The organism is Psychrobacter sp. S1-30-MNA-CIBAN-0213 (assembly GCF_040309845.1).
Taxonomy (GTDB): domain Bacteria; phylum Pseudomonadota; class Gammaproteobacteria; order Pseudomonadales; family Moraxellaceae; genus Psychrobacter.
The window spans coordinates 288,356-346,026 of sequence record NZ_JBEOPE010000001.1; the positions used below are offsets into that span (position 1 = coordinate 288,356).

The following is a 57,671-nucleotide window of genomic DNA, read 5'->3' on the forward strand; positions in this document are numbered from 1 at the left end:
CTAAGTCTATCAACCGTCAGCGCGTTGAGCGTATGATTGGTGATGGTAACCTTGATGACTTGATGGAAGAAGTGGTCATTAATTATCACACTATTGGCGGTGATCAGGATGTTGTCATCTGCGAAGGCTTGGTCTCGACGACTGAAGCCTCTTATGCCGCGCAAATTAACCGTGCTATCGCCCATGCACTTGATGCCAAAATCATCTTCGTCAGTACGGCTGATACCAAAAACCCTGCCCATCTTGCTGATAAGCTTGATATGCATGCGCGTGAGTTTGGCGGTATCGCAAGCGAGCGTACCTTAGGGTGTATCTTGATGCGCGTCGATGTGCCGAACACCTTTGAGAACCAACCAGTTGCTCCTGGTGAAGCTGTCTTTACCCTTGATAAGAGCTTCATTCAAGAAGTGCAGCGTTTGTCACCGCATTTTGATACTGAGCAATTTCGCTTAATTGGCGTCGTGCCATTTAGCGATTCGCTATCCGTCCCTCGTACTTGGGATATCGCCGCTGAGCTTGATGCCACTTGGTTGAACGTTGGCGAAGCAAAATCGCGCCGAATTAATCATATTAGTTTAACGGCTCGCTCGATTGCACGTATCGATGAAGTCTTCAATCGTGGCACTTTGATTGTCGTACCAGGCGACCGTGATGACTTATTATTGGCGGCGGCTCTAGCCTGTATTAATGGCGTTCCATTAGCAGGTCTAGTATTAACGGGCGGCGTCATGCCAAACGAGACCGTCACTGAATTATGGCAATCTGCACTCAAAACGGGCATTCCAGTTATGAGTGTCGAGACGGATAGCTACGAGACAGTACAGAACCTCATGCATATGAGCGCTGAGATTCCAAGTGATGATACCGAGCGCGCGTTAGACGTTACCCGTTATGTAGCGGCGCATTTGGACTTAAGCTGGATTAAAGAGCAGTTCAGTGGTGATCACAAACCGCGTTTATCGCCAGCAGCTTTCCGTCATCAAGTCGTCTTAAAAGCACAAAATGCTAAAAAGCGTGTGGTATTGCCAGAAGGCTCGGAACCACGTACCGTAGAGGCAGCGTGTATCTGCCAAAGCCGCGGTATCGCAAACTGTGTGCTATTGGCTAAGCGCGAAGATGTCGAACAAGTTGCCAAAAACCGCGATTTAATCTTGCCAGAAGGGCTTGAGATTATCGATCCTGATACGCTCGATATGAGTAAATATATCGCGGCGGTCGTTGAACGCCGTAAAGGTAAAACCACCGCAGACGTGGCTGCTGAATATCTGCAAGATACAGTTTATTTAGGCACTATCATGCTGCAGATGGATGAAGTCGATGGTCTAGTCTCTGGTGCGATTCATACTACTGCCAACACGGTACGCCCTGCATTTCAGCTGATTAAGACGGCACCGCAGTACTCATTAGTATCGTCGATCTTCTTTATGCTGTTGCCTGAGCAAGTCGTTGTATATGGCGACTGTGCCATTAACCCAGACCCAACCGCTGAGGAATTGGCTGAGATTGCTATCCAGTCTGCGCAATCTGCCGCAGCATTCGGTATCGAGCCAAAAGTTGCTATGATTAGCTATTCAACCGGTGCATCGGGTACGGGTGCTGATGTTGAAAAAGTCACTCGCGCCACGGAGATCGTTCGCGAACGCGCCCCCAATCTCGCTGTTGATGGCCCATTGCAATATGACGCTGCTTCGGTCATGAGCGTTGGTAAGCAAAAAGCCCCAGACTCGCCAGTCGCTGGACAAGCTAACGTGTTTATCTTCCCAGACTTAAACACGGGTAACACTACTTATAAAGCGGTGCAACGTAGCGCCAATGTCATTAGTGTGGGTCCGATGCTCCAAGGTCTAAACAAGCCTGTCAACGATCTATCCCGTGGCGCGCTGATCGATGATATCGTCTACACCATCGCTCTGACCGCTATTCAAGCACATAGCGACCTGATTTAATTATCTAAACACACGCTTAAAAGCCTTATTTTATTCAACCGACTATTTTTATTCAACCGACTATCGTCATGATGGTCGGTTTTTTTATTGCTTTTAATGACAAGTACGCACCTGCCCATTACAATCGTGCTTTAATATGCTGAATCAATATGAATTCACCTACAGGTAACAATCTCAATTATTATGCCGCACTCAGCTCAAGCCACTTATATAAACTCTGATTTAAAAAATGATGTTAGCTCAGCTGATAAAGAGGCTGCACCTGCTATTCGTGCTTATCTCGGTGGCTCATTTGATCCGGTACATGAAGGTCATTTGCAAATAGCGATGCATGTCTATCAGGATTTATTACCGATAGCTGAGGAGCAACAGCGCAAACTGCATGTATCATTGCTACCCAATGCGCGCTCGCCTTTTAAAGACGAAAGCACCAATCCTGAGCATCGCTTAACCATGTTAAAACTGGCTACGCAAAATACACCGCTAAAGATTAGTGAGCTTGAGCTATGGCAAACGCCGCCCGTCTATACAATCAATAGTGTGCAGACATTACGTGAGCGCTACCCCAGTGACTGCTTGATATTTATCATGGGTATGGACAGCGCGCGTAGTTTGAATAAATGGAAAGATGGACTTAGGCTTACTGATTATGTAAATCTTTGGATTTTTAACCGTTTTAGCATTGCTGAAACAAACAGCACTGACGAAAATGAAAATCTCATTAATAAAAATTCAATGGTGCAGAACGCCACTGTCCTACAACCTCAGCTAGTGGCCCAACTCCCCTCTCAACTGCAAGATTTAATCACCAATTCGCCTGCTGAATTAATAATGCCAACTGCGCAAAGACTTGCGAATAACGCTATCTTGAAAAACATTAATCAAGGACGCATTTACATAGACCCGCGTCCTGTCGTAGCCGTATCAAGTACGCAAATACGCCAGCAACTACCGCACCAAAAATTACAAAACACGGAAAATCGATTAAATATAATGCCCATAGCCGAAACGCAAATCACATCTGTACAGCCAATAAATGATATCATGAGCAATACTGAATCCAATCCATTAGCTAAATGGCTAAATCCTGCTGTTTATCAATATATTATCGCCCATCAGCTATATTCTGCTGCTCAATTCCGTTAAAATCATCTTATCTTTGTCATTTTGCATATCCTATCTCTATTTACGACTGGCTATATATGACCAGTTAGCGGCTGCAAACTGACGATTTACCACTTTATTTTTAATATTTACGATTCAAGAGATTAAAATTTATGATCAACACCATGACTGATGAACGCTTAAAAGAGTGCTTAACTGTTGTCGAAAGCGCTTTAGAAGATATGAAAGCTAAGAACATCACCGTAATGAATGTAGAAGAGTTGACTGACGTAATGGAACGCATCGTGATCGCTGAAGGTACGTCTAAGCGCCATGTCCGCGCGATGGCTGATAGCGTCGGTGCTGAAGCTAAGCAAGCTGACTTTATGCCACTTGGTCGTGAAGGCGGCACGGACTCTGACTGGACTTTGATTGATCTGGGCTCTGTCGTCGTACACATGATGACCCCGCAAGCGCGTGAGTTCTATGACCTAGAAGGTCTATGGTCATCACCTGATCAATTGGCTGAGCTGGTCGCTACGCCACGTGAAAAGAAAACAGCCGGTCGCCGCAATAAAAACAAATAAGATTATTCATTGCGATAATCGTTAAACATTGAAAAAACTACTATTAAAAAGACCAGATATCTATTCTGGTCTTTTTTTGTTTAAATTTTAAGATGTTGATAAATTTTAAAATACTAAGACCGTATAATCAGATAAATGATTAAGCTAAGATAATACCAATCACTAATACCCAGCATTAATGACAGCAATGACATAACCACTCGCCTAATAAATAACTTTGAATTAGGAAAATTCATGAGCATACAATCGATAGAATCTTCTACCCAAAACAACAAAGCTGACTTTAACCAACACCTGCCTCTACATATCGCCAACCTCATCTGCGTCCGTGCTGGTAAAGCCATGCCGTTCGCGCGTGAGCAGATGAGCGCCATCGATAAAGCGCCGATTAAAGCCCCTGTCGCCGTCAACTTTATGGGTTTGACCACCGATGAACAAGCTGATCGACGTCATCATGGTGGCCCGCTAAAAGCTGTGCATCAACTTCCCCCTGCTAGTTATGAAAAGATTAATGCAGAATTTGGCTTAAAAGTTCGCATCGGCACACTGGGCGAGAATCTCACTACCGAAGCGGTAGATGGTCTGCCAGAGATGGACGAATCTACCGTTTGTATTGGCGATGTCTTTGAATACGGTGAAGATGGAGTCAATGGTAGTAATGATGATGATAAAAACAATAATGTGCAATTACGCATCGTGCAACCGCGCCGCCCCTGCTACAAGATTAATGACCAAATCGGACAGTTTACCAAAGTACCAAATATCGCTGCATGGGTGAGCAAACAAGGTATCGCTGGTTGGTATTTCCAAGTGGTACGCGACGGCATAATTGACGCTGACTTGCCAGTGTATTTAATCGAGCGTCCCTATCCGTTCGCTACTCTTGAAAAGCTGTGGCAACTGTCAAACTCAAAAGAAAAATTTGCTCTCGAGGTCATTGAACCTTGGCTAGCCATTGAGTGTTTGGAGGAGAGTTGGAAAACCGTTTTGGCTAAAAAGATCCGAAAGGATTAAACAGATTTTCTAAGAAAAAACCTTTAATATCATTTACTAAATAAAACCTAAAAATTTGATTAATTTTTCAACGTTTATAATAGTGATTTCAAACAAGTTATAACAATAGTTAAAGGTCTTTCTTTGCGTAAAACTGACTGCATAGTGAGTGTGTTTGCGCATGGAATATCTGGCTCTCAAAGAGGATTGTATGAGCGAAAAAACTGAGAGCATCAGCTACCTGCAAGCGATAGCGATTAGCGTAGGAGCAATTATAGGATGGGGTGCTTATGTGATGCCAGGCGACTTATTTTTGCCGCAGTCGCAGCTGTTAGGCTCTTCTGTCGCCATTATCATTGGCACTTTAGCCATCTATATGGTCGCCCAAGCCTATATTAATTTATTGACCCAAACGCCAGAAAATGAATCAGGCGGCATCTATTGGATTGAAAAATACATCAATAGAAAACACGCGTATGTTTATGGTTGGGGCGTGGCGATAGGCTATATCTCTATCGTGGCGCTCAACATATCAGCCGTCGCATTGCTATTAAGGTATCTATTGCCCAGTAGCTTACAAATAGGCTATTTGTACACGATTGCTGGTTGGGAAGTCTACGCCAGTGAAGTGTTCTTATGTAGTGCTGCCATCATTTTATTTAGCTATATCAATTTGCGCGGGGTACAGGTTGGCGCCAAAATCCAATTATATATCGCCCTGTTTATGATTGTGTCAGTCACTGCGCTGTTTTTCGGCTCGCTTTGGGCGACTCCGACTACCCAAACATTTTTGCCCACTGATATGCAAAGTAGCTCCATCACCAGTTTGGCTTGGTTACCTATTCTCGCTGTCATGCCTTGGGCATACGTCGGATTTGAGACCACACCGCAGATTTCCAAATCTATTAGTGATTCGAAAACCAAGACCAAAAGCATTATCTTAATTTCATTAGTCGCTGGTGTTTTATTCTATTTTTTGATCAATTATTTTACCGCCTTAAATATGAATTTTGATTATCAAGCGATTAAAGATAGCAATTGGGCGACTGGCGAAGGGATAGATAACCGTATTGGTAGCATCGGCATTTGGCTACTGTCCATCGCCATGATTGGCTCGATACTTAGCGGTATCAATGGCTTTATATTATCCTCAGTCAAACTGTTAGAATCTATGGGCGACTCGTCTTTATTACCCAGTATTTTTACCGATAAAAACCATCTCTTTAGTAAGAAAAAAACCGTCATATTAATATGTCTGGTTTGCCTATTTTCTCCTTGGCTTGGTAGAAACTATCTACTTGATATTGTCAGTATGGCATCGCTGGGTATTACTGTCGGTTTCGCTTATGTGACGTCAGCAGATTTAATCAATGAGCGCAGAAAGAATCAAGCGGGCCTGTTAAATTATCTCGCAGTCTTAGTCAGCATCATCTTTATATCGCTGCTACTGCTACCCTTCTCGCCTGCTGCTTTATCGTTGAATGCTTATATATTATTGGCGGTGTTTATCGTTTTAGGTGCGATTGGTTATAAGAGGATAATTCCTGTTAGTAGCGTCAGTCTTGGTTAAAAATAGCGGCCGTTATAGCCCGTACAAAATAAAAGTGTCGTGTATTTTATCTGGATGCGAGGCTACGAAAATTTCTATCAGCCTCGCTGTAACATTCTTAGAGTGAGTTAACTATGTAAACTATTTACTTTAAAAACGTTATGCTAAAGAGAAGTTTGCAGTAAAAGCTGATGAGACAGTTACCCTAACAATATGGAAATTTAGTTTTAACCAAATAAAAAGAGTAATAGCATGACAATTTACGCATTAGAGGATAAGCAGTTATTAGCAATCAGGCCTACCAACTTTATGATTGAATCTATTTTTGAGCGAGATGATCTGCAACAAGCTTTTAAGGTTAATATAAATATCATTGCCCCTAACTGTCTGGTTATAGCAGAGGAATTTGCTGATTGGCAAGGTTCAAGGAAAAGAATTGATTTGCTAGCCATCGATAAGCAAGCCAATTTAGTCGTCATTGAGTTAAAAAGGACTGATACAGGCGATCATATGGAACTGCAAGCTTTGCGTTATGCTTCTATGATTTCTACTATGACATTTGAGGATGCTATAGAAGTATTCCGCAAATACAAACAACAAAATGGTTATCCTAACTACTCTTCAGAAGAAGCACAGCATGAAATTGAAGACTTTGTTGAGGTTAACATTGATGAATCAGGTTTTGCAGAAGATGTTAAAACAATTTTGGTTTCACAAGATTTTTCTGCTGAATTAACGACATCAGTGCTTTGGTTGAATGCCCGTGATTTAGACATTACTTGCATTAAAATACAGCCTTATAACGATAACGGAAAAATTTTGGTCGATGTTCAGCAGATCATTCCCTTACCTGAAGCAGAAGACTATCAAATTAAGGTAAAACGAAAGCTAGAAGAAAAAAGAGAAACCCGCAAAGATCATTCAAAATATAAATTTAACAATATGGAGTTAGGTAAAGGTAGACTTGCCTTAGAGATTATTAAATATCATTTTAATCAACATCAGAATAAACCGATTGCAGCATTAATTAATGATTTTGATAGCGTTACTCACTCTCAACCGATAATCGAAACTTTAGAATTGGCTAAAAATAAAGCTAAATTAACAGGTCGAAAAAGATACTTCTTAGATGAAAAAGATATTTTAACAAATAGTAATGGCGCTCAATATGTCGTATCAAGTCAATGGGGGAAAGACAATATCGAAGATATGATTAAAGTTGCCCACACAAAATTTGGCTACCAAATCGAAAAATATCCTTAGATTAAATAATGACTCTATCTAATTTAAGCGAGATTGTTGGCGAGTATCAATAGCAAAGAAACATGTGTAAACATTGGAAGTATTACAATCAGTCTTTAACCCTATACAGAGCATTTCATGGCAAAAAACATTACCTCTTTAGCACTAGCATCAGTATTAACATCGTTCATGACATTGCCACTTATCGGCTGCGTCGCCACCTCAGAACCGCGTTATATTATCGACAGTGAAACCTATCAAGCCCAAGGCAAAAGCGAGCGCATTAAAACTATCGTCCTGCACTATACGGTCTCAGATAATGAGAGATCTATAAAAACATTGACCACCGGCAATGTAAGTTCCCACTACCTCATCTTATCCAATGACGATGATAAAATTTATAACTTGGTGCCCGAAAGCGAGCGGGCTTGGCATGCGGGTAACAGCGGGTTTGCAGGTAGAACCATCCTCAACGATACCTCTATCGGCATCGAAATTGTCAATGCTGGCATTAAACCTGAATATCGTGACGCGCTTAAAAATAGCGAGCTAGAATACCGTCCTTATGAGCACTTTGTCGCATTTGATGAGTTGCAGATTAAAAAGGTCGCGCAGCTGGTGCAAGATTTGGTAAAAAGATACGACATCTCTCCAAAAAACATTGTTGGTCACTCTGATATAGCGCCGTCACGCAAAATCGACCCCGGTGCCAAATTCCCTTGGGAGCGACTGTATTTCGAGTACGGTATTGGCGCTTGGTACGATGAATTTGATAAGCAATTCTTTATGCATCCAGACACCTTTGCAGCAGCAACGATACCTGAGATTAAGCAAGCCTTTCGCGATTACGGCTATCAAATCAACAATACAGGCGAATGGGATAAAGCCAGTCGTGATGTGGTTTATGCGTTTCAATTGCATTTCAGACCGCAGCGTCCAACTGGCGAGCTGGATTTAGAGACTTATGCTATTTTAAAAGCACTCAATAAGAAGTATGCTGGTCGTGATGACTTTTATTAAGATTGAATTCTAAAGCCTTGGCAAAACGGTGTTCTTTAATTGATACTTGTTAATCAATGCTTGCTAATGAGGTATCTTATGACGCTACGCATCCACGCTCTATTTCACACTGATTATGAAGACTTTAACTTTATCAAGCAGTGGGCGAATAGTCACAATCATACTCTTAATGTCAGTCGTTCTTACGATGATGATGCTCTGCCAGCGCTAGATAGTTTCGATTGGCTCATCATAATGGGTGGACCGATGAGCGTCCATGATGAGGAAAAACACCTTTGGCTTATCACAGAAAAAAGCCTGATTAAACAAAGTATCGATGCAGGCAAAACGGTCATCGGTGTTTGCTTAGGGGCGCAGCTTATCGCCCATTGTTTGGGTGCTAGCGTGCAGCCGTCTGGGGTAAAAGAAATCGGTTGGTTGCCAATTCGACTCACGCCCGCAGGTCAGGCGCATCCTCTATTACAAGATTTACCCAAGCAGGATTTTACCGTCTTTCACTTTCATGGTGATGGTTTTGACTGTCCAAAAGGTGCTAGCATTATTGCATCGACGGATGCTTGGGCGAATCAAGGCTTTGTCTATCAAAGCGCGATACATAAAAAGCTGGGTACTTGGGTACTGACGTGGCAGTGTCACTTTGAAGTGACCAAAGAGAGCCTTGCCAAGATGGTAGTAAATGGCAATAACGCCATTCAAAGTGGACTGAAAGATTATCCAAACACCGTGCAATCACCCGCTGAGATAATCGCGCTGGGTGATAAATATATTGAAGAAAATAACGCAAGGCTATCCGCGATGCTAAATCGGATAGCTGCATCAGATAATAAAAAATAGAATTAGTTGGAAGTAAACGGTTATAGATATAAGCGCGCTACTGGTATAAATTTTACTTGCGTGCTGCTAACACAGAGGCTGCGTAAAATTCATCCCAGCAGCGCTACTTCACTATTAAGAGTATCGACTATATAAGGAGTCAATAATGAGTCATTCACAACATAACGAACAAGACGAGCTTCAGAGATATCTAGAAGAAAAAGCCAAGCAAGAACAAGAAAAGAAGCAGGAAGTTGAGCCCCTCTCTGAATATGAAGCTTGTTTGCTTAGAGAGAGTGCGAAGATTCATGAGTTGATTGCTGAGGCTCAGAAGGGTTCAGAGGATGAATAGTCACATAATATTATGCTCTAAATCCAGACTTTGCTTGATGTAGCTTCAGTCAAAATCAATCAAATTTTCATTACACCCATAAGAGCCGATTGCAGTTAATAAATTACACGTCTAAATATCTGTTCGAGCTCTTTGAAGCTCACTTATTTCTTAAAAGTCTTCATGCAATCTATAGTAATACTGGTCAAACTCTTCTACAGTATAGCCTAATCCTGCTATAGAAGAGACTACCTCTTCAACTACATCAAAATCAGGATTACCAACAGTAACCGTAATATAAATTTTTCCTGAATCAAAATTTATATTTTTTATGAGCGGGCTAATTGGTTCTAAAGCCTCATGTACATTCACATATAGCTCATCTTTATCCCTTATTCTATCGAGATAAAACTCTAAAGTACGAGGCCCTCCATAAGCACTATAGGCCGAGCTATGTACAGATTTATTTCTCATCATTTGGTTCCTGTTACTTCCACTTATAGAGTTAGAAAGACGACTTACAGATACTTGAAGGTCTTTAAGAGTATCTAACACATACCGATCAACAGAAACTGTCTCTTCAGTAATTAATGGTGCTTTGAATGCACCATAGTTTTTTAAGAAGGTAGAATAATTCTCAGGGTCATTTTCATATGCTTTATAAGTCTTTTTTATTCTATCTTTTAAATTTTCTTTGAAAATTTCAATGTCATGATATCTTAAGTCTTTTGGATAACTTAGATGTTCAATTACAGAGGTATCAAAAGAATAGGGTGTTACCTCATCTTTTATAATGATTGTTGGTTTATCAAAAGCTAGACGTAATCCTAGCTCGAACATGACATTCGGATTTCTACCGCTTATATCACAAACTATCATAGGATTATCATATAAGTTTTGAACAATACGTTTGTGAATAACACCTATATCATCCGCATCACTCACTAATCTAGCTTCAAAATCAGCTTCTTTAATAGCAGATTCTATTATTCTTTTAACATCTTTCCAATGAGATTCAGGATAGCCCTCCATACTTGCAATAGGCATTACAATGCCACATTTTTTTAGTAAATTATCGTCTGATTTTTCACGTAACTTGTTTTCGACTTTATTCGGTTCAGATTGATGGTTCATTCTAATCTCCAAAGAAAACAATTAACTCATAGGGTGCGCCCAGCGCACCAATAGGACTAAAGTTAAAGTTTAGACTAATTTATCATAAAATGGTCATTCAGAAGCGCGGTTTAGCCCTGATTGTAGCGGATATACTTGGTGCAGCACAGGGTTACAGGCGCTTAGTTAGAGGCGTTATCGCTGAGTCAGGAACGACTCTACCCTTAGCGACTGCCCCTGTGCCAGCCAAGATAGTAGCGAAAAGCAGGAATAGCTCCCCTACTTCTAAAACACACTCAAACCCCAAACACAAAAAAGGTGAGCTTTGAGCCCACCTTTTCTATATGAAAAACAGTTATCTAAAATAATAATCTAAACCAACTTAGCCTATATCTTATCGCAACCAAGCACGGGCATTGCGGAACATCCGCATCCACGCGCCGTCCTCGTCCCATTCTTCTGGTTTCCAGCTGTGATTGTAGGCACGTAGCGTACGCTCAGGGTGCGGCATCATGATGGTGACGCGACCGTCGGTGCTACACAGACCCGTGACACCGCCGAGCGAACCGTTTGGATTGAGCGGATAAGTCTCGGTTGGATGACCTTGGCTATCGACATAACGCATGGCGAGCTGACCGTGTTTTGCCATACCGTCGATCTCGGTGTTGTCCAGCGTGGCATAGCCTTCACCGTGCGCCACTGCAATCGGCAAGATACTGTCTTGCATGCCTTTGAACAGGATAGACTTGGTACGCTCGACTTTGACGTTGACCGTGCGCGCTTCAAAACGAGCCGACTGATTGGCGATAAAGCGTGGGAAGTTGTCCGCGCCTGGGATGAGGTCCTTTAATTGCGCCATCATCTGACAACCGTTACAGACACCGAGTGAGAAGGTGTCAGGACGGGCGAAGAAGCGCACAAACTGCATGCGCAACTCGTCATGGAACAAAATAGAGTTCGCCCAGCCAGAGCCTGCGCCCAGTACGTCACCGTAGCTAAAGCCACCACAAGCGACCAGACCGTCGAAGTCACGTAGATTGATGCGACCTTCAAGCAAATCGCTCATATGCACGTCAACTGCTTCAAAGCCAGCTTGCGTAAAGCCTGCTGCCATCTCTGACTGACCGTTGACGCCTTGCTCACGCAGGATAGCGACTCTTGGTTTGCTGTTATTAGAATCAGCGCGGCTGTTTAGATACGGTTCTTCAACTTTCTGATTGAGGTCAAAGTTTGGTGCAGCGATCAGACCTTTATGGTTAGTGTCAGCAATCAAGTCATACTCTTGTTGCACGCAAGCTGGATTGTCACGGCGGCGCGCGATTTGATAGCTGACCTGACTCCATTCTTGCTGTAATTCGCTACGGCTAAAGCGTAGAGTATCTTCACCCATATGCAGCGGCGTTTGGATAATTAGGCTGTCTTCCTCAGTGCTTTGACCGACGAGGCTCATCATATCGCTGACGTTAAATTCTTCTGCCAATTGCATTAAAGCGGCGACGTTTTCTGGTAAGACTTGAATCACTGCGCCCAACTCTTCACTGAACAGTTGACCGAGTAGATTCTCGTCGTTCAATGACAGTTTGATGCCTTGACGGCTAGTGAACTGCATCTCTGCAATGGTCGCTAACAGACCACCATCACCGATATCGTGATAGGCGCTGATAATGCCTTGCGCGTTGCCCGCTTGGATAAAGTTAAAGAAGTCGACCAAGTCGCTTGGCTGTGCTAAATCTGGGCAGTCATTACCTAATTGGCTTGCCGTTTGCGCGAGGATAGAGCCGCCTAAGCGTAGTTTGCCTCTAGAGAGGTCAATGCGATAAAACGCGCTATCACCGTTAATGAGTTCAGGCGTTAGGGTTTTTGCCACATCAACAACAGGAGCAAAAGCGGTAATAACTAGACTCATAGGTGAAACCACTGATTTGTCTTGGCTATCCTGCTTAGCATTGCTATCTGTCCAATTGGCGCGCATCGATAGCGAGTCTTTACCAACGGGGATAGCGATACCGAGTGCTGGGCACAGCTCTTCGCCAACGGTATATACCGCGTCGAATAACGCGGCATCTTCCGCATCATCGCCACACGCTGCCATCCAGTTCGCCGACATGGTGATGTCAGATAGCTTAGCGATACGCGCGCCTGCAATGTTGGTAATGGCTTCACCAACAGCAAGACGTGCAGAAGCTTTTGGGCTAATTAGCGCAACAGGCGTACGCTCACCAACACTCATCGCTTCACCCGTCATGACTTGACCGTCAAGCGCAATCAAGCCTGACGCCGTAACGGCGCAATCTGCGACGGGGACTTGGTAACGACCAACATATTGATCACGCACCACCATACCCGTGATAGAGCGGTCACCAATGCTAATGAGGAATGACTTGCTCGCGACGGTAGGATGACGTAATACATCCTTGATAGATTCTTTTAGGTCAAAGTCATTAAGCTCAAGCGGTGGCAACTCGTTCGCTTGTACGTTAAAGCTACGCTGCATCTGCGGCGTACCACCGAGCAATACTTGCATCGGCATATCGACTGGCTGCTCAGGTAGCAATTCGTCATCAACGACGAGCTGACGCACTTCAGTAGCTTCCCCTAAGATGGCATATGGGCAACGCTCACGAGCACAGATGGCATCAAACTGATCTTTGCTTTCAGGACGAATCGCCAATACGTAACGCTCTTGCGCTTCGTTTGACCAAATCGCCATTGGTGACATGCCCGCTTCTAACGACGGAATCTTACGTAGATTGAGCACCGCGCCCATTTCATGGTCATTGACCAGTTCTGGCATGGCATTGGATAGACCGCCTGCCCCGACGTCATGTAATGAGACGATTGGGTTGCCGTCTTTACTGTTGTTGCTTGCATCAATATCGTTACCCGCTAGTGCCCAGCAGCGATCGAGAACCTCTTGACAGCGACGCTCCATCTCAGCGTTATCACGCTGAACTGAGGCAAAGTCTAAACCTTCATCGAGTGAGCCGCTATCGACCGAAGATGCCGCACCGCCACCAAGACCAATTTGCATCGCAGGGCCACCCAGGACGATGAGTAAATCGCCTTGGCGAATCGAATTTTTTTCAATCAGGTTGCGTTTGATATTGCCGTAACCACCTGCCAGCATGATAGGCTTATGATAGCCGCGCATCTCGCTGCCGTCTTTTGCCGCTGAAGTATCCAATTGGAAACTACGGAAATAACCGCAAAGGTTTGGACGACCAAATTCGTTCGAGAAATTGGCTGAGCCGAGTGGCGCTTCAGTCATAATCTCAAGACTGGTTGCCATACGATCCGGCGTACCATAAGCCTGAGTACTCAGTTGACCTGACTGCTCCCATTTTTCAGCAAGCTCTGGAATATGCAAATGAGAAACGTGGAAACCAGTGAGACCTGCTTTGGGTTTACCACCACGGCCTGTTGCACCTTCATCACGAATCTCACCACCAGCACCTGTTGCAGCACCTGCATAAGGGGCAATCGCCGTTGGATGGTTATGGGTTTCGACTTTCATTAAGATATCGATTTCTTCTTGATGAAAATTGTAAGGATGCGCAGAATTAGGATCTTGAGCGTCAGTAGGAATTGAGTAAAAACGCATTCCCTCTGACCCTGCCATTACTGCCGCATTATCTTTATAAGCAGATAAAATGCCTTGTGGATTGGCTTTATAAGTATTCTTAATCATTTGGAACAGTGACTTTGGCTGTACTTCTCCATCGACCGTCCATTCAGCGTTGAAAATCTTGTGACGGCAATGCTCTGAGTTTGCTTGTGCAAACATCATTAGCTCAACGTCCGTTGGATTACGCTTGAGCTCATTGACGTAAGCATTCATCAGATAATCGATATCTTCGCTTGATAACGCAAAGCCGAACTCTGTATTGGCCTCTTCTAACGCTGACTGACCTTGTCCAATCACATCGATATGATTGAGCGACGCTGGTTGCTCATCGTCGAACAGCTTATTCACATCGTTTAAATTATAAACCAAGCTTTGCGTCATACGGTCAAACAATAATTGTTCAGCGGCGGTTGGCAGCTTGTTATTAGTAGTTGCGCTCATTTCGCCGTCTGCTTTTCCATCAATGGTCAACGTATAAACGATGACGCGCTCGACGCGGTTAATCTTAATATCACAGTTATTAAAAATATCGGTCGCTTTACTTGCCCACGGCGAAATCGTACCAAAACGCGGGCCTACGATGACTTGTAATTGGTTGTCTTGCGGGGCGGCAAGTTGGGTATCTTCTTTAATACCAAACAGGTCCAGCGCTTTTTTCTGCTCATCACCTTTTAGTTCTCGTGATAGCACATAAACTTGCTGAGTATTGATGTGGCTGACATTTAGCTCGGTTTTTTGCTGAAACTGACTGATGAGTTGCTGCGTCTGAAAATCGGTAAGAAACGGTTGTCCGGCGATGGTCATCATAAAGGCATAATCCGTAAGATCAAGGCATCTCTGCCATGCAAAGTAAATGGTCCGCGTATTATAACAAGAAGCCCCATAATAAGCAGGTATAAACCGCGATAAATTGCCTGTAGCTCCTATAAATTGAATGCAAATATGTTTTTTATACTAAGCCTTTTTATAGCAGCAAACTTTTGACTTACTTGACACATTTTTTACTTAACACTTGTATACCTTACAAACGCTCACATCGTATTACGGGCAACCTATATAACTGGGCGGGTGCCTATCGTTATTCTACAACCAGCTAATAATTATAACGATTAACGGCGAGAGTCATTCAAAATAACTTGTAATTCAAAACAAGAAGCGCCCCATCAATTTAAAACCATCATAACTTTAATGTAATAAGGATATATTATGAGTAAGCAAGAACATATCGACAAGATTCAAGATGTGATCAAAGACGTAAAATTTGCCATGATGAGCACCGTGAATAGCAAAGGTGATATTCATGCTTGGCCAATGACGACTAGCGAGGCAAGCATCGGTGACAAAGAGATTTGGTTCATCGGTGATAAAAAATCGGACGTGGTAAAAGACATTCAAGACAACCCCAAAATTGGTCTGTCTTATGCTTCTCAAGACGAAAAAGATTATGTCTCTATCAGTGCCAATGCAGAGTTGCCAACTGATAAAGACAAATTAGATGAGCTATGGTCACCAGTTTACAATGCATTCTTTGAGCATGGTAAAGAAGATGAGAACGTGCAGTTAATCAAAGTCGTACCACATGGTGTAGAGTGCTGGTTAAGCGGTAGTTCCACTGTCAATATGTTTAAAATGGCTGCTGCTGCCTTACAAGACGGCAAAACTGCTGAAAATATCGGCGAGCAGTTCTCAGTATCTTTGTAGTAAAAAAATATGCAGTAAAAAAATATCTAGGATAAACCTATAAAGTAATTCAGTAATTTCAAGCGTCAATAAGCATCCGTTTATGGGCGTTTTTTATATAACGAACTTCGATGATACTGTTCAATAAGATGGCCTATAAATACAAAATTACAAACCTTCACAGCGCATTACAGACTGCCTGTATAGTTCTATTAGCTGATTTAGCTATATTAATAACTGGTTATGGATTTATAAGAACTGTCGTTTAAGACAAGTAATGTTCATATAGTTGATTCACTATAGAATAAGCACAGTGCTACTGGGATAAATTTTGTGCAGTCTCTGTCTGCGCAGGCACAGCAAGCAAGGAAAATTTATACCAGTAGCGAGTTGTAATATTTGTATTTATTTTATTTAGGACTGACTATAACGTTTTGATTTATGTTGAAGTAGCTTTTTTAATGACTTTTAAACTCCGAAATTTTAAATAGTAAAGGATAACTATTATGAGTAAACAAGAGCAGATGGATAAACTCCAAGCGATGGTAAACGATATTAAATATACAATGATGACTACTCGTACTCATGAGGACCATCTACATTCTTGCCCCATGAATACCACTGAAACCAGTATCGGCGCCAAAGAGATTTGGTTTATCGGTCATAGTCCTTCTGAGACGGTCGATAATATTAAGAAAAACCCAGAAGTGAATTTGGCTTATGTCAGTCAAGATGATAAAAACTATTTATCTATCACTGGCAAAGCTGAGTTGGTAGAGGATAAAGAAAAACTTGATGAGCTGTGGTCGGTGCTGTACAACGCCTATTTTGAACAAGGCAAAGAAGATCCTAAAGTTCAGCTGATTAAAGTCGTCCCTCATGGTGCTGAATACTGGGCTAACGGTAATGCCATTGCTAGTGCCTTTAAAATGACAGCCGCTGCGGTAACAGATACCGCTATTGAGAAAAGCTTAGGTGAGAATTTTTCGATAGAGCTGTAATGTCTTAACAGTTAAGTGTGATAAATAAAAAAACGCCAGTGCCTAGATGCGCCTGGCGTTTTTGTTTGTCTAAGTTTTATTCGAAAAGTAGCAATACTATGGGTTTAACCGCGAATTTAACCGCTCTGTTTAAGATAAGGCCATGCTGCCTTTAGATAAATGAACATTGACCATAAGGTTAAAATCACCGCTGCGACCATCAGACCATAACCAATAAGCTCAAGTGATTCCCAGTTTAATAAGAGCACCGTAATAGCTATCATCTGAAAGGTTGTTTTGAGCTTGCCAACGTAGGATACTGCCACACTGGTGCTTTTGCCCAGCTCTGCCATCCATTCACGTAATGCTGATACTGCAATCTCACGCGAGATAATCACAATTGCTGCTATTGCCATAATAATATTGGGATGCCATTGCACTAAGATAATAAGTGCTGCTGCGACCATCAGCTTATCAGCGACGGGATCTAAAAAACGCCCAAATGCTGACATTACGTTGAGCTTACGGGCAAAATAGCCATCAAGCCAATCGGTAATAGCGGCAATAATAAAGACGGCCGTCAATAGCAAATGTCGCAATAAGCTATCGCTGAACTCACTCATCCCTACCTGTGCGATGACGTTATTTGAAATCGCAGGCATGCCAATACCCATGGCTGGGGGCCAATAGGCAATCGCTACAAATAATGGAATCATCAAAATACGCGCAATAGTAAGATTATTGGGTAAATTAAAAATACTTTTATTATTTTGCGGCTGTAGCGGTTTTTGCGTATGCAGTTGTGTGCTTTCGGTCATGGCAAGCCTAGTTTGATATAGACATAAGAATGGTTGCTAGCTTAGCATTTTTCGCCCTTCTCGTCATGCCATCTTCTGCAAGTTAATAAATACTAACCAATTATCTAATTATTTTTCAAATGACTCGAAATTATTCTGAATAGAAAATTCTAAGCATGTTCATCGCGATATAAAACTGTTTCAAAGTATGACATTGTATCAAAACCCTCTTAAACGTAATGTCATGTAACTGAAGTAACAAAAAACACTTAGCTTCCGCTATTATGAATATATTACGAAAACAGTTGTACACTCAGGTTTATAAATGAAAGCTGTACCAAAGTTCTAATAACAATAATAAACAAAGACTGTATCTGTAGCCTATCTACATCGCCAGTTTTCCTCAGCCCACAGTTTCCTCTGTGGGTCTTTTTTTGTCCTAAAATTCTGTTAGCTGATATCATAGCATGATAATTTTCTTGTCAATCTAGCAGTTATTTTTCAAAGTTTATATCAATCTATAAGCTGCCTCTAACTTTCTTTTCCAAGAAAGGAAAATAAAGACATGAGCAAAGCCTCCTGATTCATACCCTCCCCTATAAATACAATATCTCCAGGCCTAGAGTCGCCTTTCTCAGACGGCAGAATCTCCGGCTGTTGCATGACCTTACGTACAGATTGTAGTAATAGCGCACCTTCGTCTGTCTGTAAAACGCCTTTGACTCGTAGAATCGTATCACCCCGAGCGTGCAACAACGCCGATAGCCAAACGGTAAATTCGACCCAGTCTACTTCTTTGGGAATCGGCAGCGAAACCACAGTCGTTGGTGTTCCCATATTAACGAGAGTCGATTCGTAGATTTCAGTAGGTGGAGGGAGTTGCGGAACAGAGCTTTCGACACCGAATGCGGATAATGAAATTGGTGCGGCTGGATTGATTTTGCTGATGGTTGAAACGAGGTTGGATAAAGACTGCTCGGATACTTCCTCTGATTTTGCAATCACAACGCGATCAGCCGACAAGATTTGCTGACGACATAAAGCGTCAGTCTTTAGTGCCACGTGGAAATGTAGCGCATCAGCCATAATGATGATTTCTTTGAGCGCAAAATGGTACACCAGAATGGGATGTTCTTTGATAGCGACTATAATTTCTTCGGGATCAGCTAAGCCACTGGTTTCTATTATAAGCGTGTCTGGCTGAGCAGTAGTCAAACCGATTGATCGTCCTTTTGTTCGAGACTCGGCAACATCAAGTAGTGCTGATATTAATTCTTCTTTGCCTTTTGGGGTGCCCGCGGTTCCGGTCAGCACTTTGACACTCATCGCCTCACCCAACAGCAAGTCGTCAACAGGTTGCTGAGCTGCTTCTTGGGTAAAAACTTGCGCACGACCAAACGTCTTAGTAAAAAGCGCATGACGCAGCCATGTGGTCTTACCTGAACCCAGATAGCCACTTAGTAGAACCATATCGAGACGGTTGTCTTGAAATATTTGCATTAAACTCAAGCCATTGAATGCGTTGTTAAGGGGTCGATTGCAAAACCTTGACGGCGTTCTACTTCAGCCCACAGCTCGGTTAAGTTGTTGACCATGACGCGAGCACCACCTGGACATATCAGCTGAATCTGCGGGATTACCCCATCCGCATAAACTGAGAACCCATAAGGTTTCAGCACGCGCTTTAGTATTGATATCCGATGAAACATTGCTCTGAGGCGGATACCACCCTTTTGGGCACCTGCTTCTGTCCAATGTCCTGGGGCAGCTGGGTTGCCACACGCATTACACATCGCTATTCTCCTTATTACTGACTTTGGCGACAATATTGCTAACGTCGCCAAAGTCAACGTTAAAAACCACTACTTTTAAATGCTATTAAATAACTTCCGGACGCTTACCACCTTCAAACGGGAAGCGCTTGCGGAAATCTTCAGCGATATCTTCAAATGGCATCCAAACCACACCTTCATGACTGTTGATATAGTCGATTAAACGCTCGAGCATCAGCAGTACTTGCGGACGCCCTGACACATCAGGGTGAATGGTGAACGGATATACTGCATAGTCCATATTGCGATAAACCCAATCGAACTGATCACGCCACATCTCTTCGATATCGCGTGGATTGACGAAACCATGACTGTTGGGGACGTTTTTCATAAACATCATCGGTGGCAAATCATCCATATACCAGTTGGCGCCAATCTCGACCAGATCAATCTCGTCGCCATGGGTCATGGGATGCATCCATTCTTCTGCTGTTTTAGAGTAGTCGATGAGATTCCATTTATCACCCACCCGAGCATAAAACGGCTGGAAGTCGCGGTAGCCTTGGCTATGATCATATTTGAAATCGTATTTGGCTAAGATCTCAGGGGTCGCGGCTGACATCTCCCACCACGGTGCCACGTAACCACGCGGGCTTTGACCCGTCAGCTTGGTAATCAGCTCAACTGATTTCTCCATGACCGCTTCTTCTTGAGCGCGGGTCATGGCAATGGGGTTTTCATGTAAGTAGCCATGTGCGCCGACTTCGTGACCATGATCGACGATCATTTTGGCAATGTCAGGGAAGGTTTCGAGGCTATGACCGGGGATAAAAAATGAGGTGCGTAGATCGTATTTTTTAAACAGGCGCAATAAGCGCGGCACGCCAACTTCAGAGGCCCAGACACCGCGCTGGATATCCGATGGGCTTTCACCGCCGCCATATGAGCCGATTTGTCCGGCCACTGAATCAACGTCTGTGCCGAATCCACATATGATAGTTTTAGACATATTTCATTCCCTTGATATTTTTAGTTTGGTTTGGTTTTATTCCTTTGGGGTTTTAGCTCTGTTTTACTCCTTCGTTAGATGGTTATGATAAGTTTTGGGTTAATAAACTTTCGATAGAAAGTGCCGCCGCTAGTAGATCGCTTTCTCGGCCACCAGACATCGATAGCAAAATACTGGTAGGCATCTGGTTTTCATCTATGCCATTTGGTAAGGCAACGCCGCACCAGTCCAGAAAGTTACCAAGCGCAGTGTTGCGCAGCATTAACGCATTGGTATAGATATATAGCTCATCGTCTTGCTCAAGTGGTTTAAGTTCGGGCGCAGTAATAGGCGTAGTCGGGAATAGAACAATTTGATCGCCTAACAGTTGGCGATTTTGCTGAATCAATCTGGCGCGCGCTCTTAAAATAACAAGCAAGTCACGAGCAGACATATCTCCAGCATCAAGAATGCGATCAAGAACCCGTGGATCCATTTGCGCCGCACGCTCAGAATGCACCAGATCCCAGTGTAGATCTAATGCTTCTGGCCCAACTAGGTAGCCGTGTTCCCGAGCAAGCGTGCCTATTTCGTCAAACTCGCTGCATATTCCGCGAGTGACCGTAGCGCCTGCCAGCTCAAGCGCGCGAGCAGCTGCTTCAAAATTCTGAATCACAGCTTCTTGCGCACCTTTAAAAACAACATTGGTAGGAATAAAGAAGTTGAGTTGATTGATAGGTGTTGGCTTGGGCGTTGCGACCGCTCGGCCGTTTAGAATTTCTGCCACACCGATGCAGCTTTTTAGATCAGCAGCAAGCGGACCAAAGGTGTCCAACGTTGGAGAAAGTGGAAACGTACCCCCTTTTGGAAACACGGCGCTAGAACCTTTATAGCCGACTATGCCATTTAGCCCAGCTGGAATACGTATCGATCCCCCAGTATCACTGCCGATGGCCAGTGGCACTAGTCCGCGGGCGACAGCAACCCCGCAGCCAGAAGACGAGCCGCCAGGAATACGATCAGGGCCCGTACCATTTGGGTTTTTAGGAGTGCCAAAATGTGGATTGAGACCAAGGCCTGAATAAGCAAATTCAGTCATATTAAGACAGCCAATGGATACAAGGCCAGCTCGAGTGGCATTGGCAACCACATCAGCATCACGAGTCGCAGGTGCGTTGGATTTAAGCACCACTGACCCTGCGGTGGTCACCCGACCTTCTATATCAAAAAGGTCTTTCCATGCAATAGGAATACCATCCCACGCACTAAGTGGATTGCCTTCGCGGCGGCGTTGTCTAGAAGCATAGGCTTCTTTTAGCGCTCGTTCTTCGAGCAATTCTGTGAAAATAGCGGGATCAGAAGCTCGGATGTTTGCAAAAGTCTCTTCAACAAGCTCAACCGGACAAAGGCTGCCTTTTTCGAGGCGGGTTGCCATGTCTACCGCTGAGACAGATTCTTTGGTAATTTCACTCACAATCCGTTTGTCCACAATGCACTCCATGTTATTGATTTTTTTGAGATTGTATTACTAACCATAGGTCAAAAAAAGAAGATAGTCAATTGACATTGTTTAGCAAAATAATGCGATTCGATAATAAAAATTCTGTATTGATTAGTCTTGAAGAAGTTATTTTTTAATTGGGTTGGTCACCATATTTATAGAGTTAGCAAACGTTGATGTTCGGCTACTATCAATTATTTTTTAACTTTAAATGGCTCCGAAAATTGAAGTATTAAAAAACCAACTACAGACAAGATGATAGCTATCTCGTAACGACCGTAAGCAACAGAGATACCGATAGCACCGGTATTCCATAAGCTGGCTGCCGTTGCTGTCCCTTTTGAGCCTTTCTCATTTTTAAAAATAGCACCACCACCGATAAAGCCCATACCAGTAATGATGGCGTACATGATTCTCGCTTCACCAGTGGCATCGTAAATATCCATACCCACCAACATAAACGCACACGAGGCAATAGTTACCAATGGAAAGGTTCTAAGCCCTGCGCCGTTATCTTTCATCTCACGATTAAGCGCAATGGGCAGTGATAATATAAAGGCAATACTCAGTTGAAAAAAATGGTATCCCATTAAGTCTAAATCTAAATCGAATCCAAACATGGTTTACTACCCTCCCTTTTTAGAGAAAACGCATTTAAACTCTAACAATGGGTGCATTGGATATTTTACTATCTACGTGATTAGAATAGTATTTGCATTTTAGGAGGCGCAAAGTACTTTTACCGTCTCTTTTGCCACCTGATAGCAGCTCTCGATATTGCCTTGCCCGCACCAATCACCACTGGCGATCCATTGATGTTGGGTATCGATCAATATTCCTAACGCCTCATTAGTGCTTCTATTTTTCACATCAATCACTGTCGCTGCATAACGCCAACGATGGCAATCTATTTGACTGGGTGCATAACCCTCATGCCAATTTAGTGCTTGCTGTGCGGCTGCTAACAATTGCGCTTTAACCGTTTCAATATCATCATCGACGTGCACTTCGGACCAGTCGTTGCGCGTGTGAATAGTGACACTTGGAAGTAGGTCATCATGAGCAGGCTTTTGATGCTCAATAAATATTCTATCGAGTATTGAGTCATTTATATAAGCCACATCCCATGCTGATTGAATGTCATTACTGAACGTTTTTGGTAATTGCTCTAAGTTATCCCAGCCTAACATAAGCGTATAGCAAGCCAGCATTTCTGGTTCGATAATTTTGGCTTGCTTCGTAAAGCCACTGTCTGCCATCAGCTCTACTGCCTGACCGTTTGGCGCAGTACAAATAACCCAATCAAACCAGCCCAGACTGCTGCCAGTTTCATCAAACAGCTCAGTTTTTGTAGCTTTATTATCTTGTGCGCTATTCGTTTGCGCTTTATTAATTGGAGCAACACGGGTCTTAAATTTTATAGTTGTATGCTGTAAATCATCAGCCAATGCGCGACCCCAACTGGTCATTTTAGGGGTGCTAATATAACGCGCGTGATTGGTGTCCCATTGCTCTTTTCTCTCTACATTAGGTGAATGAGCATTTTGAGAATTGGCATTGGTTGGCGTCAAATTAACCACTTGAGCGCACCACGGTTGCAGTAATTCTGAATCTAGCCAAGGCGCGATAAATTGCTTAAAGCTGGAAGTTTTTGCCGTAAAAAACTGCGCCCCGAATGCCCATTGCCAGTTTTTATTGGTATTGCTATCGGTGAGATAGCGCGTAGCTAGGCGACCAACGCTACGTGATTTTTCAAAGATAGTAATTTGCAGTGCTGAAGAATTAACAGAAGGTTTAGTTTGTTGCTTAAGAAAGGCGCGTTCTAACAATGTCGCCGTAAATAGACCTGTCAAACCACCACCAATGATGGCTACTTTCGGCGCAGTGTTCAGATCGGTGTTCAGGCCATTATTCAAGGTAGCCTGATTGTCATGGTTAGTTTGCTTTGAGCTATTATCAGTAAACTTATCAGTAGCTGGCAAAATATGGTCAGTCATAGGTACAGTAGGCCTTAGTAGAGATTGAGCAATAATTAAAAAAAGCTTATTGGACGAAAGTGTTGAGCACAAACATTAAACAAAAAGCATGATTTCTATTTTGTTTAGCAGCACTTATATTAATGAGTAGCACTTATATTAAAAAGCCATGCTGTTCTAAATAGCATGGCTTCTGTGACGATTAATAGTTAGCCATTGCAGACAGTGGCGCTAGTGGTTATTTGCTAGCAACGCTTGGCCTCACGTTCAGCTTTGACCACTTCGATAATCTTATTAATAACCGAACTATCAGCAAGGGTGGATAGATCGCCTAGTCCGACATACTGCCCTGCAGCAAGGTTACGCAATATTCGACGCATAATCTTACCAGAACGCGTTTTTGGTAACGCCTCAACGATATAGATAGCATCTAAGTTAGCAATTGGGCCAATCTCAGTGCGCACATGACGATTTAGCTCGGCTTTTAGCTGATCGCTGGCGACCTCGCCCATACTGAGAATAATAAAGGCTGCAATGCCCACACCGCGAATCTCGTGGGGCATACCAACGACGGCTGCTTCGACAGTAGAAGGATGCGCATCTACTGCACTTTCAACTTCTGCAGTACCTAAACGGTGCCCTGAAACATTGAGGACATCATCGACACGACCAGTAATCCAATAGTGCCCATCTTCATCGCGTTGTACCCCATCACCAGTAAAGTAATAGCCCGGATACTCAGTAAAGTAGGTCTCCAAAAAGCGCTCATGGTCATTATAAATAGTACGCATCTGTCCCGGCCAGCTATTACTAATAGCGAGATTGCCCTCAGCGGGACCTTCGAGTGCGGTGCCATCGGTATCGATAACTTGCGGTATGATGCCATATAGAGGGTTCATCGCGGCACCCGGTTTAAGCGCTACCGTACCTGGTATTGGGGCGAGCAAGATACCACCCGTTTCAGTCTGCCACCATGTATCTACGATTGGGCAACGACCACCGCCAACGACATCATAATACCAATCCCACGCCTCAGGGTTAATGGGTTCTCCAACGGTACCGAGCAAGCGTAGACTTGAGCGATTAGACTCACGGACAAAGGTATCGCCTTCTTTCATCATCGAGCGGATAGCAGTCGGTGCCGTATATAAAACCGTAATTTTATGCTTATCGATAATATGACCAATCCGCGCCCATGTTGGATATTCAGGCACGCCCTCAAACATTACCGTCGTCGTGCCACTGGCAAGCGGCCCATAAGTGGAATAAGTATGACCGGTCACCCAGCCGACATCCGCTGTACACCAATAGACATCATCGTCTTTGATATCGAAGACATCGCGAAAGGTTGATAGCGCATAAGTGATATAACCGCCAGTTGTATGCAGTACGCCTTTTGGCTTTCCGGTCGAACCAGAGGTATATAACAAAAATAATGGATCTTCGGCATTCATGACTTCAGGCTCGCACTGCTCTTGCTCGCCAGCGATTAAAGAGTGATACCAAACATCACGGCGACCACTCATTGGGATCGAACTACCCGTCCGATGCACGACAATGACTTTTTCAACGCTATCAGTGCCATCCATATCGAGCGCACGATCGACATTGACTTTAAGGGGCGTATGCTTATTACCGCGTAGACCTTCATCAGCCGTAATCACGATTTTGGATTGGCTATCAACGATACGGTTACCTAAGCTCTCAGCAGAAAAACCACCAAACACGACCGAATGCACCGCACCGATACGCGTACATGCCAGCATCGCTATCATCGCTTCAGGTATCATTGGCATATATAAGGTAACGCGATCGCCTTTTTTGACCCCAAGCTTGCGCATAGCATTACCTAAGCGACAAACATCAGCGTGCAACTCTTTAAAGGAGATAATCTTGTGTAAAGAAGGATGATCCCCTTCCCAAATAATAGCAGGCTTATAGGGGTTAGTTTTAAGGTGTCGATCGAGGCAGTTTACTGAGATATTTAGCTCACCATCCTCGTACCATTTAATACGAAAGTCGTCCAAATCATAACTGACGTTGCTAATGATAGTCGGCTTTTTTATCCAATCAATCAGCTCGGCACGCTCGGCCCAAAATGCATCAGTGGCCTCAGGTGATTCAACAGATCGTTTGTAGTCGTGAGCGTACTGCTCGGCGGTGGTATTGGCAGCGGCGATAAATTCAGCCGTAATAGGAAAAGATTTCTGAGTCATAAAATATTCCTTTTTTAATTATTATTGTCTGCATAAAATATCGAAAATAAAAGATATTGAGAATAAAAAATACCGAGAATAAAAGAAAAAACTATCTAATAGACTGACTGAAACTGAAGCGATAACATTACTATCAGACAGTGATAATCGGCAGCTAGTCAGTAACGACGGTGGTTGCAGACAACAGGCTATCATCTTCCATAATGAGTGACGCCTTGATTCTAGTTTGACAAATAAGGAGAAGTGATGCAAGACACCAACTACTAATTACAACAATTCCAATGTACAGCTGTTTACTTATGTATTTATACGCTCTATTACTTTTGCAGAGCAAAAATTTGATAAGCATTTAACCCTTGTAACCCTAGGTTAAATATGGACAATAGCCACACCAAATACATTTTTTTAAATGATATTTATATCAGCATATTCCTATAGTCGATACTAAATAAAATGGATACACGATAGTATGACGTGGTATTGGGACAAATTTTCTTGCTTGCTGTGCCTACGCCGACAGAGGCTACAAAAAACTTGTCCCAATACCACTGTATCTTTTTTATGTTGATCTGACTATATCATTGCTTCTACCTTATTTTTACGTTTGTTTAAAAGCAGCGCTTTATGGACCAAAACCGCCATGGACAATAACTCTCATTACGATGTCATCATTATTGGTGCAGGTGCCTCAGGGCTATACTGCGCGCTCACCGCTGGTCGTCGAGGCCGTCGCGTATTGGTGCTTGATCATGCCAATAAAGTCGGCAAGAAAATCCTGATGTCGGGCGGTGGACGCTGTAACTTTACCAATTACTTCGTCGAGCCTGAGCACTTTATCAGTGCCAACCCGCATTTTTGTAAGTCAGCACTGAGCCGCTATCCCAGCTGGGAATTCATTGGCATGGTTGAACAGCATAAAATTGCTTATCATGAGCGTGAGCACGGTCAGCTGTTTTGCGATGATTCAGCACAAGATATCTTAACCATGCTACTTGATGAATGCGCCGCAGTAGGTGTGCAGATACGCATTAATACGCAGATTGATAAAGTCGATGTTAACGATGCTAATGCGAACAAGAATAGCGCGCGCTTTGAGTTATTGACCACCAAAAAACTCAGTAAAAAAGATATTGCCAATGACGTTAAACCCTCGCAAACCAAATACAGCTGTGAATCGTTAGTCGTTGCGACTGGTGGCTTATCTATTCCAACAATGGGTGCGAGTGGTCTTGGCTACGAGCTAGCGCAGCAGTTTGGGCATCAGCTTATGTCCACCGATGCCAGCCTTGTTCCCTTTACTTTCACTGATAAGACGGGTGAGCTCATCCGTGCTTTGTCTGGCATTAGCCTGCCGGTGATTGCCAGTAACGAGCGCATCTCGTTTAAGCTGCCGCTCCTATTTACCCATCGCGGTCTATCTGGTCCTGCCATGCTCCAGCTGTCCAATTATTGGCAGACGGGCGAATACATCAGTATTAATTTGCTGCCTGATACCGATATCACCACCCTCCTACTCTCTCATAAAAAGTCACACCCCAAGCAGCTTATCCGTACCGTCTTGGCTGATTATACGGACAACGCTCTACCCAAAAAGCTACTTGTGGCCCTACAAACGACACTGTGGGACGATATCAAAGACAAAGAGCTTGCCAATATTAAAGATGAGCGCCTAGGCGAGCTTGGGGCTACTATTAATGGTTGGCAACTCAAACCCTCTGGCACTGAAGGTTATCGTACAGCTGAGGTTACGCGCGGCGGCGTAAAAACCGATGAGGTGTCTTCAAAAACGATGCAGAGCAACTTTCAGGACGGTCTATACTTTATCGGTGAGGTGCTCGATGTCACTGGCTGGCTTGGCGGCTATAACTTCCAATGGGCTTGGGCAAGCGGCTTTGTCTGCGGTGAAGTGGTTTAATTAGTATAGTCAGTTCGAAATAAAATCGATACGTTAATCGCCACGTGCGACTGGTATAAATTTTCCTTGCTTGCTGCTATCACAGAGGCTACGAAAAATTCATCCCAGTCGCACTGTATCGGTTTTAAGGTAAACCCATTATAAGAAGTGATTTAAGCAGAAACAGCGCTTAACCTTGAGTTGATTTTGATTATAGCTTCTTAATGACAGCCTCTTGATAATTGTGTAGATATACACCATATATTACTTCATAGATGTAGATATTATTAATAGTAGTTAGTCTAATAATACTTCAAATAAATAAAATTACGAGGTGAAATATGCGTCAAATTAAACACATTCACGGCGATAAACCTTCGCATTGGGTTGGTGACGGTTTTTATGTGAAGCCCTTTATCAACTACTCTAACAGCACCCCTGACTTTAATTACGCTCATAGCGATCCGTTTTTGATGCTGGATTACAGCGAACCAATGAATTTTGCGCCCAATCCAAATTATGAGACCCAGCCACATGGTGTCGGTCAGCATCCGCACAAAGGGTTTGAAACGGTAACCATTGCTTATGAAGGCGAGATTAGCCATGCGGACTCAACTGGTGGTCGCGGTGATATCCTAAAAGGTGATGTGCAATGGATGACCGCAGGACGCGGTATCATTCATGAAGAATTTCACTCACCAAATTTTGGAAAGAATGGCGGCGTCTTTAGTATGGTGCAATTGTGGGTCAATCTACCCAAAAAAGACAAGCTAACTGATGCTAAATATCAGACGCTTAAACGTGATGAGATGGCAGTCGTTCAGTTAACCGACAGCAATGATAGTGCGATTGGTAAAGCGGCTATTATCGCAGGTGAGTTGCAAGGGGAAGCCGGTATTGCCTCTACCTTTACGCCAATCAACTTATGGGATATTGAGCTTGATAGCGAAGGATCAACGATGCTACAAGTGCCGAACACCCATAATGTTATGATATTGGTGCAACAAGGTAAGCTACTCATCAACGATACTCTGGTTGACGCGGGCAAGCTGGTTCAGTTTGCTGAGCCTACTGGAATAGACGCTAAAGATGAGCAGAATACTATTAATACAAGTAGCATCAATACAAGTACTACCGATACCATTACGTTAACTTATCAAGTGGACGGCAACGACTCTGTACCTGCTAAGCTGTTACTTATGAGCGGTGAACCTATTGGCGAGCCAGTAGCAGGTTATGGTCCATTCGTCATGAACACCCAAGATGAGATTCAACAAACCTTCCGTGATTATCAAACAGGTAACTTTGGCTAATAACTAAAACGTTTAACCATTAATACAAGCTCAAAAAGAGCCGCCTTACTGTCATAGTAAGGCGGCTCTTTATTGTCTTAACATTTAAAAATAAGCGTACACTTATGCTTGTTTTTGATCCAAATACGGATAATCGGTATAGCCTTCAGCGCCGCCACCGTAGAAACTCTCTGGATGCTGCTCATTGAGCGGAGCATCTTGACGGATACGTTCTGCCAAATCAGGATTGGCGATAAAATCACGACCAAAGGCGGCTGCATCGATATACCCTTTGCGTACGTTTCTTTCTGCTTTTTCGGCAGTATAACCACCTGCGGCGATAATCGTATTGTCAAAGGCATCACGAATACGCTGACGGAAACCATCGTTATATGGCGTACCACCTGCCCAATCAGGCTCAGAGAGATGGAGATACATCAAACCGCGTTTGTTAATCTGTTCAACCAGCCAGATGTTATCATCTTCATCGTAGCCTGCTTCTACTGCGTTAAATGTTCCTTGTGGCGAGAGTCTGACACCGACATGATCGTTATCCCACTCTGCAACACATGCGTCAATGATATCTAAAGTCAAGCGCGCGCGGTTCTCACGACTGCCGCCGTACTCGTCATCACGCTTGTTGGTTTGCTCAACCCAGAATTGATGCAATAGATAGCCATGTGCACCATGAACCTCTACGCCATCAAAGCCTGCTTCGCGTGCCGTCTTAGTAGCATGAGCAAAATCAGCGATAACTTGCTTGATTTCATCAGCGGTGGCTGGGCGTGGTGGCGTCGTTTCAACGCGAATCGCTTTATTATCGCTATCACGTAAAGAGGTGCGAGCGCCAACTTCGACACCTGATGCCGAGATAGGGGCTTTACCATCAGGTTGTACGCTATCATGCGACACAAGACCGGTATGCCATAGCTGTACGACGATCTTGCCACCTTTAGCATGGACATTATCGACGATGGCTTTCCACGCGGTCATTTGATCTTTAGTATGGATACCAGGCGCGCCTGCATAGCCTTTTGCTTGAAAAGAGACTTGCGTCGCCTCTGCGATGACCAAGCCTGCTCCTGCCGCACGCTGCGAATAGTATTCGCCTGCCAATGCAGTCGGTACATCGCCGGGCTCAACAGCGCGCAGACGAGTTAGTGGTGCCATAATAATACGGTTTTTTAGGGTTTGAGTGCCCATTTTTACTGGTTCAAATAAATTATCGTAAGCCATGGTATGCCTTGTTTGTTGTTATAAAAAATATGGGTAAAAGTGGTATTCATAACTATAAAGTAATTTACTGATAACTATGAAATCTTTATGAGTCATTAGGTCAACAAAATGTATGTTTGCTTAGTCAATAAGTAAGTGCCTGTTGAATAAGTATCTATCAAATAAGAACCTGTCGAATAAGAAACTATATTCAAATAAATACCTATCAAATAAGAAGCTATATTGAACGACCGTTCTCTTTATAGGGGATATCTACTATTATTCAAGCAAGCTTTACAAACAAAAACACCTTTCCACATTTATCTAATTCTTAAAGAGGGCTACATTGGCTATCTCAAAAGACTATAAAAGAGTAGAATAATCATAAGTAAACAATAGTTCTTTATTGAACTATTAGATTTCATATTTAAACCAATGTTTTGCATATTTAATAGGCAAAAGACTTTTTCAAAAAACTAAGATTAGTACTCTATTGAGTACTGAAAGGATGCAGTCTGTGCAAATGAACAAAACAACACTCATCATAGGTGCAAGCTTATTGCTTGGCATCACTGCTTGTCAGCCCCCTTCAGATAAAAACGATTCATCAGATACGACTTCAACGTCAGCACAATCTGTAGAGTCACCAAGTACCCAACCTCTCGTGGAAGCAAAAACGCCAAAAGCACTCACTAAAGCATTGGTAAAGTTATCTGAAAAAACATTAAAAGAGCAGCTCATTTGTACCAAGCTCGATGACACGATAAATGCTATTGATAATAAGAGTGAAATCGAAGATATTCATACAGTTCAGCGCCAAATAGATGCTTGCTTGCCAGTGGCTGACAACGCTGAGATACTGCGATGGCTAGAATACTACCAAGCGATGTATGGACGTTTTTTGAGTGCTGATAGCTCTATGGATGATGAAGCATTCTTCACCGTAATGGAAAATGTTGAACAAGATGGAAAATTGACGGTAGCACAATTAAAGCAGGTCAATCCTCGTATCCGATACCTTATTAGTTTGGTAAGGAGCAGAGCTGACGTTAGTGTACGATATATGGGCGAAGGTCATTTTGAATTTCATCACGACCTTTCGTCAATGGCTGATATGTTCACCCCCTATCTATCAGATGACCAAAGTGAATTTATCCAGCGCATGGCGCAAGACAACCAAGAGATATTCTGGTTTGATCCTGCGATTGCCATATCTTTTGAAGAACTGGTTGAACGTGCTATATTTTGGGAAGATTTTATAAGCCGCTATCCACAGAGTAGCTTCTATGATGATGCTAACGCTTTGCTGGATACGTACCGCTATCTACTCTTTTTTGGTTCAGAGAACATTCAATGGATTGATGACGATATACGAAAATTCTATCTCTTAAAAGATGAACGCTTGATGATGCAACTGGCCAAGCGTACTGACAGTCAACTGGCTGAAGATGTGCAAAAACTTTTGGTATTTATGGAGCAGTCAGATAGCGAACGTCATCAGTTATACCCTGTACCTGATAAAGATGAAAACGGTCATAAAATAAATGAATGGGAAGTGACGCATTATCAATTAAATAAAGCGTTAGACATACCTTCGCTGCGTGATACAGTTAAAGATAGAAACTGTTTGCATGGCGTCACTTGTGTAGTCGAGACTGGGCAATAATTACACTGCTCAAATATCGATAAACAGAACATTCATGTAAAAAAACTTATGCAAAAAAACACTTAAGGAACCTAATGCGTATTGCCGTTTTTTGTGGATCAAGACAAGGATCAGATCCAAAGCATGTAGAAAAAACAATTGAGTTGGCTCAAGTAATGGCAATCAAGAAGCTGAATATCGTCTACGGAGGCGGTAAGATCGGGCTGATGGGTACACTGGCCGATACAGCCATCGCTGCTGGTGTGCATATCATCGGCGTTATTCCAGATCATTTAGCAGATAAGGAGCTGGCTCATACTGGAGTCAACGAGCTTATTTTGGTAAAAAGTATGCATGATCGCAAAACCATTATGGCAAATCTTGCCGATGGTTTTATCGCTCTACCGGGAGGTCCTGGAACATTAGAGGAAATTTCGGAAGTTTGGACTTGGGGCCAGTTAGGACTGCACAATAAACCTTGTGGCTTCCTAAATGTGAACGGTTATTTTGATGGCCTATTTACCTTTTTTGAGACCATGGTGACCAGTGGTTTTATGAAGCAAGAGTATCTGGATATGCTGATAATATCAGACGATATCATAGAACTCTTTGATAAAATGGCAGCTTATACGCCACCTAAACCTAAATGGACAACTTAACGCTAAGTAAAAACAGTCTAACGCTCCATAACTAAACCGTCTTTTTCCTAAATATAATTAATGACAAGTTCAAAGACAAATACGTACCAACCAATATCACTATTGAGCCAATAATCGCGCCCAAATCTAACGCTTCACCCAGCAATACATAACCAAAGAATATCGCAAAAATTGGAATGACTAAGGTAATACTCGTAGCTCGCATTGGACCAATATTTTTAATAAGCTGGTTCATAAAGATTAGTGCGATTGCCGTCGAAAATACCCCGATACAGATGACAGATACCCAAGCTTGTAGACTAATGCTCTTACCATACGGAAACGCATACAGGCCAATAGGTAGCATGACCATGCTCGCAATAATGGTCGAGCCAGCAGTGATAGCAATCGGTGATAAGCCTTGCAAATAATTTTTGGTAATATTTGCCCCGGTCGCATAACCGACGCAGCCCAATAGAGCATAGCCCATCGGCAATAATCCCGCCATCAGACTTGAGTCTTGATCACTACCAGCAAACAAGCTTTCACTCATCAAAATGACGACACCTACAAGACCGATAAACAAGCCAAGGATTTGTTTTCTTGAGAGCTTATCATTAAAAAACGTACTGGCGATAAAGCCACTCATCATAGGTACAGAGGCATTCAGCACCGCTAATACACCGGCGTTCACTGTCTGTGCTGAGAATGAAAACAGCACAAATGGAATGGCAGTAGAGAATAGACCAACAACGGTCAGTAGCTTCCAGTTTTCGCGAATGCCGCGTCGATTTTCTGAGCTGAGCAAAACGAAAACCAGCATGGTCAACCCTGCAAATAACACCCGTAGGCTTGCAAATGCTATCGAGCCAAACTCAGGCACACCGACGCGATAAAATATAAAAGACAGCGACCACATAAAAGAGAGGGTAAAAAAGATGATGAGGTCGCGTTTAGTCACTGGTTAATCCTATTAAGCGTTTAGACTACATTTTCTATAGTCAATCCACTATAAAAGTGTGACAGCGTTAACCTCGATTGAAGTATTAGATATACATCTGCACTCGGTTGCCTTGTACCACTTTTAAATTGAACCGACTATAAGTTTTGAAGAATGCTAAGTCGTAAAAAGTTATATTATTAAAAACATTATGTCGTTAAAAACGCCACGATGATAACTTTTTAATCGCTTGATAGGTGCTGTTTTATGTATTTGTCGGTAATTAATTATTTATAACTTTACTTTATCCAAGATAAAATCAATATCCTTGTCGCCGCGCCCTGATAAATTAACCAAAATCGTCTCATCAGGTGACATATCTTTGGCAACTCTCATCGCATAGGCAATGGCATGGGCGGTTTCCAAAGCGGGAATGATACCTTCTAATCGTGATAGCGCCATAAAGGCCTCTAGACACTCTGCATCTGTCGCCGACTCATAAGTCGCCAGCTGCATATCACGTAACAGCGAATGCTGCGGGCCAACGCCGGGATAGTCCAAACCAGAGGCAATCGAGTGTACGGGGGCTGGCTCGCCATCCTTATCGAGTAGCACATAGCACTTAAAGCCATGAATCTCACCTTTCACACCCAATGTCATCGTTGCAGCATGATTGGGCGTATCTAAACCCTCTCCAGCTGGCTCCACTCCTACTTTTTCAACGCTCTCATCGCCCAAAAAGCCACTGAATATACCGATAGCATTAGAGCCACCACCGACGCAGGCGACCACTTTATTAGGCAATTTACCAGTGGTATCTAAAAATTGTACGCGGGCTTCACGTCCAACGACTGATTGGAAATAGCTGACAATCTCAGGATATGGTGCAGGGCCCAAAGCTGAGCCAATGGCGAACATACTGCTATCAAGCTCATTAAGATAGGTCTCAAAGGCGCTGTCGACCGCTTCTTTTAGCGTCCCTGCCCCGCGTGATACAGGGACGATGTTAGCGCCCAATACTTTCATACGACTGACATTAGGATGCTCTTTTTTAATATCGACCACGCCCATATGAATCTCACACTCAAGACCCATCAATGCCGCTGCGGTTGCTAATGCCACCCCATGTTGCCCTGCGCCTGTCTCCGCGATGACTTTGGTTTTACCGAGCTTCTTCGCCAATAACACTTCACCCAAACAGTGATTAATCTTATGCGCGCCAGTATGATTTAGGTCTTCACGCTTAAAATAAATCTGCGCGCCGCCGCAATGTTCGCTTAAGCGTCTGGCATGAAATATCGGGCTTGGTCTGCCGACGTAAGTCTCGCGCAAACGCTTCATCTCAGCGATAAAATCTTCGTCTTTGATAATCTCACGAAATCCTACTTCGATTTCTTCCATGGCTTTGGCAAGTTCTGGATGACCTATTTTGCCACCGAACTCACCATATAAGCCCTCGCTACTCGGCAAAATAGAGTGATGTAGGCCATAGCTGTCTGTCGTATTTTCTGTTGTCATCGTTAAACCCTAGTATTTGAAGTTTTAGTATTTGAAAAATTATTCAAGCAAATTATTTTTATGGCGTTATAATAAGGCCATTGTATCTATGTTCTAGTACACTGAAACATATTTTAAGTTAAGTCCTGTTTAAGGTCAATAACTAGAATTGATCCGAAAGTATTTATTAACGGGTTTGATTCATTTAAGAGTATATTGAAATGCTACAAGATGACCGTCAGGCAAAAAATCAGGCAAGCGATGCTTATAATTATCTACTAAAGCTACTGGTTGAAACTGAAGACACAGAACGTCTATCAGCGATATTTTCTGCGCTCATGACGGAAAAGGAACAGACGGAGTTAGCCAACCGCTTAACCATCTTTGCCCTATTACAGCAAGGCGTCACGCAAAGAGAGATTAGTGCAAAGCTAGGTGTCGGTATTGCAACCGTGTCCCGCGGTGCTAAGGTATTTGGGCAACATCAAGTTAATGAATTGCTACCTGATATTAGTGAAGGGATTGATCTATAAAACCTTGATAAGTGACTAACAAGTGTTAAACAAATTCCGTCAGCGTAATAATAAAGAAACTTATGTTCGTTAAAGTGTTGCTTATAAAAAACTCATTCCAAAATCAGCTACAAAATCGGAAAACATATGCAACGACGACAGTTTATTAAATCAATGGGCTTAGGTGTAGCGGCAGTCAGTACATCCGCGGCGATGAGTGGTTGCCAAACGCTTGCCAAGCAGCCAAAACTGCCTACTACCGTCACCCAAGTTGGACATTTTCCTAATATTATCGTCGGTAGTGGTTACGGAGGCGCAGTATCGGCCCTGCGATTAAGCGAAAAAGGGCATAAAGTGCTGATACTTGAGATGGGTATGCGCTGGGATAGAACGCCCAAGCACGATACTTTTTGCAAAATGATTACTGCGGATAAACGCTCGAGCTGGTTTAGCAATATGCCAAACGCCCCTATCCCGATTCCAATCCCTATCAAAAAATACCCCGGCGTTTTGGATTTAATCGAATATGATGACATGAAAGTCTTCGCAGGACGCGCCTACGGTGGCGGCTCTATCGTCAATGGCGCGATTGCCATTCAGCCGAGGCGCGCGCACTTTGAAGCAGTGTTTCCTTGGATAGATAGCGACGAGATGTACGACACTTATTTTCCCCGTGCCATGAAGGAATTAAAAGTCAGTCAAATCCCCGAGTCGTTTTTTAATCAATCCGAGCATTACGAATTTACCCGCGCTGCGGAACGCCAAGCAGAAAAAGCCGGCATGAAAACCGAATTCTTCGGTAATAGCTACGACTTTGACTATATGCAACGTGAAGCCAAAGGTGAAGTCTATAAATCGGGACTCGGCGGTGAAGTCATCTACGGCAATAATGCAGGCAAGTTCTCACTCGATTTAACTTACCTAAAAGACGCTGAAGCTACTGGCAACGTCACCGTAAAAACTCTACGCAAAGTCAATAGCATTCAAGCGCTCGATAATGATCAACTTAGATTAGAAGTTCACGTCCTCAATACTACTGGTGGCATCGATAAAATTGAACATTACACTTACGATAAGCTGTTTCTAAATGCTGGCAGTACGGGTACCTCAGAGCTGCTACTCAAAAGCCAAGCTGAAGGCAAATTAAACAACTTAAACGAACATATTGGCAAACACTGGGGACCAAACGGCAACATCATGACGGGGCGCAATTTCGTCCATGCCGCTGGCACCACCCAATCTACCATTCCCGTTAAAGGCATCAACATGTGGGACGGCGATAGAGACGGTTCAAAGTACAAAATCTTTGCCGAACTCGCGCCATTGCCGCTAGGGCTTGAGACGTGGACGACACTATATCTTGCTATCACGGATAATCCTTAACGCGGTAATTATTACTACGACAAAGCCACCAAAACCGTCAAACTTAACTGGAAACGCGAGCAAAACGAGTACTCGGTAAATGCTGCTAAAGAGCTGATCGAAAAACTCGCCAAAGCTAATGGTGGCTCGACATCAAGTCTGTTATTTACCAAAGGCTTCGGCGATAACTTCTGCTATCACCCGCTCGGCGGCTGCGTATTAGGCTTGGCGACTGATGAAGTTGGACGCGTCAAAGGGCACGAAAATATCTATGTGCAAGATGGCGCGTTAATCCCTGGCAGTGCTGGCGTCAATCCGTATGTGTTTATCACCGGACTTGCCGAGCGTAATATGGCGGCTATTTTGAGGGAGGATTTTGGGTAATCTACAACAGGAGAATAATTGTGAATACTAACGTTAAAAGTAGCTTAAAAATTATTAGACATTTAGATGCTTCAGAAGCTTACTTTCTATATGTAATGGAAGATAGGTACTTTGTTAGCTTTCAAAATGGAGGTCACGGAGGCGGTGAAAGGTCGATAGAAATCACAAAAGATACTTTTAACGAGTTAGATAATAGAGATATAGAACTTAAAGAAGCTATTCAACGTCATCATAGCCAAAAAACATTTCGCTCATGGCTGAACTGGTCTAGTAGATATTCATCTGCTGTGCCACCCGACAAGCTTTTTAAGATTGATAATAAATATTTTATTCGGGTATATAAGCGCGAAAAGCTTCATATTGATTTCGCTACAGAAATAAGTGAAGAAGAATATGAGGAATATTTAAAAAAATAATACTATTTAATAGATTTTTAAAGTCGTAGGGTGGGTTAGACTTATCAAGTTCTCGTAGAGAATGAAGATAAGACGTAACCCACCGAATAATATAAGCCCTAAACTATGCCAAACTACATCAGAAACTATCAAGCAGGGGCCACTTACTTTTTTACTATCAATTTACGCGATCGCCAAAACCAATTACTCACGACTTATATCAATGAACTACGTCTTGCCTATCAAAAAACACAGCAGAAAATGCCATTCACTACTGATGCTATCATAATCTTACCAGACCATATCCATACCATTTGGACGCTTCCTGAAAACGATAATGACTACCCTACCCGTATCAGACTATTCAAAAGTAATTTTAGTAGACAATTACCCATACACATCAAACAAACCAAAAATCAAAGCCGTCAGGGCAAGAGTGAAACTGGCATTTGGCAAAGACGCTATTGGGAACATACCATTCAAAACGAGATAGACTACAATCGTCATATGGATTACATTCATTATAACGCTGTCAAACATGGCTACGCTGAAAATCCTGCTGATTGGAAGCATTCAACGTTTATGCGTGAGGTTGATAATGGTCGCTATGATTTGAATTGGGCAGGTGATGACTACGAAGATAGTCGTTTTGGCGAGCGCTAATGAACGCTCGAATGACATAAAATGTTCGCCGTAGGGTGGCGTTAGACTTGTTAAATTATCGCAGATAATGAAGACAAGGCGTAACCCACCATCGAAATTAGGCAATCATCTATTAGCCCTTTTCTTTAAATTCCAAGAATTTAATTCGCATTCAGAGTAGTAAACTTCAATGTCTTGGTCTTGCCAGCTCTGAATTAAAGACTCATATTCATTTTGAGAGACTGTTGCCGTTCTCGATATATTTTTATAAATGTTCTTCCCTAAATAAACTTCTTTTATTGAGCTCTGAGGAATAGAAAAACAGTATAGTGGTCTGCCTTGTATTCTGACTATATTGAAGTCTCCAAAAACTCCTTCACTGGTATGATAGCTAGCTTTCAGACTTTCGACTTCTTTAACTATTCTCACCTCTTCTTCATAAGCCCAATCTAATGAGTTGTATAAAAAAGCTCTTTTTGCAAGGTTGAATAAGTTTCCTTCGAACAGAATATTTTTGCCAATATCCATTAACTCATCATCATTAATTATATCTAAATCATTCTGTGGTTTAGTTTTTGTATATATTACTTCACCAAGCTGATATGGAATAAAATTATCGGAAAGTGAATGGAAGTTAGCTTCGTCAACATCAATTCCAATAACAACTCCTTGATGAGAATCCCCATAATGAGACCACATTAATGAATTTAATGGTTGTCTGGTCAAAGACAATACGGCATATCCTCGAGAGAATCTATTTTTACAAGCGTTTTGAGCTATTTGAGGACTTACCATAAAATTCGGTTTCTCTTTAAAACCAAAAGCAGTACATTCAAAAGGATCGTTAAAATCTTCTAGGTGCGTAAAACCGATAGATGACGTTTCGATAGCTTTCATCGCACCTGATAATGACATGTATTTGTATAAAATCATGTGGTTCCATATCTATTAACAGTAAAATTACTTTTGTAAGCTTAACCTTTTATATTAATTTAGTCTTGTATATAACTTGTCTTTCTTGGAACTATACGGTGGGTTACGCTTGGGCTAACCCACCCTACGCCAAACTCAAAATTACGTCCAAGCTTTGCTCAAACAATTACTGGTCAACTTCAGAAGCGTTTTAGCCCTGATAGTAGCGGTATCCTAACGCCGACGATGGCGTTTCGGACTATGGCTGGGGGTGATCGCTCGAATGTTGGAACGCCACCAGACAAACCAGTCCGCACGCCATCGACAAGTTAGATACAAGCGGATAGCAGGATTGGCTCCAGCAACTAACCATTCCCCAAAATCTTATAAATCCTCTTCTCAATATTCAAATCCTAAAACCATCCTCCCTACCACACCCCCATTGAATTCCAACCTCGCATCAGCAACAATAGCTTCTATTAATAATCTTAATAATAAAAAGGATAAGTAATGAAACTGCGCATCTTAAAGTCTGCCGTGACCAACCCTTGGTTTAATCTAGCAACCGAGGATTGGATATTTAATACCCTCAATCCCGACTCGCACACACTATTCTTATGGCGCAATAGCGAGACCGTGGTCATCGGGCGCTCGCAAAACCCATGGGTGGAATGCAAAATCGATAAGATGGAAGAAGACGATGTATTTTTGGCACGGCGTCAGAGTGGCGGCGGCGCGGTATTTCATGATTTGGGTAATACCAACTTTACCTTTTTATCGCCCAAAGACGACTACGACCAAGAAGCGAACTTTACCATTATTATCAATGCATTAAAAAAGCTCGGCATAGACGCTGAATTGTCTGGTCGTAACGATATGCAAGTCGGTGATAAGAAGATATCAGGTAGCGCCTTTAAACATGCGGCGGATCGTAGCTTTCATCACGGCACGTTACTCGTCAATGCCAATATGCAAAAGCTGGGCGATTATCTTAATCCGCATCCGCTTAAGCTCAAAGCTAAAGGCATTAAGTCCGTACGCGCTCGCGTTGCCAACTTGGTTGAGTTTAATGAAAACATCAATCACGAGACCTTATCAAATGCAATTATTGATGCATTTTGTGAGTATTATTGTGACACTGATTATGGCGACACCACGCCAGTAGAAGAATTGGATGAAGCCAGTCTCGCCAAGCAGCCTAACCTGAATAAATACTATCAACAAATGACGGATTGGGATTGGCGCTTTGGCAAGACCCCTGAATTTACGCATCACATTGAGACGCGCTTTGATTGGGGTATTATTGATTTGCATCTTGATGTGAAGCACGCAGTGATTAGCGAGGTGGTCATCTTCTCTGATGCGCTAAACGTTGAATTAATTGACCTATTAAAAGAGACGCTGACTGATATTAAATATGATAGACATGAAGTAAAAGCCAAGCTTGCTGAGCTCGGCAAAGCGCATTCTGATTTGGCAGCGCATATTGATGACGTGTCTGAGTGGTTGACTAGCGAAATGGAAGGTTAGATTTTTGCTTGTTATTAATAATGAATAAAGAGAGTCAAGTTCCTCTTGCAGTCAATTACTCAAAAGCCTTCATAGTTCACGCCGATTGAGCTTACCATATAATTTATACCTTTAAACAAACTTAAGTTTGATATTTAGCGTTATAGCCATCTATAATGTCACGCAAATAATAGATTTTTTTAAAATCTAAACTTCGGGCATTTAAGCAAGGTAGCACTATGGCAGCCTATATCACCGTTGGCGCAAAGACCTCTCATGGTGGGACGGTAATCTCCGGCTCACCGCACACCACTCATAACGGCATCCCTGTCTCGCGTAAAGGCGATAAAGTCATCTGTAAGAAATGCAAAAAAGTCACTACTATTCTTAGTGGTGACCCGTCATTTATTGTCGATGGTGCACCCATCGCACGTGGCGGCGATGTGACCAGCTGCGGCGCTAAGCTGATTGCTATTCAACAGTCGTTTTGTGAATCGGATTTTGAGGTGTTTGGGGTTGAGCAGCCAACGCCTTTGGTGTTTGCGAAATCGGATCCAGATAGTATGTTTGCTAGCTTTGCAGCTTCTGACAATAAAGATTCTGAAGATGAAATGTCTGATGAGGAGTTAGGGATTTGGGTTGACGTATCTACTGAACAAGCATTGAAAGACAGTGGGCTTTGGGCAGGAGCAGGTACTCCTGAAGAGCTAATTTATCAAGAACGTCTTAATTCTCTATGGATAGATGTCAATGGTGATCGTGCGAAATACCATGAAGGTGTGCAAAAAATTGGAGATGAAGCGGGATTGGTTTTTGACATTATGTCATTTCCGCTAGGTTGGGGTGCTCTATCTGCTAAGACTAGCGTTAAAGCTGGACAGTACGTGATTCGAAAACGAGCGGTAAGTAATAACAATATCTACAGAGACTCTGAAAAAGGTTTCGACTGGACTTCTACTAAGAAAAGAGCTCCTAATACAAACCTAGCAGAGCATTGGAGTAAACATAGCAAAGAATTTCCTGAGCTAAAATCTCAAAATGACTACTATCGTCATGCTCAAGAATTTGTCAGTGACCCTCCGCGTGGAACTTTAAATAAAACCAGAAAGAATGGTGATACGGTTCTATATAATCCGAAAACAAACACATTTGCCGTCAAAACGAAAGATGGTGCACCTCGAACAATTTTTAAGCCTGATGCTTCCACACATCCCTACTCAACTAATTTGGAATATTTTCATGCTCAATAGAGAGTTACACAGTTGTAAAATATGCGGTTACTATGATGAGGATTTCTTGCCATGGGGTCTTGACGGTGAATTCCCATTATATGAAATATGTCCTTGTTGTGAAGCGGAGTCTGGTTATGAGGACTTTACCTTAGAATCCATTATTCATAATCGTAATAAGTGGATTGAATCTCCAAAATTTAAATCGAATGAGAAATATAGAGAGCAATTAGTTAACTACTTGGAATATTTAAAACAGATTAAATAACCTAGTTTTGAAAAATATTATTGAGTATGTAGGAAAATAATCAGTGAAAATAAGAGGTAAAAAATATAAATTATCTGATATTTCACTTATTGCTTTCGTTATTATTTTATTTATATGGACTGTAGACCTAGAACCAAATAAAGATCTTGAAATATACCAACAAGAATTGATTACAAAGGAAAGTTGGTTACTTTCTGAACTGAATAATATCACAGATTTTTTAAACTTTGATGAAAGTGATTATGACTATACCAACCGCGAAGACTGATTTCACGCTAGATGATATTGCAGGTAAATTCAATAGACGAGCAAAAGCGCATCCTAAGTTGTCAGCGCAAATTGGTGTTTTTGAGCAGTGGTTGGTTAGAAAGATGGAAGGTTAGATTGTAGAATTGATGGTTCATAATTCTTATACAATATATATTTATATTTCCTTATAACAGCCTATTAAGGTGACTGACAATGTCGGACAATCAAGACTCTATATATAATGAGCTGAAAATAAAAATACCGAAGAGAGCTAAACTTATCGCTATAGGATGGCTTGTTATTTGTGGAGTCATTTTTTTATTTTGGCTAAATTGCTCTCCTGATAATACAGTAGGTTCATTATCACTCGGCGACATTGGTGCATTTTTGTCAGGCATATTTTCTATATTAGCATTTTATGGTTTTATAGAAGCTTATCTAATCCAAAGTCAAGAACTTAGGCTGCAACGTCTTGAACTTAAGGAATCTATAAAGGCTCAAAAAGGTTCGGAACAAGCTCTCAAAGAGCAATCAGAAGCACTAAAATCTCAACTGAGTATCAATGAAGAACAATTCAATCTGTACTTGTTAGAAGCCAAAGCGAAAATACCAGTTTTCACTCTTTCCAAAATACATACTTTCAAAGTTGAGTTATTACATAAAGAAAGTTGTATTTCAAACGAAATTGACTTGCTGGAAGAACCTATAAAGTCGCTACCTTTCGAAAAAGGCTCATATAAATTAACAGAAATAATTATTTCAATAGAATTAAACAATATAGGAGGAGGCGGTAAACTTGTAGATATAAAAAGCCTTACAAAAATTACCAATATGTATTACGCACAATTTACTGGTTTCGATGCCATGAGTAACTCAACGACTGAAACATGTGATAATTATTTAATAGAATTTAAATACAGAGTTGATTCAATGGATCTAGACGTTTTTTCTAGCAATAAAGTATTTAAAGCATTTATTATAAATTTCATTGAGAGCATAAAATTTGAGAGCAACTTTAGGAGTCATGAAAGATCCTATAAACAAAGTTATAGAATTTGTAGAACTAATTTGTTCGATCAATTACTACAACATAAGAACTCTCCAATTCAAAATTTTGAACAAGTCGGAATGCATCAACTGTTAGCATTTGGTTACGATATAGAAATTTTTGAATAAAATACAATTGCGGCGACCATCTTAAGAAAATAGAAAAAAAACGGTAGGAGATCGCTACCCTACCGTTTCATTATTCTTACTATTGTTTTAAAATCCAAACCTTAAATCGCCGCCGCAACCTCTGCCCCATCGCGAATCGCGCGTTTGGCATCCAGCTCAGCCGCCAGTTTCGCGCCACCGATTAAATGGTATTGTGCGTCTGGCGCATCACCGACATTCGGCATTAGCTCTACCACTGACTCCTGACCGGCACAGACCACCACGCTATCGACACGTAATAGCTGGCTTTGACCTTGGTTATTGATTATCCAGATACCTTCATTAGTGATCTTTTCGTACTGTGCACCCGATACTTGGATGACGCCATGCGATTTGACATGAGCGCGGTGTACCCAACCTGTGGTTTTATTGAGGCCGCGACCCAAGCGGCCTTTAGTGCGCTGCATGAGGTACACTTGGCGAATAGGCGTGATGCCTTCAGGCTTAATCAAGCCACCATCAGTTTGATAGCTAGGGTTAGCCGTGACACCCCACTCTTCGCGCCATTCACTAATCGACTGCGCCTTTGGACGATAGCTTGGATCTTTCAGCGTTTCAGGATCTAGCTCATCGAGCGGCTGACCATGACGCGCAGTGAGATATTCGCTGACATCAAAGCCAATACCACCAGCGCCAATGACAGCGACCGTATCACCGACTGATTTCTCACCAGATAGCAATTCTGCATAGCTCATTACCTGTGGCAAATCAGCACCTTCAAGCTTACCTGCTAAGCTTCTTGGCACCACGCCAGTAGCGACGATGACATGATGGAATTTGGCTTTCCCAAGCATTGCTTTATCGACTTTGGTATTAAGTTTAATCTCGACGCCTAAATGCTCAAGCTCATTGATGTAGTAGCGGATAGTCTCAAAGAACTCTTCTTTACCAGGGATGACTTTGGCATAGTTAAACTGCCCACCCAAGATGTCTTTTGCTTCAAATAGAGTGACGTCATGACCACGTAGCGCTGCAACGTGAGCCGCTGACATGCCAGCAACACCGCCACCGATGACCGCGACTTTTTGCGGCTTTTTAGTTTTCTTATAGACCAGCTCGGTCTCATGACACGCTTGCGGGTTGACCAGACAAGTTGAGCGTTTATTCTCAAAGGTATGATCGAGGCAAGCTTGGTTACACGCGATACAAGTATTAATACGGTCAGCTTCGCCATTTTTAGCTTTATTAACCCAGTTGGCATCAGCGAGAAACGGACGTGCCATTTGAATCAAGTCGGCCTGACCACTAGCGACGATTTCTTCAGCGGTGTCTGGCATATTGATACGGTTGGCCGCCATCATCGGGATACTGATATGCTTTTTAATTTCAGCGGTAAAGTCAACAAAGGCAGCACGTGGTACGCTAGTGACAATCGTTGGTACACGCGCTTCATGCCAGCCAATACCAGTATTCATGATAGTCACGCCCGCTTCTTCTAGCGCTTTAGCCACAGTGATGACTTCATCCATGACATTGCCGTCTTTGACTAAGTCAATAACTGACAAACGGAATAGGATAATAAAATCTTCACCAGCTGCCGCGCGGACAGCCTTAACCACATCAACCGCAAACTTCATACGATTTTGAATATTGCCGCCGTATTCATCAGTACGTTTATTCACATGACGTGATAAGAATTGATTAAGTAGATAGCCTTCAGAGCCCATGATTTCGACACCATCATATCCCGCTTGCTTGGCAAGACGAGCTGAACGTGCAAAGTCTTTCACCGTCTGCTCGATGTTTTTAATACTCATCTTACGCGGTTTAAATGGCGAAATTGGTGATTTAATTGGACTGGCTGATACGGCAAAAGGATGATAGCCGTAGCGACCACTGTGCAAGATTTGCATGATGATTTTGCTATCATATTTATGCGCCGCACGAGTGACACGCTGATGGTTGATGACGTCAGCTCTCGTATTCATGGTGCCGCCAGCAGGCAACAACCAGCCTTCACGATTGGGTGAGATACCACCAGTGATCATCATCGCTACGCCACCTTTGGCACGCTCCGCAAAATACGCCGCCAGTTTACCGTAGTTATAAAAACGATCCTCAAGTCCCGTATGCATAGAGCCCATAACCACACGGTTTTTGAGGGTGGTAAAGCCCAAATCTAATGGCTCAAATAGATGAGGGTAATGCTTAGCCGCATTGGTAGCATCCATAGTTGTGTCAGTGCTAGCAATACGATCAGAAGTTTTAGTGTTTGAGTTTTTTGGGCTTGCGGTATTAGGGCTGGCGCTCATATCATTGTCCTTATGAATTAATGGGTTGTAACTGTTATAACTTGCTCACAATAATCTGATGTCATCGGCAACCTAATTTCCCATACGGTAGTACAGCCTACTTTCGGCTTTCTTGTATTCATGTCATTGAGTATGAGGTATATTAGGCTTAAGAATGTTAAATATTTAATGATTCAGTGTTAATTCTATCGTAACACACCGCTATTATTATCAGCTACGCAGACAAGCGACTGACGAGTGAACAGTATGTTTACAACACCATGTTCATAACATTATTTGCCATGCCTTTTGTTTATGCCGCATAGTTAAGTAAAGGCCACAAAACAAGCTCGCTTTCTAAGTACAGTTGTCTATAATAAACGGGTTAAATGTTAGTAAAGATAGCTATTAACATGCAAAATCCAATATAAAAAACCGCTAAATCCATAATACGATAAAGATAAAGGACTATCCCTATGACCGACTTTCACACGGGTCTCGGCAAAAATGCAGCCAACTACCAACCGCTTACCCCAATTGATTTTATTATCCGTAGTGCGCAAGTCTATCCTGACAAGACCGCTATCATCTATGACGATTTAGAGCAAAATGATCTCACCCAAACGTGGCAACAAACTTATGATCGTTGCAGACAATTGGCTGATGGCCTGCGTAAGCTTGGTATTGATAAGAATGATACGGTCGCGGTCATGATGCCGAATACCCCAGCGATGGTCGAGTGTGCCTTTGGTGTACCGATGTCAGGCGGCGTACTTTGTACCCTAAATACGCGTCTCGATATCAATGCTCTTACCTTTTGTTTACAGCATTCAGAAGCAAAAGTGTTAATTTTAGATAGCGAATTTGCTGAGCATGCTGAGATTATCGACGAAGCTTTTCCAAACTTAATTGTTATTCATGCGACAGATGCTGCTGTCGATGTCGAGCGTTTTGGACAGATGAGCTATGAAGAGTTGGTTGCCAGCTCAGACAGCTTAGATAATTGGGAAAAGCCAGCAGACGAATGGGAAGCTATCGCGCTCAATTATACTTCTGGTACCACAGGCAAGCCTAAAGGTGTGGTCTACCATCATCGCGGTGCCACTCTCAATGCTGTATCCAACATTTTAGATTGGGATATGCCCAAACATCCAATGTACTTATGGACGCTCCCACTATTTCATTGCAATGGATGGTGCTTTCCGTGGACTATCGCTGAGCGTGCTGGCGTCAACGTCTGCTTGCGTAAAATTGACGGCAATTTGATTTTGCAGCTGATTGCTAAGCATAAAGTGACTCATTATTGCTCAGCGCCTGTCGTACATAATATGATCGCAAGTGGCAAGCCTGAGTATAAAGAAGCGATTAACCATCAAGTTAATGGTTGGGTCGCTGGGGCGCCACCGTCTGAAACCATGCTGGCAGAGATGGAAGCCATGGGTTTTCATATCTCTCATGTTTATGGTCTCACTGAAGTATATGGACCAGTCACTGTCTGCGCTGAACAAGAAGAGTGGGATGAGCTTGATGTTGCTGCACGTGCGCAGAAAAAATCGCGTCAAGGCGTGACTTCGCATCTAATGACTGGCTTTGAGGTGTTTAAACAAGGCACGACTGAACCAGTTGCGGCTGATGGTGAGGAAATGGGCGAGCTGGCATTACGCGGCAATATGGTGATGAAAGGCTACCTAAAGAGCCGTAAGGCGACCGAAGAAGCGTTTGCTGATGGCTGGTTCCGCACCGGTGATTTGGGTGTCAAATACCCTGACGGCTATATCAAAATTATGGATAGGCTCAAAGATATCATCATCTCAGGTGGCGAAAATATCTCTAGTATCGAAGTCGAAAACGTCTTGTATAAGTTGCCTGCGATTCAAAGCTGTGCTGTCGTTGCCGCCCCGCATGATAAATGGGGCGAAGTACCAGTGGCCTTTATCGAGATTCATGAAGGCAGCACCTTGCAGCGCGATACCGTGATGGAGCATTGCAAACAGCATTTAGCGGGTTTCAAAGTACCTAAATACATCATCTTTGCTGAAATTCCAAAAACCAGTACGGGTAAAGTACAAAAATTTGAGCTGCGTCAAGCGGCCAAGTCATTGGCTCATGAAACCCCAAAAGTTACTCCAAGTGCAACATAGCCAATAACTTAATAGCCAGTAACATTCTAAGTTATTGGCTATTAAATTGAAGTCATAAAAAAGGTCAGCCTAATTGAATTTAGGCTGACCTTTTGTTGTTAACACTGCATTGACTCTATAATAAGTAAGGCTATTATTTCTTATAATATTTTTGAGAGCTATCAACCAAGCCCATGCTAATTAAGCTTTGGCTCAAGCCATTGATAAACCAGCATCCCTATTATCATCGCTGGAATAAATACATAAGCCTGCCACTGTCCGGTACCAAGCAGTACAATACCTGGCCCTGGGCAAATACCCACCAAACCCCAACCGATACCAAATAACATCGCCCCGATTAATAGCTTTTTATTGATAACCGTCTTGCTGGGCATATCAATTGAGGTGCCAATCCAGCTGGTCTGTTGACGCTTGGCTAAGCGTACGCCGACAATCGCCACCGCAAGACCACCACCCATCACCAGTGCTAGAGAGATATCCCACGCACCAAAGACATCTAAGAACCCTTGTACTTTCACAGGATCGGTCATACCTGATACCAGTAATCCAAACCCGAACAATAACCCTGCCAGTAATCCAATTATATTTTTTAGCATTGTTGTATCTCGCTATTATCTTTTATTAACAGTGTTGAGCGCCGTCTGTGCAATATGCTACCTATACCGCTTAACATTTACAGTAGCCCTAGTACATGTCGACCGATATAGACGGTCACGATACCAAAGAACATAAAAGTCGCCGTTGCCGCCATAGAGCGTGGTGACATGCGCGCATTACCACAAATACCATGGCCACTCGTACAACCTGAGCCTAGACGCGTACCGAAGCCAACCAGCAAACCTGCGCCGATTAATAATGGTAAAGAAGTACTGACTTCCACATCAGGGAGCGGTCTTGCCAGCTTATACAGCAGTGGCGAGGCAACGAGACCAAGTATGAATAATACCTGCCACATCTCGACGCGCTTGGGTTTGAGCAGGCTTGAAAAAATACCACTTATACCTGCAATACGTCCAATACCCAGTAGCAGTATGACGGTCGCTACCCCTAGCATTAAACCACCTACTAGGGAGATTGGAGTAAATGCTTGCCAGTCTACTTGTATACTCATAACGCATTACCTATCAGTTTTTATTAAGTATTTACTTGGTTTATGATTTATTAAAATATATTATATTATAAAACATAATAAAAAGGTAAAAAATACTGAACCCAGTATTACAAAGGCTCAGTATTTTTTAGCTAGAAGTATCTTATTAGATAGAGGTATTATTTAGCCAATACTTCGTCAAGCACTGACTCAAAACGCTGTACCGCACCGTCAATATCCGTCAGCTTATCTAAGCCGAATAATCCTAAACGGAAGGTTTTGAAGCTCTCAGGCTCACCCACTTTCAATGGTACGCCAGAGGCAATCTGCATGCCAGCTTCAGCGAAGGCGCTACCTTTATGCATATCGTCACGTTCAGTATAAGAAACGACCACCCCAGGAGCTTTAAAGCCATCGGCAGCGACGCTCTCAATGCCTTTATCTTCTAGTACTTTACGGACACGTTTGCCCAATTCCCACTGCGCGTCACACAATTTATCAAGGCCGATTTTTTTCGCTTCATTAATAGTATCGCGGAACTGACGCAAGCTATCAGTTGGCATCGTGGCATGATAAGCATGACCACCATTCTCATAGGCGCGCATGATATTTAACCACTGCTTTAAATCAAGGCTAAAGCTATTTGATTCGGTACTGTCTACTTTTTTAACAGCAGCATCGCTTAGCATAACGAGACCGGCACAAGGAGTGCTGCTCCAGCCTTTTTGCGGGGCGCTGATAAGCACATCAATACCCAACGCTTTCATATCCAACCAGACGCAACCTGAAGCAATACAGTCAATCACTAATAAGCCACCGACGCTATGAGTCGCATCTGCTAACGCTTTGATATAATCTTCTGGCAAGATGATACCGGCTGATGTCTCGACATGCGGAGCAAAAACGATCGCTGGTTTTTGTTCTTTAATTTTAGCAACGGCGGTTTCGATATCGACGGGTGCAAACGGTTTTGGCGCATCGGTATCTTCAGTACGATCAGCGGTTAAAACCGTAGACGACTTGGCAATGTTGCCTTTTTCTAGAATTTGCGTCCAGCGATAGCTGAACCAACCGTTACGGATGATTAGACAGTCTTGATCTTTTGCTAACTGGGCGGCAACTGCTTCCATGCCATAAGTACCAGAGCCTGGAACGATGGCGACTGCGTCAGCATTATAAACTGATTTGAGCTCGCTAGATAAGTCATTCATTACTTGCTGAAAGACTTTGGACATATGATTAAGGGCGCGGTCAGTATAAACCACTGAATACTCTAATAAACCTTCTGGGTCGATATCTTGACGTAATGCAGTCATGGGACATTCCTTGTTTGTTGTTAGATTATTTAGATGTTATTAAGCTTTGGTTGTGACAAAGCTTGGTTACAGCATAATTTAGCTACTAAGTTTAGGCGCTAATATAGATATAACTAACTAGGTAACAATGTTGAATCATGGTTGAGTAATCGCTGAATAACAGATATCAACTAATGAATACCAAATAATGATAGAGGGTATGACATAGGATTGACGATATAGCACTTTATCCTAGCGCTATTGCCGTTGGTGATTGTGTCTTGTACATCTTAGGTTTTATGAAAAACGAAGTCATACATGACGTTTGCGCCATTATAGGTGCTACGCGGCGGTAGGCGAGTAATAATGGTCACTGACAACTTGTCAAAGCAAAACATATTAAACTAAAATAAGCGCGGTAATACTGATAGCTAAGACCGCCTTATTATCATTTAATACCAACATGACAGCTTGATATTAGCACTGATAATGTCGGTTGACAACGGTTTGTTCATGTAACGATATAGCCTGCGCAATTTACGATTTTCTCGCAACTAATAGCCGCTTATTAGCGTTTACGATAGGCATCATGCAGACCCGATACCACAAAGTCTAGTAATTCACTATCGCCTTCGCGGGCGGCCTTACGCATAAGCTTCGATGGCGCGTGGGTTAACGTTTGGGTGAGACGCCGTGATAGCTCAGTAATGATATCTTCAGCACTCGCATCCCCTTGCTCAAGCTTGGCAATAGACTCATGCAGCAGCTTATCAACTTGGGTATGAGTGGACATCCGATAATGCTGAATATCTTTCCCTACTTGCCGTACTTGGAAGCTTCGCTCCATCTCAACGACCAGTTGGCTGACTAGCAGCTCAGCATCGACAGCCGCTTGCCTACGCTGTTCAAGATTGCCTGCGATTACATGTTGCAGGTCATCGACAGAATAGAGGTAAACATCATCTATCCGACTGATGGTTGAATCGATATCACGCGGTACTGCCAAGTCTATCATCAGCATCGACCGATAACGACGACGTTTTAGCGCTTGTATGGCCATCGTTTTATCAATCAATAAATCCATACTACCACTACAGCTACTCACAATATCAGCCTCTGCCAATACTTGTGGCAGCTCTTGTAAGGATCTAACCTCCACCCTGCGGTTGGGATTACGTAGCTCAGCCGCCAAGGCCTCGGCACGCTCAGGATTGCGGTTGCAAATGATAATGCGCCCTACCCCAAGCCCTGCAATATGGGTCGCCACTAAGCGGTTCATCTCACCTGCCGCAACCACCAATAAGGTGCGACTAGGCAAATCATCAAAGATTTGGGTGACCAGTTTGGCCGCTGCAAAGCCGAGCGATACAGCTTGAGCGCCAACTTGGGTTTCATTGCGTACGCGTTTAGCCGCTGCAAACACCTGATCGACAACCCAGCCCAATTGATTGCTCAATGCATTTTCATCTTGCGCAAGATGCACGGCCCGTTTTATCTGACCGAGAATTTGCGGTTCGCCCAATATCATTGAGTCAAGGCCAGCGGCGACTCGTAGCCAATGGGTAAGCGCATGCGTATCACGATGCACATATAGATAAGGATCAATCTCAGTTAACGACAACTGCTTAAAGTTGGCAAGCCATGTTTTAATCTGCATAACGTGAGCGCTAATGGCAGCTGAGGAAACACTGGAGCTGGCAATAGTGTCGCTACTAAGCGTGTTATCATCTGATGCAAAATCATTATCGATAACTTGTAACTCTGGAATTTGCGAGGCTGATGAGTGAGGCAATGTTGTTTGAGGCACTAGAGCGTAGATTTCAGTACGGTTGCAAGTTGAAACAATCACGCTACCATCAGTAAAGACCTCTAACTGCTCAAGAGCGATGTTCACATCTTCACCCACAAGCGCCAAACGCTCTCGTAGAGCGACTGGTGCAGTTTTGTGATTAACCCCAATGACCACTAATCTCATTATCGATAGACCATAAACATAACGCTCACTGATATCATCAACTGTCACAAGGTGTCAAAAAGCAGCTGGCAAAAACATGCTCAGACACACCACAGTCGGACGTTAGCCGATGCATAAATGACGTGACGTTATTGATTTAAATAGGTTATATAGCAGATGCTTTGAATATAAAACCGCTTATTATATCATTGTTACTGGTTTTATTTAACACTCACCTATCTGCGATAGCTGTTTGCTTGTATCTGGGCACATGAACAACAAATCAACCGCAATATCTGCTTTTAATTATTATCATTAATATCTACTATATTGATACCCAATATAGAGACTTATTATTCTGTATAGACGAACCTAGTAGACAGTCTGAAGTAAAAATTGAGGGTAGCCAATCTCAAACTGATAACAATAATCAGTATGCTATTATTAAGGCAGAATTTTTAATACGTTTGCTTTTTTAGAGCAGTTGAACATCTTATCATGATGCTAATAGCGGTTATTTTGGCTTTCAGTTAACATGAGTACTATTGTTTACTGTAGTCATCCGCTTTTATAATAAAGTGTCTTTTTTTACTGGTGAATACCATTATTCTATGATTTTTTTTGGGTTGTTATTTCAATCAAAACTCGCGCTGCAACTTGCATATGACAGTCAGCTTAGTATTCAGGATTTGTTAGACAGCATTTTGTCTCGTCTACGTCAGCGCCGCAAGCTAACCTTATTGTTAGCCGCTTGGTTGTGCCTAGGAACTTCTGCTCATGCAAATTTCGTCGATACGCCGTCATTATTATGTACACCTGAGACAGTAATAGTAGATATTGCTAATGATGCTGCTGCTGCTGCTGCTGCTGATAGTTCTATCAAAAACAACAGCACTCGACATGCTGTGTTTCATAGAAATGGTGCTGAGATGACAATATCTCCATTGATGCCTAGCTCAATAATTGAAGATACTGACGATATTGATAGCTTTGATAATAATTTTGATGATAGTGATGAGTTAGAAGATAAGTCAGAGGAGCAATACCCAAATAGCACAGTCAACATTACTAGCTTACCCACAGCGACTGTGTTACAACCAAAGCTTAGCGAGCCTAGCCTATATGCGCTACTAGACGCTGAGTTTGCTGCTGATCGCGGTAATATTGAGCGTGCATTAACGCTTTATAAACAGCAGTCTTTTAAAGAAGATGCGACAGTGGTATTTGAGCGCGCGCTTAGTTTATCGTTGCGTCATGATAATGTGGGTGACTCATTACAATTTGCCAAAATGTGGCAAGATCAAAACCCTGACCATGTTCCTGCTTGGTTCTATGTGGCGCATTTAGCGCTTAAAGCTCACGATTACACCTTGGCGGGTGAGTCCTTAAACCGTATTTTACGCTATGATCCACGTACCGATTTGAGTGATATATTGATTGGTATTTATCCAACGATAGACAAAGATCAACGTGAGCTTCTAGAAGCCTTACAGCCAATTAATAGTGAACAAAATGCCTCGCTCTCAGTATTAAAAGCAGGTTTACTCTATCAGTTTAATGAGCATGAGATAGCAATTGTCCATATCAATCGAGCCTTATTAGGTCAGCCTGATTATGTTCCCTTTATTACCTTAAAAGCCGATATCTTGCGCAAGATCGAACCGGCAGAGACGGTAATCAATTATGTCAGCCAAGCACGCCTGCGTAATCCTGATAGTAAGAGTTTATACCTATATGAAATTCGCTATTTGCTTGATTTAAAGCAAAGCCAAGAAGCGTGGCAATTACTACTTGATGCCCATCAACGCTTTAATGATGATGCAGAGATTACTTTATTGGCTGCTTTAGTCAGCTTAGATATTGAAGAATATCGTAGCGCTGATCAACTGCTTAACATGTTGGCAAAAACTCCTACCTATCTTGATCAAGCTTACTATTATTTAGGTATTAGCGCGGAGCGGCAGCAACGCTTCGAGCAGGCCAAGTCCTACTTAAATAGCGTCATGCAAGAAGACTTGGTACTGGCTGCACGTAAAAAAGTCGTCGACTTTGAGCTCCTAGATGGCAATATTGATGCTGCAATAAAAACCTTAGACAAGCTCCGTGAACAATTTGCAGTCTTTGCGCCTGAAACTTATGTTTTACAAGCGAATATCCTATGGCAGCATGATAAGGCTGATGAAGCCTTACAGCTATTGACTCGCGTCAGTCGCAAGTACCCCAATAACCAAACGATAGTATTCGCCCGGGTCCAATTGCTTGACGATCGCAATGACTATATCGTTAAACGTACTTTGCTCAATCATTTGCAAGCACTAGATCCTAGCAACCTATCTTACCAGCTCAGCTACGCACAATTGCTGTTATCTAATGATCAAAACTCTGAACAAGGGTTAGAGCTTGCACAAGCGATTGTCCAAGTTCGTTTCGATGATCCACGTTACGATAATGAGCTGCATCTGCAAGCTCTAAACGTATTGGCTAGCAGTGCTTTGGCTAATGAAAACTATGGGCAAGTAATTAGTTACTTACAAACCCCTTATGATGTGCTGCCAACGTTGCGTTCAGGCGTACTCTTGCTGCGCGCTTATCAAGGATTAGGCGAAAGCGATAAGGTCAATGCATTATTAGAGGACTTGCAACAGCGCTTTTCATTCGGACAACATAACGTCAATGATCGCGTACAGCTCTATTAATGTTTCGTCGATTTAACGGTATTCATCTGCTTGTGTTATATACAATCGTTACTCATGCCGCCAATAAGTCTTTAACAACAGGGCATAACTGGGTAACAAATTGAGCGTAGTATTTTTTCATCGCTTTATTTTGATTTTAATTTTGTAAATTTTTGAGGAACACCTATGTCAGCCTTCTCAACAGCAATAAGCCATAAACCTAAAAAGTTAGCGGCGTTTGGTGCAGTTACCGCTGCGTTATTAATTACTTCTGGTTGTCAGTCTTTGCAGGGTACAAGTGCGACGAATAAACCCACCTCTCCTATCGTACAAGTACAAAAGCTCGATAATTTTAATATCACCGGCAAAATTGGGGTAACGACTCCTGCCAATGGGACAGCCGAAGCGCAAGGTGGTAGCGCCTTTTATGCATGGGGTCAGCAAAACGAGCGTTTTGCTATCGAGTTAATTGGGGCCTTAGGCATTGGCAAAACCAATATCGAATATAACGGCCAAACGGCAACATTGGTCAGTGAAAAGACAGGTACGTTAACCGCTGATAATCCTGAAACCTTGCTACAAAAAGCAACTGGCTGGCAAGCGCCTATCTCGCAGATGCCCTACTGGATATCTGGGCGTTCAGCACCTTCAGATACTGCGCCACAGCTAGACGCGCAAGGTAGGTTAATCAGCTCGGTCAATGGTCAATGGACGGCAAGCTTCACTTACAAGGGTACAGATAAACTACCTGCTAAGATTAGCGCCGTGCAGCCTGAAGGCCACAAAGTTATCATGACTATTAACCACCAAAGTAGTTAATAAATATAAAGAATAATGACTGCTATTTATGATTAAGAATGCTACCACTGCCAATAAAGTGATCAGCCGTTTGTCACCTGCAAAGATTAATTTATTTTTGCATATCACTGGTAAGCGCGCTGATGGCTATCACAACCTGCAAACGGTATTTCGCCTGCTCGATTGGGGCGACTATTTGCATTTTTTAGTCGCAGATAACGCGGTGGCTATTAGCACTGAGGATTCGTTAGACGTTAACAAGCTATGTGGTCAGTTATTGGCGTTAACTGGCGCAGAAACGATAACTACTAGTATAGAAGACAATTTAATCTTTAAAGCCACACGTGCGTTACTAGCGACTGCCATACAGTCAAACAAGCTACCTAAGCAGCTACCCCAAGTAAAAATAACCTTAGACAAGCATTTGCCGATGGGTGCAGGCTTGGGCGGCGGCTCTTCTAATGCCGCGACTACTTTATTGACATTAAATGAGATTTGGCAGCTTAACTTTACTCAAAATGAGCTGATAAAAATTGGTGCTACGATTGGCGCAGACGTGCCAATCTTTATTTTCGGGCAAGATGCTATTGCGATGGGTATTGGTGAGGAGCTGACAGCCATTGATTTGCCAGATCAGCATTATTTAATATTGACTCCTGATGCCCACGTCAATACTGCTAAGCTATTCGCTCATCCTAAATTACAGCATGATATCGCACCACTATCAATACAGACTATCCAAAATCAGTCTAGGAATTATACGCAAAATCTACTTGCACCCTACCACAATGTCTTTACTTCCGTAGTGAAAAGCCTCGCCCCTGCCGTTAATGAAGCGTTACGTTATTTGCAAGGCTTAGAAGAAGTAGCATTGGGTACAGCACGCATGACTGGCTCTGGTAGCGCGGTATTCCTGCCACTGGATGCAAGTGTGATTACTGATAAAAAGCTTTTGGCGAATTGGGTTGCAGATGCGCCTTGTCCAGCCTATGTGGTAAACAATTTACCATCTTAAACGCTAACTTGTGTAGGATGCATTTTACGCATCGAAAAGCTATGGATCGCTTAAAGATGGTGCGATGGGCGCACCCTACTCGAGCTCAATCTACAGGCTAATCTTGAATCCCTAACCAAATCCTAGCAGCTGATTCGTCTTCAGGATTAAACCCTTTGATATCCAAATTTGGTATCATCCAGCCTTCAATTTCAGCCACCTTTTGTAGCCATTGCTGTTCGCTAATCACTGCCATTTTGCCAAAATACTTCATTGTTGCCCACAACTCAGGCATACGTTTCATCTCATCCATTACCGCCGAAAACGATGGCATTGCAAAGCTATTAATGCGATAAAGCAAGGTAGCGTTTTGTAGTTCGGTATTTGAGTCAGTCTGATTCATAGAAGCCGTTGCTTGCATCCATTCATCAAGTAGATGCTTCATATCATCACTGCTAATTT

At 42.8% G+C, this 57,671-nt stretch carries 47 protein-coding genes and 1 pseudogene (2 of these 48 running past the window's edge); 28 read left to right on the forward strand and 20 right to left on the reverse strand.

The features are described 5' to 3' along the window. From pta to AAEY87_RS01225, 9 genes are all read left to right on the forward strand, one after another. Positions 1-1,946 carry the 3' portion of a phosphate acetyltransferase gene (gene pta, locus AAEY87_RS01185; RefSeq protein WP_350655587.1) on the forward strand. The gene continues 199 nt to the left of window position 1, outside the view, so 1,946 of the gene's 2,145 nt are visible here — the last part of the coding sequence; its start codon lies off the left edge, out of view; the stop codon is at positions 1,944-1,946. A gap of 183 nt (positions 1,947-2,129) precedes the next feature. Further along, a complete protein-coding gene (locus AAEY87_RS01190) occupies positions 2,130-3,092 on the forward strand; it encodes a nicotinate-nicotinamide nucleotide adenylyltransferase (protein ID WP_350655588.1) in 963 nt (320 codons plus the stop codon). Between the two features lie 131 nt (positions 3,093-3,223). Next, positions 3,224-3,637, forward strand: coding sequence for a ribosome silencing factor (rsfS, locus tag AAEY87_RS01195; RefSeq protein WP_350655589.1), 414 nt, complete (start codon positions 3,224-3,226; stop codon positions 3,635-3,637). A 234-nt stretch (positions 3,638-3,871) separates the two neighbouring features. After that, complete coding sequence (locus AAEY87_RS01200; protein ID WP_350655591.1) at positions 3,872-4,651, forward strand: MOSC domain-containing protein; 780 nt, start codon at positions 3,872-3,874, stop codon at positions 4,649-4,651. A 190-nt stretch (positions 4,652-4,841) separates the two neighbouring features. Further along, on the forward strand, positions 4,842-6,200 hold the full coding sequence (locus AAEY87_RS01205) for an APC family permease (protein ID WP_350655592.1): 1,359 nt from the start codon (positions 4,842-4,844) through the stop codon (positions 6,198-6,200). A gap of 231 nt (positions 6,201-6,431) precedes the next feature. Next, on the forward strand, positions 6,432-7,442 hold the full coding sequence (locus AAEY87_RS01210; RefSeq protein ID WP_350655593.1) for a hypothetical protein: 1,011 nt from the start codon (positions 6,432-6,434) through the stop codon (positions 7,440-7,442). A 117-nt stretch (positions 7,443-7,559) separates the two neighbouring features. After that, entirely contained in the window at positions 7,560-8,441 is an 882-nt protein-coding gene (locus AAEY87_RS01215) for an N-acetylmuramoyl-L-alanine amidase (RefSeq protein WP_350655595.1), read from the forward strand. A gap of 78 nt (positions 8,442-8,519) precedes the next feature. After that, positions 8,520-9,275 carry a type 1 glutamine amidotransferase gene (locus AAEY87_RS01220; RefSeq protein WP_350655596.1) on the forward strand — a complete coding sequence of 252 codons (756 nt, stop codon included), beginning with the start codon at positions 8,520-8,522 and terminating at the stop codon, positions 9,273-9,275. Between the two features lie 145 nt (positions 9,276-9,420). Continuing rightward, positions 9,421-9,606 carry a hypothetical protein gene (locus AAEY87_RS01225; RefSeq protein WP_350655598.1) on the forward strand — a complete coding sequence of 62 codons (186 nt, stop codon included), beginning with the start codon at positions 9,421-9,423 and terminating at the stop codon, positions 9,604-9,606. 150 nt (positions 9,607-9,756) lie between these two features. Here the strand turns inward: AAEY87_RS01225 and AAEY87_RS01230 are convergent, their stop codons facing one another. Then, on the reverse strand, positions 9,757-10,719 hold the full coding sequence (locus tag AAEY87_RS01230; RefSeq protein WP_350655599.1) for a hypothetical protein: 963 nt from the start codon (positions 10,717-10,719) through the stop codon (positions 9,757-9,759). Positions 10,720-10,808: 89 nt separating this feature from the next. Here AAEY87_RS01230 and AAEY87_RS01235 point away from each other — a divergent pair, with 89 nt between their 5' ends. Next, the gene (locus tag AAEY87_RS01235) at positions 10,809-11,027 is read left to right on the forward strand and encodes a hypothetical protein (RefSeq protein ID WP_350655601.1); all 219 of its coding nucleotides are present in this window, start codon (positions 10,809-10,811) and stop codon (positions 11,025-11,027) included. 65 nt (positions 11,028-11,092) lie between these two features. Here the strand turns inward: AAEY87_RS01235 and purL are convergent, their stop codons facing one another. Continuing rightward, a complete protein-coding gene (purL, locus tag AAEY87_RS01240) occupies positions 11,093-15,130 on the reverse strand; it encodes a phosphoribosylformylglycinamidine synthase (RefSeq protein WP_350655602.1) in 4,038 nt (1,345 codons plus the stop codon). A gap of 399 nt (positions 15,131-15,529) precedes the next feature. Here purL and AAEY87_RS01245 point away from each other — a divergent pair, with 399 nt between their 5' ends. Further along, complete coding sequence (locus AAEY87_RS01245) at positions 15,530-16,024, forward strand: pyridoxamine 5'-phosphate oxidase family protein (RefSeq protein ID WP_350655603.1); 495 nt, start codon at positions 15,530-15,532, stop codon at positions 16,022-16,024. A gap of 485 nt (positions 16,025-16,509) precedes the next feature. After that, positions 16,510-17,004 (forward strand): pyridoxamine 5'-phosphate oxidase family protein, encoded by a 495-nt coding sequence (locus AAEY87_RS01250; protein WP_068034029.1) that lies wholly within the window; start codon positions 16,510-16,512, stop codon positions 17,002-17,004. A 116-nt stretch (positions 17,005-17,120) separates the two neighbouring features. Here the strand turns inward: AAEY87_RS01250 and pgsA are convergent, their stop codons facing one another. From pgsA to acs, 8 genes are all read right to left on the reverse strand, one after another. After that, the gene (gene pgsA / locus AAEY87_RS01255; protein ID WP_068034027.1) at positions 17,121-17,801 is read right to left on the reverse strand and encodes a CDP-diacylglycerol--glycerol-3-phosphate 3-phosphatidyltransferase; all 681 of its coding nucleotides are present in this window, start codon (positions 17,799-17,801) and stop codon (positions 17,121-17,123) included. A 510-nt stretch (positions 17,802-18,311) separates the two neighbouring features. Next, positions 18,312-19,280 (reverse strand): CobW family GTP-binding protein, encoded by a 969-nt coding sequence (locus tag AAEY87_RS01260; RefSeq protein WP_350655604.1) that lies wholly within the window; start codon positions 19,278-19,280, stop codon positions 18,312-18,314. Positions 19,281-19,285: 5 nt separating this feature from the next. Next, entirely contained in the window at positions 19,286-19,573 is a 288-nt protein-coding gene (locus AAEY87_RS01265; RefSeq protein WP_350655605.1) for a hypothetical protein, read from the reverse strand. An 85-nt stretch (positions 19,574-19,658) separates the two neighbouring features. Next, the gene (locus AAEY87_RS01270; RefSeq protein ID WP_350655606.1) at positions 19,659-20,561 is read right to left on the reverse strand and encodes a polysaccharide deacetylase family protein; all 903 of its coding nucleotides are present in this window, start codon (positions 20,559-20,561) and stop codon (positions 19,659-19,661) included. 82 nt (positions 20,562-20,643) lie between these two features. Beyond that, positions 20,644-22,029 (reverse strand): amidase family protein, encoded by a 1,386-nt coding sequence (locus AAEY87_RS01275; RefSeq protein WP_350655607.1) that lies wholly within the window; start codon positions 22,027-22,029, stop codon positions 20,644-20,646. 206 nt (positions 22,030-22,235) lie between these two features. Continuing rightward, entirely contained in the window at positions 22,236-22,661 is a 426-nt protein-coding gene (locus AAEY87_RS01280) for an MgtC/SapB family protein (RefSeq protein ID WP_068325593.1), read from the reverse strand. A gap of 99 nt (positions 22,662-22,760) precedes the next feature. Continuing rightward, the gene (locus tag AAEY87_RS01285) at positions 22,761-24,038 is read right to left on the reverse strand and encodes an NAD(P)/FAD-dependent oxidoreductase (RefSeq protein WP_350655608.1); all 1,278 of its coding nucleotides are present in this window, start codon (positions 24,036-24,038) and stop codon (positions 22,761-22,763) included. A gap of 224 nt (positions 24,039-24,262) precedes the next feature. Further along, positions 24,263-26,233, reverse strand: coding sequence for an acetate--CoA ligase (acs, locus tag AAEY87_RS01290; RefSeq protein ID WP_068325591.1), 1,971 nt, complete (start codon positions 26,231-26,233; stop codon positions 24,263-24,265). 640 nt (positions 26,234-26,873) lie between these two features. Between acs and AAEY87_RS01295 the strand changes: the two genes are divergently transcribed. Next, positions 26,874-28,148, forward strand: a complete 1,275-nt coding sequence (locus tag AAEY87_RS01295) for a BaiN/RdsA family NAD(P)/FAD-dependent oxidoreductase (RefSeq protein WP_350655609.1) — start codon at positions 26,874-26,876, stop codon at positions 28,146-28,148. A 320-nt stretch (positions 28,149-28,468) separates the two neighbouring features. After that, complete coding sequence (locus tag AAEY87_RS01300) at positions 28,469-29,440, forward strand: pirin family protein (protein WP_350655610.1); 972 nt, start codon at positions 28,469-28,471, stop codon at positions 29,438-29,440. 102 nt (positions 29,441-29,542) lie between these two features. On the opposite strand, the gene AAEY87_RS01305 is transcribed toward AAEY87_RS01300, so the two are convergent. Continuing rightward, positions 29,543-30,655 (reverse strand): alkene reductase, encoded by a 1,113-nt coding sequence (locus tag AAEY87_RS01305; RefSeq protein WP_350655611.1) that lies wholly within the window; start codon positions 30,653-30,655, stop codon positions 29,543-29,545. A 496-nt stretch (positions 30,656-31,151) separates the two neighbouring features. Between AAEY87_RS01305 and AAEY87_RS01310 the strand changes: the two genes are divergently transcribed. Both AAEY87_RS01310 and AAEY87_RS01315 read left to right on the forward strand, forming a co-directional pair. Then, positions 31,152-32,300: a hypothetical protein gene (locus AAEY87_RS01310; RefSeq protein ID WP_350655612.1), complete on the forward strand. Its 1,149-nt coding sequence runs from the start codon at positions 31,152-31,154 to the stop codon at positions 32,298-32,300. 74 nt (positions 32,301-32,374) lie between these two features. Next, positions 32,375-32,938: an LOG family protein gene (locus tag AAEY87_RS01315; protein ID WP_350655613.1), complete on the forward strand. Its 564-nt coding sequence runs from the start codon at positions 32,375-32,377 to the stop codon at positions 32,936-32,938. Between the two features lie 31 nt (positions 32,939-32,969). On the opposite strand, the gene AAEY87_RS01320 is transcribed toward AAEY87_RS01315, so the two are convergent. Beyond that, positions 32,970-33,878 carry a DMT family transporter gene (locus AAEY87_RS01320; RefSeq protein WP_350655614.1) on the reverse strand — a complete coding sequence of 303 codons (909 nt, stop codon included), beginning with the start codon at positions 33,876-33,878 and terminating at the stop codon, positions 32,970-32,972. A 270-nt stretch (positions 33,879-34,148) separates the two neighbouring features. Continuing rightward, entirely contained in the window at positions 34,149-35,375 is a 1,227-nt protein-coding gene (gene trpB, locus AAEY87_RS01325; RefSeq protein WP_350655615.1) for a tryptophan synthase subunit beta, read from the reverse strand. A gap of 200 nt (positions 35,376-35,575) precedes the next feature. Between trpB and AAEY87_RS01330 the strand changes: the two genes are divergently transcribed. The 4 genes and pseudogenes from AAEY87_RS01330 (at position 35,576) to AAEY87_RS01345 (ending at position 38,670) form a co-directional block, all read left to right on the forward strand. Beyond that, the gene (locus tag AAEY87_RS01330; protein WP_350655616.1) at positions 35,576-35,887 is read left to right on the forward strand and encodes a Trp family transcriptional regulator; all 312 of its coding nucleotides are present in this window, start codon (positions 35,576-35,578) and stop codon (positions 35,885-35,887) included. Between the two features lie 126 nt (positions 35,888-36,013). Continuing rightward, positions 36,014-37,612: pseudogene (locus tag AAEY87_RS01335) on the forward strand (GMC oxidoreductase). Positions 37,613-37,632: 20 nt separating this feature from the next. Beyond that, positions 37,633-38,028, forward strand: a complete 396-nt coding sequence (locus tag AAEY87_RS01340) for a hypothetical protein (protein ID WP_350655617.1) — start codon at positions 37,633-37,635, stop codon at positions 38,026-38,028. A 105-nt stretch (positions 38,029-38,133) separates the two neighbouring features. Further along, positions 38,134-38,670, forward strand: coding sequence for an REP-associated tyrosine transposase (locus tag AAEY87_RS01345; RefSeq protein WP_350655619.1), 537 nt, complete (start codon positions 38,134-38,136; stop codon positions 38,668-38,670). Between the two features lie 105 nt (positions 38,671-38,775). Here the strand turns inward: AAEY87_RS01345 and AAEY87_RS01350 are convergent, their stop codons facing one another. Next, positions 38,776-39,582 carry a DUF2971 domain-containing protein gene (locus AAEY87_RS01350; protein ID WP_350655620.1) on the reverse strand — a complete coding sequence of 269 codons (807 nt, stop codon included), beginning with the start codon at positions 39,580-39,582 and terminating at the stop codon, positions 38,776-38,778. 489 nt (positions 39,583-40,071) lie between these two features. Between AAEY87_RS01350 and lplA the strand changes: the two genes are divergently transcribed. From lplA to AAEY87_RS01370, 4 genes are all read left to right on the forward strand, one after another. Further along, the gene (lplA, locus tag AAEY87_RS01355) at positions 40,072-41,091 is read left to right on the forward strand and encodes a lipoate--protein ligase (RefSeq protein ID WP_350655621.1); all 1,020 of its coding nucleotides are present in this window, start codon (positions 40,072-40,074) and stop codon (positions 41,089-41,091) included. A gap of 218 nt (positions 41,092-41,309) precedes the next feature. Further along, positions 41,310-42,320: a PAAR domain-containing protein gene (locus AAEY87_RS01360; protein ID WP_350655622.1), complete on the forward strand. Its 1,011-nt coding sequence runs from the start codon at positions 41,310-41,312 to the stop codon at positions 42,318-42,320. Positions 42,321-42,809: 489 nt separating this feature from the next. Further along, on the forward strand, positions 42,810-42,950 hold the full coding sequence (locus AAEY87_RS01365; protein WP_158511261.1) for a hypothetical protein: 141 nt from the start codon (positions 42,810-42,812) through the stop codon (positions 42,948-42,950). A gap of 79 nt (positions 42,951-43,029) precedes the next feature. After that, on the forward strand, positions 43,030-43,992 hold the full coding sequence (locus AAEY87_RS01370) for a hypothetical protein (RefSeq protein ID WP_350655623.1): 963 nt from the start codon (positions 43,030-43,032) through the stop codon (positions 43,990-43,992). 101 nt (positions 43,993-44,093) lie between these two features. Here AAEY87_RS01370 and AAEY87_RS01375 read toward each other — a convergent pair whose 3' ends face one another. Beyond that, on the reverse strand, positions 44,094-46,202 hold the full coding sequence (locus AAEY87_RS01375) for an FAD-dependent oxidoreductase (RefSeq protein ID WP_350655706.1): 2,109 nt from the start codon (positions 46,200-46,202) through the stop codon (positions 44,094-44,096). A gap of 536 nt (positions 46,203-46,738) precedes the next feature. Here AAEY87_RS01375 and AAEY87_RS01380 point away from each other — a divergent pair. Then, the gene (locus AAEY87_RS01380) at positions 46,739-48,403 is read left to right on the forward strand and encodes an AMP-binding protein (protein ID WP_350655624.1); all 1,665 of its coding nucleotides are present in this window, start codon (positions 46,739-46,741) and stop codon (positions 48,401-48,403) included. 176 nt (positions 48,404-48,579) lie between these two features. On the opposite strand, the gene AAEY87_RS01385 is transcribed toward AAEY87_RS01380, so the two are convergent. The 4 genes from AAEY87_RS01385 to hemA form a co-directional block, all read right to left on the reverse strand. After that, the gene (locus AAEY87_RS01385; protein WP_068325558.1) at positions 48,580-48,999 is read right to left on the reverse strand and encodes a DUF6691 family protein; all 420 of its coding nucleotides are present in this window, start codon (positions 48,997-48,999) and stop codon (positions 48,580-48,582) included. Between the two features lie 77 nt (positions 49,000-49,076). Next, positions 49,077-49,514 carry a YeeE/YedE family protein gene (locus tag AAEY87_RS01390; RefSeq protein WP_350655625.1) on the reverse strand — a complete coding sequence of 146 codons (438 nt, stop codon included), beginning with the start codon at positions 49,512-49,514 and terminating at the stop codon, positions 49,077-49,079. Between the two features lie 158 nt (positions 49,515-49,672). Further along, positions 49,673-50,809, reverse strand: coding sequence for an aminotransferase class V-fold PLP-dependent enzyme (locus tag AAEY87_RS01395; RefSeq protein ID WP_350655626.1), 1,137 nt, complete (start codon positions 50,807-50,809; stop codon positions 49,673-49,675). A 547-nt stretch (positions 50,810-51,356) separates the two neighbouring features. Then, positions 51,357-52,763 carry a glutamyl-tRNA reductase gene (hemA, locus tag AAEY87_RS01400; protein WP_068033968.1) on the reverse strand — a complete coding sequence of 469 codons (1,407 nt, stop codon included), beginning with the start codon at positions 52,761-52,763 and terminating at the stop codon, positions 51,357-51,359. A 605-nt stretch (positions 52,764-53,368) separates the two neighbouring features. On the opposite strand from hemA, the gene AAEY87_RS01405 reads away from it, so the two are divergent. The 3 genes from AAEY87_RS01405 (at position 53,369) to ispE (ending at position 57,230) form a co-directional block, all read left to right on the forward strand. Further along, a complete protein-coding gene (locus AAEY87_RS01405) occupies positions 53,369-55,438 on the forward strand; it encodes a tetratricopeptide repeat protein (protein ID WP_350655627.1) in 2,070 nt (689 codons plus the stop codon). A 165-nt stretch (positions 55,439-55,603) separates the two neighbouring features. Next, positions 55,604-56,236 (forward strand): lipoprotein insertase outer membrane protein LolB, encoded by a 633-nt coding sequence (gene lolB, locus AAEY87_RS01410; RefSeq protein WP_068033963.1) that lies wholly within the window; start codon positions 55,604-55,606, stop codon positions 56,234-56,236. A gap of 28 nt (positions 56,237-56,264) precedes the next feature. Further along, positions 56,265-57,230, forward strand: coding sequence for a 4-(cytidine 5'-diphospho)-2-C-methyl-D-erythritol kinase (ispE, locus tag AAEY87_RS01415; RefSeq protein ID WP_350655628.1), 966 nt, complete (start codon positions 56,265-56,267; stop codon positions 57,228-57,230). A 97-nt stretch (positions 57,231-57,327) separates the two neighbouring features. On the opposite strand, the gene AAEY87_RS01420 is transcribed toward ispE, so the two are convergent. Continuing rightward, a protein-coding gene (locus tag AAEY87_RS01420) for a SpoIIAA family protein (protein WP_350655629.1) crosses the window boundary here: on the reverse strand, positions 57,328-57,671 show its 3' portion. It continues 16 nt past the right edge of the window; the window shows 344 of its 360 coding nt (coding positions 17-360); the start codon falls outside the window, past its right edge; the stop codon is at positions 57,328-57,330.

What these genes read in the sequence shown, in the direction of transcription:
- AAEY87_RS01210 (WP_350655593.1), top strand. Translation starts at nt 6,432, where the DNA reads ATGACAATTTACGCATTAGAGGATAAGCAGTTATTAGCAATCAGGCCT.
- AAEY87_RS01370 (WP_350655623.1), top strand. Translation starts at nt 43,030, where the DNA reads ATGTCGGACAATCAAGACTCTATATATAATGAGCTGAAAATAAAAATA.
- AAEY87_RS01395 (WP_350655626.1), bottom strand. Translation starts at nt 50,809, where the DNA reads ATGACTGCATTACGTCAAGATATCGACCCAGAAGGTTTATTAGAGTAT.
- AAEY87_RS01200 (WP_350655591.1), top strand. Translation starts at nt 3,872, where the DNA reads ATGAGCATACAATCGATAGAATCTTCTACCCAAAACAACAAAGCTGAC.
- AAEY87_RS01375 (WP_350655706.1), bottom strand. Translation starts at nt 46,202, where the DNA reads ATGGATGCTACCAATGCGGCTAAGCATTACCCTCATCTATTTGAGCCA.
- ispE (WP_350655628.1), top strand. Translation starts at nt 56,265, where the DNA reads ATGATTAAGAATGCTACCACTGCCAATAAAGTGATCAGCCGTTTGTCA.
- AAEY87_RS01245 (WP_350655603.1), top strand. Translation starts at nt 15,530, where the DNA reads ATGAGTAAGCAAGAACATATCGACAAGATTCAAGATGTGATCAAAGAC.
- AAEY87_RS01280 (WP_068325593.1), bottom strand. Translation starts at nt 22,661, where the DNA reads ATGTTTGGATTCGATTTAGATTTAGACTTAATGGGATACCATTTTTTT.
- AAEY87_RS01215 (WP_350655595.1), top strand. Translation starts at nt 7,560, where the DNA reads ATGGCAAAAAACATTACCTCTTTAGCACTAGCATCAGTATTAACATCG.
- acs (WP_068325591.1), bottom strand. Translation starts at nt 26,233, where the DNA reads ATGACTCAGAAATCTTTTCCTATTACGGCTGAATTTATCGCCGCTGCC.
- AAEY87_RS01270 (WP_350655606.1), bottom strand. Translation starts at nt 20,561, where the DNA reads ATGTCTAAAACTATCATATGTGGATTCGGCACAGACGTTGATTCAGTG.
- AAEY87_RS01380 (WP_350655624.1), top strand. Translation starts at nt 46,739, where the DNA reads ATGACCGACTTTCACACGGGTCTCGGCAAAAATGCAGCCAACTACCAA.
- AAEY87_RS01300 (WP_350655610.1), top strand. Translation starts at nt 28,469, where the DNA reads ATGCGTCAAATTAAACACATTCACGGCGATAAACCTTCGCATTGGGTT.
- AAEY87_RS01350 (WP_350655620.1), bottom strand. Translation starts at nt 39,582, where the DNA reads ATGATTTTATACAAATACATGTCATTATCAGGTGCGATGAAAGCTATC.
- AAEY87_RS01385 (WP_068325558.1), bottom strand. Translation starts at nt 48,999, where the DNA reads ATGCTAAAAAATATAATTGGATTACTGGCAGGGTTATTGTTCGGGTTT.
- AAEY87_RS01220 (WP_350655596.1), top strand. Translation starts at nt 8,520, where the DNA reads ATGACGCTACGCATCCACGCTCTATTTCACACTGATTATGAAGACTTT.
- lplA (WP_350655621.1), top strand. Translation starts at nt 40,072, where the DNA reads ATGAAACTGCGCATCTTAAAGTCTGCCGTGACCAACCCTTGGTTTAAT.
- lolB (WP_068033963.1), top strand. Translation starts at nt 55,604, where the DNA reads ATGTCAGCCTTCTCAACAGCAATAAGCCATAAACCTAAAAAGTTAGCG.
- AAEY87_RS01205 (WP_350655592.1), top strand. Translation starts at nt 4,842, where the DNA reads ATGAGCGAAAAAACTGAGAGCATCAGCTACCTGCAAGCGATAGCGATT.
- AAEY87_RS01330 (WP_350655616.1), top strand. Translation starts at nt 35,576, where the DNA reads ATGCTACAAGATGACCGTCAGGCAAAAAATCAGGCAAGCGATGCTTAT.
- AAEY87_RS01235 (WP_350655601.1), top strand. Translation starts at nt 10,809, where the DNA reads ATGGTCATTCAGAAGCGCGGTTTAGCCCTGATTGTAGCGGATATACTT.
- AAEY87_RS01285 (WP_350655608.1), bottom strand. Translation starts at nt 24,038, where the DNA reads ATGACTGACCATATTTTGCCAGCTACTGATAAGTTTACTGATAATAGC.
- purL (WP_350655602.1), bottom strand. Translation starts at nt 15,130, where the DNA reads ATGATGACCATCGCCGGACAACCGTTTCTTACCGATTTTCAGACGCAG.
- AAEY87_RS01265 (WP_350655605.1), bottom strand. Translation starts at nt 19,573, where the DNA reads ATGTGTAATGCGTGTGGCAACCCAGCTGCCCCAGGACATTGGACAGAA.
- AAEY87_RS01230 (WP_350655599.1), bottom strand. Translation starts at nt 10,719, where the DNA reads ATGAACCATCAATCTGAACCGAATAAAGTCGAAAACAAGTTACGTGAA.
- rsfS (WP_350655589.1), top strand. Translation starts at nt 3,224, where the DNA reads ATGATCAACACCATGACTGATGAACGCTTAAAAGAGTGCTTAACTGTT.
- hemA (WP_068033968.1), bottom strand. Translation starts at nt 52,763, where the DNA reads ATGAGATTAGTGGTCATTGGGGTTAATCACAAAACTGCACCAGTCGCT.
- AAEY87_RS01190 (WP_350655588.1), top strand. Translation starts at nt 2,130, where the DNA reads ATGCCGCACTCAGCTCAAGCCACTTATATAAACTCTGATTTAAAAAAT.
- AAEY87_RS01315 (WP_350655613.1), top strand. Translation starts at nt 32,375, where the DNA reads ATGCGTATTGCCGTTTTTTGTGGATCAAGACAAGGATCAGATCCAAAG.
- AAEY87_RS01360 (WP_350655622.1), top strand. Translation starts at nt 41,310, where the DNA reads ATGGCAGCCTATATCACCGTTGGCGCAAAGACCTCTCATGGTGGGACG.
- AAEY87_RS01225 (WP_350655598.1), top strand. Translation starts at nt 9,421, where the DNA reads ATGAGTCATTCACAACATAACGAACAAGACGAGCTTCAGAGATATCTA.
- AAEY87_RS01345 (WP_350655619.1), top strand. Translation starts at nt 38,134, where the DNA reads ATGCCAAACTACATCAGAAACTATCAAGCAGGGGCCACTTACTTTTTT.
- pgsA (WP_068034027.1), bottom strand. Translation starts at nt 17,801, where the DNA reads ATGACCGAAAGCACACAACTGCATACGCAAAAACCGCTACAGCCGCAA.
- AAEY87_RS01305 (WP_350655611.1), bottom strand. Translation starts at nt 30,655, where the DNA reads ATGGCTTACGATAATTTATTTGAACCAGTAAAAATGGGCACTCAAACC.
- AAEY87_RS01295 (WP_350655609.1), top strand. Translation starts at nt 26,874, where the DNA reads ATGGACAATAACTCTCATTACGATGTCATCATTATTGGTGCAGGTGCC.
- trpB (WP_350655615.1), bottom strand. Translation starts at nt 35,375, where the DNA reads ATGACAACAGAAAATACGACAGACAGCTATGGCCTACATCACTCTATT.
- AAEY87_RS01260 (WP_350655604.1), bottom strand. Translation starts at nt 19,280, where the DNA reads ATGCAAATATTTCAAGACAACCGTCTCGATATGGTTCTACTAAGTGGC.
- AAEY87_RS01250 (WP_068034029.1), top strand. Translation starts at nt 16,510, where the DNA reads ATGAGTAAACAAGAGCAGATGGATAAACTCCAAGCGATGGTAAACGAT.
- AAEY87_RS01390 (WP_350655625.1), bottom strand. Translation starts at nt 49,514, where the DNA reads ATGAGTATACAAGTAGACTGGCAAGCATTTACTCCAATCTCCCTAGTA.
- AAEY87_RS01365 (WP_158511261.1), top strand. Translation starts at nt 42,810, where the DNA reads ATGACTATACCAACCGCGAAGACTGATTTCACGCTAGATGATATTGCA.